Annotated in this window: 52 protein-coding genes and 2 pseudogenes (1 of these 54 running past the window's edge); 29 read left to right on the forward strand and 25 right to left on the reverse strand. The window is 71.7% G+C overall.

Annotation, left to right across the window (positions count from 1 at the left end):
- Positions 1–231 precede the first annotated feature (231 nt).
- The 3 genes from ACWEKM_RS15045 to ACWEKM_RS15055 all read left to right on the forward strand — a co-directional run bounded on the left by ACWEKM_RS15045 (position 232) and on the right by ACWEKM_RS15055 (position 3,642).
- Entirely contained in the window at positions 232–2,154 is a 1,923-nt protein-coding gene (locus tag ACWEKM_RS15045; RefSeq protein WP_451621599.1) for an outer membrane protein assembly factor BamB family protein, read from the forward strand.
- 7 nt (positions 2,155–2,161) lie between these two features.
- Entirely contained in the window at positions 2,162–2,542 is a 381-nt protein-coding gene (locus ACWEKM_RS15050) for a WD40 repeat domain-containing protein (RefSeq protein WP_451621600.1), read from the forward strand.
- Positions 2,543–3,063: 521 nt separating this feature from the next.
- Positions 3,064–3,642: a type 1 glutamine amidotransferase domain-containing protein gene (locus ACWEKM_RS15055; RefSeq protein WP_451621601.1), complete on the forward strand. Its 579-nt coding sequence runs from the start codon at positions 3,064–3,066 to the stop codon at positions 3,640–3,642.
- 195 nt (positions 3,643–3,837) lie between these two features.
- Here the strand turns inward: ACWEKM_RS15055 and ACWEKM_RS15060 are convergent, their stop codons facing one another.
- On the reverse strand, positions 3,838–5,046 hold the full coding sequence (locus tag ACWEKM_RS15060) for a HupE/UreJ family protein (RefSeq protein WP_451621602.1): 1,209 nt from the start codon (positions 5,044–5,046) through the stop codon (positions 3,838–3,840).
- Between the two features lie 383 nt (positions 5,047–5,429).
- Positions 5,430–6,209, reverse strand: a complete 780-nt coding sequence (locus tag ACWEKM_RS15065; protein ID WP_451621603.1) for a DeoR/GlpR family DNA-binding transcription regulator — start codon at positions 6,207–6,209, stop codon at positions 5,430–5,432.
- A gap of 428 nt (positions 6,210–6,637) precedes the next feature.
- Here ACWEKM_RS15065 and ACWEKM_RS15070 point away from each other — a divergent pair, with 428 nt between their 5' ends.
- The 4 genes from ACWEKM_RS15070 to ACWEKM_RS15085 are packed head-to-tail and all read left to right on the forward strand — an operon-like array spanning position 6,638 to position 12,289.
- Entirely contained in the window at positions 6,638–8,179 is a 1,542-nt protein-coding gene (locus tag ACWEKM_RS15070; RefSeq protein ID WP_451621604.1) for an APC family permease, read from the forward strand.
- Positions 8,176–9,609, forward strand: a complete 1,434-nt coding sequence (locus tag ACWEKM_RS15075) for an FGGY family carbohydrate kinase (protein ID WP_451621605.1) — start codon at positions 8,176–8,178, stop codon at positions 9,607–9,609. The genes ACWEKM_RS15070 and ACWEKM_RS15075 overlap by 4 nt, the downstream gene beginning before the upstream one ends.
- Positions 9,606–11,042 (forward strand): FAD-dependent oxidoreductase, encoded by a 1,437-nt coding sequence (locus tag ACWEKM_RS15080; RefSeq protein WP_451621606.1) that lies wholly within the window; start codon positions 9,606–9,608, stop codon positions 11,040–11,042. The genes ACWEKM_RS15075 and ACWEKM_RS15080 overlap by 4 nt, the downstream gene beginning before the upstream one ends.
- Positions 11,039–12,289, forward strand: a complete 1,251-nt coding sequence (locus ACWEKM_RS15085; RefSeq protein WP_451621607.1) for an NAD(P)/FAD-dependent oxidoreductase — start codon at positions 11,039–11,041, stop codon at positions 12,287–12,289. The genes ACWEKM_RS15080 and ACWEKM_RS15085 overlap by 4 nt, the downstream gene beginning before the upstream one ends.
- Here ACWEKM_RS15085 and ACWEKM_RS15090 read toward each other — a convergent pair.
- Positions 12,240–12,974, reverse strand: a complete 735-nt coding sequence (locus ACWEKM_RS15090) for a hypothetical protein (protein WP_451621608.1) — start codon at positions 12,972–12,974, stop codon at positions 12,240–12,242. The genes ACWEKM_RS15085 and ACWEKM_RS15090 overlap by 50 nt on opposite strands.
- Positions 12,975–13,267: 293 nt before the next feature.
- Here ACWEKM_RS15090 and ACWEKM_RS15095 point away from each other — a divergent pair, with 293 nt between their 5' ends.
- Positions 13,268–15,778: an NB-ARC domain-containing protein gene (locus ACWEKM_RS15095; RefSeq protein WP_451621609.1), complete on the forward strand. Its 2,511-nt coding sequence runs from the start codon at positions 13,268–13,270 to the stop codon at positions 15,776–15,778.
- A gap of 147 nt (positions 15,779–15,925) precedes the next feature.
- Here the strand turns inward: ACWEKM_RS15095 and ACWEKM_RS15100 are convergent, their stop codons facing one another.
- The 3 genes from ACWEKM_RS15100 to ACWEKM_RS15110 all read right to left on the reverse strand — a co-directional run bounded on the left by ACWEKM_RS15100 (position 15,926) and on the right by ACWEKM_RS15110 (position 20,504).
- Positions 15,926–17,632 (reverse strand): hypothetical protein, encoded by a 1,707-nt coding sequence (locus tag ACWEKM_RS15100; protein WP_451621610.1) that lies wholly within the window; start codon positions 17,630–17,632, stop codon positions 15,926–15,928.
- Positions 17,633–17,988: 356 nt separating this feature from the next.
- On the reverse strand, positions 17,989–19,371 hold the full coding sequence (locus ACWEKM_RS15105) for a DJ-1/PfpI family protein (protein ID WP_451621611.1): 1,383 nt from the start codon (positions 19,369–19,371) through the stop codon (positions 17,989–17,991).
- Positions 19,372–19,523: 152 nt separating this feature from the next.
- On the reverse strand, positions 19,524–20,504 hold the full coding sequence (locus tag ACWEKM_RS15110; protein WP_451621612.1) for a GlxA family transcriptional regulator: 981 nt from the start codon (positions 20,502–20,504) through the stop codon (positions 19,524–19,526).
- Positions 20,505–20,851: 347 nt separating this feature from the next.
- Here ACWEKM_RS15110 and uppS point away from each other — a divergent pair, with 347 nt between their 5' ends.
- The 3 genes from uppS to ACWEKM_RS15125 all read left to right on the forward strand — a co-directional run bounded on the left by uppS (position 20,852) and on the right by ACWEKM_RS15125 (position 24,006).
- Complete coding sequence (gene uppS / locus ACWEKM_RS15115) at positions 20,852–21,631, forward strand: polyprenyl diphosphate synthase (protein ID WP_451621613.1); 780 nt, start codon at positions 20,852–20,854, stop codon at positions 21,629–21,631.
- A 134-nt stretch (positions 21,632–21,765) separates the two neighbouring features.
- Complete coding sequence (locus ACWEKM_RS15120) at positions 21,766–23,145, forward strand: oxygenase MpaB family protein (RefSeq protein WP_451621666.1); 1,380 nt, start codon at positions 21,766–21,768, stop codon at positions 23,143–23,145.
- Between the two features lie 111 nt (positions 23,146–23,256).
- Positions 23,257–24,006: an SDR family oxidoreductase gene (locus tag ACWEKM_RS15125; RefSeq protein WP_451621614.1), complete on the forward strand. Its 750-nt coding sequence runs from the start codon at positions 23,257–23,259 to the stop codon at positions 24,004–24,006.
- A 161-nt stretch (positions 24,007–24,167) separates the two neighbouring features.
- Here ACWEKM_RS15125 and ACWEKM_RS15130 read toward each other — a convergent pair.
- Positions 24,168–24,335: pseudogene (locus tag ACWEKM_RS15130) on the reverse strand (RidA family protein); the annotation flags it as partial.
- A 76-nt stretch (positions 24,336–24,411) separates the two neighbouring features.
- Here ACWEKM_RS15130 and ACWEKM_RS15135 point away from each other — a divergent pair.
- Entirely contained in the window at positions 24,412–24,759 is a 348-nt protein-coding gene (locus tag ACWEKM_RS15135; protein WP_451621615.1) for a DUF190 domain-containing protein, read from the forward strand.
- A gap of 64 nt (positions 24,760–24,823) precedes the next feature.
- Here ACWEKM_RS15135 and ACWEKM_RS15140 read toward each other — a convergent pair whose 3' ends face one another.
- The 8 genes from ACWEKM_RS15140 to ACWEKM_RS15175 form a co-directional block, all read right to left on the reverse strand.
- Complete coding sequence (locus ACWEKM_RS15140) at positions 24,824–25,177, reverse strand: DUF190 domain-containing protein (protein WP_451621616.1); 354 nt, start codon at positions 25,175–25,177, stop codon at positions 24,824–24,826.
- A gap of 176 nt (positions 25,178–25,353) precedes the next feature.
- Positions 25,354–25,785, reverse strand: a complete 432-nt coding sequence (locus ACWEKM_RS15145; RefSeq protein WP_451621617.1) for a hypothetical protein — start codon at positions 25,783–25,785, stop codon at positions 25,354–25,356.
- Positions 25,786–25,843: 58 nt separating this feature from the next.
- Positions 25,844–27,031, reverse strand: a complete 1,188-nt coding sequence (locus ACWEKM_RS15150; RefSeq protein ID WP_451621618.1) for an SPFH domain-containing protein — start codon at positions 27,029–27,031, stop codon at positions 25,844–25,846.
- Positions 27,032–27,089: 58 nt separating this feature from the next.
- A complete protein-coding gene (locus ACWEKM_RS15155) occupies positions 27,090–27,254 on the reverse strand; it encodes a hypothetical protein (RefSeq protein ID WP_451621619.1) in 165 nt (54 codons plus the stop codon).
- Between the two features lie 370 nt (positions 27,255–27,624).
- Positions 27,625–28,395 (reverse strand): hypothetical protein, encoded by a 771-nt coding sequence (locus ACWEKM_RS15160; protein WP_451621620.1) that lies wholly within the window; start codon positions 28,393–28,395, stop codon positions 27,625–27,627.
- Positions 28,382–29,974 (reverse strand): substrate-binding domain-containing protein, encoded by a 1,593-nt coding sequence (locus ACWEKM_RS15165; RefSeq protein ID WP_451621621.1) that lies wholly within the window; start codon positions 29,972–29,974, stop codon positions 28,382–28,384. The genes ACWEKM_RS15160 and ACWEKM_RS15165 overlap by 14 nt, the downstream gene beginning before the upstream one ends.
- Positions 29,975–29,999: 25 nt before the next feature.
- Entirely contained in the window at positions 30,000–31,187 is a 1,188-nt protein-coding gene (locus ACWEKM_RS15170) for a hypothetical protein (protein WP_451621622.1), read from the reverse strand.
- 226 nt (positions 31,188–31,413) lie between these two features.
- Positions 31,414–31,656: a hypothetical protein gene (locus ACWEKM_RS15175; RefSeq protein ID WP_451621669.1), complete on the reverse strand. Its 243-nt coding sequence runs from the start codon at positions 31,654–31,656 to the stop codon at positions 31,414–31,416.
- On the opposite strand from ACWEKM_RS15175, the gene ACWEKM_RS15180 reads away from it, so the two are divergent.
- The gene (locus ACWEKM_RS15180; protein ID WP_451621667.1) at positions 31,579–31,773 is read left to right on the forward strand and encodes a LysR family transcriptional regulator; all 195 of its coding nucleotides are present in this window, start codon (positions 31,579–31,581) and stop codon (positions 31,771–31,773) included. The genes ACWEKM_RS15175 and ACWEKM_RS15180 overlap by 78 nt on opposite strands.
- Here the strand turns inward: ACWEKM_RS15180 and ACWEKM_RS15185 are convergent.
- From ACWEKM_RS15185 to ACWEKM_RS15195, 3 genes are all read right to left on the reverse strand, one after another.
- Entirely contained in the window at positions 31,730–32,053 is a 324-nt protein-coding gene (locus tag ACWEKM_RS15185) for a hypothetical protein (protein ID WP_451621623.1), read from the reverse strand. The two genes, ACWEKM_RS15180 and ACWEKM_RS15185, sit on opposite strands and share 44 nt — an antisense overlap.
- A gap of 138 nt (positions 32,054–32,191) precedes the next feature.
- Complete coding sequence (locus ACWEKM_RS15190; protein ID WP_451621624.1) at positions 32,192–32,887, reverse strand: response regulator; 696 nt, start codon at positions 32,885–32,887, stop codon at positions 32,192–32,194.
- Positions 32,859–34,085, reverse strand: coding sequence for a sensor histidine kinase (locus ACWEKM_RS15195; protein WP_451621625.1), 1,227 nt, complete (start codon positions 34,083–34,085; stop codon positions 32,859–32,861). Before ACWEKM_RS15195 ends, ACWEKM_RS15190 begins: the two co-directional genes overlap by 29 nt.
- A 368-nt stretch (positions 34,086–34,453) precedes the next feature.
- On the opposite strand from ACWEKM_RS15195, the gene ACWEKM_RS15200 reads away from it, so the two are divergent.
- The gene (locus ACWEKM_RS15200; protein WP_451621626.1) at positions 34,454–35,038 is read left to right on the forward strand and encodes a TMEM165/GDT1 family protein; all 585 of its coding nucleotides are present in this window, start codon (positions 34,454–34,456) and stop codon (positions 35,036–35,038) included.
- Positions 35,039–35,150: 112 nt separating this feature from the next.
- On the opposite strand, the gene ACWEKM_RS15205 is transcribed toward ACWEKM_RS15200, so the two are convergent.
- Positions 35,151–37,181, reverse strand: a complete 2,031-nt coding sequence (locus tag ACWEKM_RS15205) for a heavy metal translocating P-type ATPase (protein WP_451621627.1) — start codon at positions 37,179–37,181, stop codon at positions 35,151–35,153.
- A gap of 128 nt (positions 37,182–37,309) precedes the next feature.
- Between ACWEKM_RS15205 and ACWEKM_RS15210 the strand changes: the two genes are divergently transcribed.
- The gene (locus ACWEKM_RS15210; RefSeq protein ID WP_451621628.1) at positions 37,310–37,696 is read left to right on the forward strand and encodes an ArsR/SmtB family transcription factor; all 387 of its coding nucleotides are present in this window, start codon (positions 37,310–37,312) and stop codon (positions 37,694–37,696) included.
- 285 nt (positions 37,697–37,981) lie between these two features.
- Here the strand turns inward: ACWEKM_RS15210 and ACWEKM_RS15215 are convergent, their stop codons facing one another.
- A complete protein-coding gene (locus ACWEKM_RS15215) occupies positions 37,982–38,926 on the reverse strand; it encodes an alpha/beta hydrolase family protein (protein ID WP_451621629.1) in 945 nt (314 codons plus the stop codon).
- Positions 38,927–39,359: 433 nt separating this feature from the next.
- Between ACWEKM_RS15215 and ACWEKM_RS15220 the strand changes: the two genes are divergently transcribed.
- The 4 genes and pseudogenes from ACWEKM_RS15220 (at position 39,360) to ACWEKM_RS15235 (ending at position 42,682) form a co-directional block, all read left to right on the forward strand.
- Positions 39,360–39,953 carry a TetR/AcrR family transcriptional regulator gene (locus ACWEKM_RS15220; protein ID WP_451621630.1) on the forward strand — a complete coding sequence of 198 codons (594 nt, stop codon included), beginning with the start codon at positions 39,360–39,362 and terminating at the stop codon, positions 39,951–39,953.
- A gap of 83 nt (positions 39,954–40,036) precedes the next feature.
- Positions 40,037–40,658 (forward strand): annotated as a pseudogene (locus ACWEKM_RS15225) (histidine phosphatase family protein).
- 328 nt (positions 40,659–40,986) lie between these two features.
- Positions 40,987–41,793: an SDR family NAD(P)-dependent oxidoreductase gene (locus ACWEKM_RS15230; protein ID WP_451621631.1), complete on the forward strand. Its 807-nt coding sequence runs from the start codon at positions 40,987–40,989 to the stop codon at positions 41,791–41,793.
- A 73-nt stretch (positions 41,794–41,866) separates the two neighbouring features.
- Positions 41,867–42,682: a polysaccharide deacetylase family protein gene (locus ACWEKM_RS15235; protein WP_451621632.1), complete on the forward strand. Its 816-nt coding sequence runs from the start codon at positions 41,867–41,869 to the stop codon at positions 42,680–42,682.
- An 82-nt stretch (positions 42,683–42,764) separates the two neighbouring features.
- On the opposite strand, the gene ACWEKM_RS15240 is transcribed toward ACWEKM_RS15235, so the two are convergent.
- A complete protein-coding gene (locus ACWEKM_RS15240; protein ID WP_451621633.1) occupies positions 42,765–43,895 on the reverse strand; it encodes an MGDG synthase family glycosyltransferase in 1,131 nt (376 codons plus the stop codon).
- A 322-nt stretch (positions 43,896–44,217) separates the two neighbouring features.
- Between ACWEKM_RS15240 and ACWEKM_RS15245 the strand changes: the two genes are divergently transcribed.
- Together ACWEKM_RS15245 and ACWEKM_RS15250 are read left to right on the forward strand one after the other, a co-directional pair.
- Positions 44,218–45,141, forward strand: coding sequence for a DMT family transporter (locus ACWEKM_RS15245; RefSeq protein ID WP_451621634.1), 924 nt, complete (start codon positions 44,218–44,220; stop codon positions 45,139–45,141).
- Positions 45,142–45,326: 185 nt separating this feature from the next.
- Positions 45,327–45,482, forward strand: a complete 156-nt coding sequence (locus ACWEKM_RS15250) for a DUF6131 family protein (RefSeq protein WP_451621635.1) — start codon at positions 45,327–45,329, stop codon at positions 45,480–45,482.
- On the opposite strand, the gene ACWEKM_RS15255 is transcribed toward ACWEKM_RS15250, so the two are convergent.
- From ACWEKM_RS15255 to ACWEKM_RS15265, 3 genes are read right to left on the reverse strand one after another with little or no spacing between them, the layout of a single operon-like run.
- A complete protein-coding gene (locus ACWEKM_RS15255) occupies positions 45,473–46,216 on the reverse strand; it encodes a DUF1275 family protein (protein ID WP_451621636.1) in 744 nt (247 codons plus the stop codon). The two genes, ACWEKM_RS15250 and ACWEKM_RS15255, sit on opposite strands and share 10 nt — an antisense overlap.
- Positions 46,217–46,273: 57 nt before the next feature.
- Positions 46,274–46,492 carry a hypothetical protein gene (locus ACWEKM_RS15260; RefSeq protein WP_451621637.1) on the reverse strand — a complete coding sequence of 73 codons (219 nt, stop codon included), beginning with the start codon at positions 46,490–46,492 and terminating at the stop codon, positions 46,274–46,276.
- A 19-nt stretch (positions 46,493–46,511) separates the two neighbouring features.
- Complete coding sequence (locus ACWEKM_RS15265; RefSeq protein ID WP_451621638.1) at positions 46,512–46,919, reverse strand: hypothetical protein; 408 nt, start codon at positions 46,917–46,919, stop codon at positions 46,512–46,514.
- Between the two features lie 191 nt (positions 46,920–47,110).
- Here ACWEKM_RS15265 and ACWEKM_RS15270 point away from each other — a divergent pair, with 191 nt between their 5' ends.
- The 3 genes from ACWEKM_RS15270 to ACWEKM_RS15280 all read left to right on the forward strand — a co-directional run bounded on the left by ACWEKM_RS15270 (position 47,111) and on the right by ACWEKM_RS15280 (position 50,410).
- The gene (locus ACWEKM_RS15270; protein WP_451621639.1) at positions 47,111–47,611 is read left to right on the forward strand and encodes a hypothetical protein; all 501 of its coding nucleotides are present in this window, start codon (positions 47,111–47,113) and stop codon (positions 47,609–47,611) included.
- 521 nt (positions 47,612–48,132) lie between these two features.
- Positions 48,133–48,900: a hypothetical protein gene (locus ACWEKM_RS15275; protein ID WP_451621640.1), complete on the forward strand. Its 768-nt coding sequence runs from the start codon at positions 48,133–48,135 to the stop codon at positions 48,898–48,900.
- A gap of 373 nt (positions 48,901–49,273) precedes the next feature.
- Positions 49,274–50,410: a cytochrome P450 gene (locus ACWEKM_RS15280; RefSeq protein ID WP_451621641.1), complete on the forward strand. Its 1,137-nt coding sequence runs from the start codon at positions 49,274–49,276 to the stop codon at positions 50,408–50,410.
- 101 nt (positions 50,411–50,511) lie between these two features.
- Here ACWEKM_RS15280 and ACWEKM_RS15285 read toward each other — a convergent pair whose 3' ends face one another.
- The gene (locus tag ACWEKM_RS15285) at positions 50,512–51,324 is read right to left on the reverse strand and encodes an SAM-dependent methyltransferase (RefSeq protein ID WP_451621642.1); all 813 of its coding nucleotides are present in this window, start codon (positions 51,322–51,324) and stop codon (positions 50,512–50,514) included.
- A 218-nt stretch (positions 51,325–51,542) separates the two neighbouring features.
- On the opposite strand from ACWEKM_RS15285, the gene ACWEKM_RS15290 reads away from it, so the two are divergent.
- The 5 genes from ACWEKM_RS15290 to ACWEKM_RS15310 form a co-directional block, all read left to right on the forward strand.
- On the forward strand, positions 51,543–51,866 hold the full coding sequence (locus ACWEKM_RS15290; RefSeq protein ID WP_451621643.1) for a hypothetical protein: 324 nt from the start codon (positions 51,543–51,545) through the stop codon (positions 51,864–51,866).
- Positions 51,867–52,280: 414 nt separating this feature from the next.
- Positions 52,281–53,000, forward strand: a complete 720-nt coding sequence (locus ACWEKM_RS15295) for a GntR family transcriptional regulator (RefSeq protein ID WP_451621644.1) — start codon at positions 52,281–52,283, stop codon at positions 52,998–53,000.
- Positions 52,997–53,989 carry an ADP-ribosylglycohydrolase family protein gene (locus tag ACWEKM_RS15300; protein ID WP_451621645.1) on the forward strand — a complete coding sequence of 331 codons (993 nt, stop codon included), beginning with the start codon at positions 52,997–52,999 and terminating at the stop codon, positions 53,987–53,989. The genes ACWEKM_RS15295 and ACWEKM_RS15300 overlap by 4 nt, the downstream gene beginning before the upstream one ends.
- 194 nt (positions 53,990–54,183) lie before the next feature.
- Complete coding sequence (locus ACWEKM_RS15305) at positions 54,184–55,662, forward strand: purine-cytosine permease family protein (RefSeq protein ID WP_451621646.1); 1,479 nt, start codon at positions 54,184–54,186, stop codon at positions 55,660–55,662.
- On the forward strand, positions 55,659–56,522 hold the 5' portion of the coding sequence (locus ACWEKM_RS15310) for a PfkB family carbohydrate kinase (protein ID WP_451621647.1). It continues 105 nt past the right edge of the window; only the first 864 of its 969 coding nucleotides appear in the window; its start codon is at positions 55,659–55,661; its stop codon lies off the right edge, out of view. The genes ACWEKM_RS15305 and ACWEKM_RS15310 overlap by 4 nt, the downstream gene beginning before the upstream one ends.

Raw genomic sequence — 56,522 nt, forward strand, 5'->3', positions numbered from 1 at the left:
CCTGATCCGAGCGCTGGGCAGGCCTTGCACCTGCATCTCCCCGCAGGAAGCGGGACGTCTTTCCTTGGACTACCAACGCACCACCGGCGAAGCGGTGTTGACCGCCGCGCCCAAGATCAACCATACCCCACCGTCGCACCGGCGGACCACTTCGGCCGATGCGGAAACCGGGAACCGGAACCTGAACATGCTTCGTGATACACAGTGGCCTTCGGAGAGGACGGGGTGGGCATGGCGGGACGGACGGAGATGCGCCGACGGGGCGAGGACAGGCGGCAGTTGGCGCAGCGACAAGGATGGACGTACGAGGACGACCGTCCCGAACTGCTGGAACGCTGGCGCGGCGCGGTCACCGGTGCGGGCTCGGGGGAGTGGGCGGCCCGGTGCGCGGTCAGCGGCACGCTGGACGGCCGCCGGGTCACCGTCTTCGACTGCGTGCACGGCGGCCGGTCCACGTCCATGTGGTCGCGGTCGCCGCAGTCCACCGTGCTCACCGTGTGCCTGGTGGAGCTGTCCGCGCCCCTGCCGCTGACCGCCGTCTCCCGGCACGGACTGGGCGTCGACACCATGGTCCCGCTGCTGAAACAACTCGTCCGGGACCGCCCCGACCGCCATCTGTACGAGATCGGCGACCCGGCCTACGACCGGACCCACGTCGTGGAGACGGCGGACCCCGAGGCCGCCGCGCGGCTACTGACGCCCGCCGTACGGGAGTTCGCGGACGACCGGGCCTGGCTGGAGTGGCGGGTGGACGGCGGACACCTGTGCCATGTGCGGCCGCCCGCGACGCACCCGCTCACGGACGACGGCGCGGACCTGTTGGAGCAACTGCGGTCACTGATCCGCCTCGCGGACCTCCTCGACCCGCGCTCGAAGGACGGCGTCCTCGACCCGCGCCCGGAGGACGATCTCCTCGACCCGGGCCCGGAGGATGACGTCCGCGACCCGGGCCCGGAGGACGGCGTCCGCGACTGTGCCTTGGCGCCGTCCGTCCGGCAGGCCGCCGCACCGCCGCGGCAGGACCCACCCGGCACCGCCCCCACCTCCAGCGCCCCCGTCTCCACCGCCTCCGGCATGTTCCGCGGGAACGCGGCGCACACCGGTGTCTTCCCCGAAGGCCGGCCGCCGTCCGGCTTCGAGCCCTGGAGCGTAGCCCTGGGCGGGGCCGTCCGCGCCGAACCCGTCGTCTGCGCGGACACCGTCCTGGTCAACTGCGCCGACGGCCACTGTTACACGCTGGACGCGGCGACGGGCGAGTCGCGCTGGCGCTTCGCGGCCCGAACCCCGCTGCTGCGCGCTCCCGCGGTCGCCGACGGGCAGGTGTTCGTCCTCGGCGAGGACGGCATCCTCCACGCGATCGGCGCGGACGACGGGCAGGAACGCTGGCAGCGGCAGGTCGGGCACTCGGCCGCCCCGGTGGTCGACGGCGGCCTGGTGTACCTGGTCCACCACCCGGCCCATCTGCTGCGCGACGCGAGCAGGCTGCGGGCGCTGGACGCGGCCACGGGCGAGCCGCGCTGGGAGTGCCCGCTGCCCGACGGCTCGGGGTCCGGTCCTGCGGTGGCGGACGGTCGGGTCCATGTGCACGGCGCGAAAGGGGCGTTGACCGCGTTCGACGCGGCGAGCGGAGAGCGGCTGTGGCACCGGGCCGGCGATGACACCCAGTTGACGTGCGGCACGCCGAGCGTCGTCGACGGCACGCTCTACGTCGGTACCGGACGGGCCGAACTCCACGCCTACGACGCGGCCACCGGCGAGCACCGCTGGGGCAGCCAGGCGGCCGGCGTGATCGACGGCACTCCGTCCGTCTCCGGCGGTCTGGTCCTCGTGGGCGACAGCCACGGTGGCGCCTACGCCTGCCGGGTCGAATCCGGCACGCCGGTATGGCATCTGCCCAGCGCCTACGGCGCCTCGTCCGTCGCGATCAGCGGTGCCTCGGCCTGGCTCGTCACCACCAAGGCGGGGCGGAAGCTGGTCAAGGTCGCACTGGCGGACGGCGCGGTGCGGTGGCGGCACACGCTGGACGGCTCCGGAACGGCTCCGGTACTCGCCGACGGCATCGTCTACGTCGGCACCGACCAGGGCACCGTGCTGGCCCTGGATGCCGACACCGGCCGCGGCCCCCGCCGCGGGCACCGGCGGCTGCCGGTCTGACGGCGCCGTGACGGCCGTGGTCGACGGCCGCCTCTTGGCCGTCACCAGCGCCGACTACGACGCCTCGCTGCACGTCTGGGACCTCACGACCGGCCGCCCGCTCTGTGACGCCCTGCGCGGCCACCGTCGCCGCGTCTCGGCCCTCGCGGTCACGACCCTGGGCGGCCGCGCCCTGGCCGTCAGCGGCGGCGAGGACTCGGTACGGGTCTGGGACCTGGCCGCGCTGCGCGAGGCTGGCCCGCCCCTGCCCGTCCCGTACGGGGTGCGTTCCCTAGCCGCCTTCCCCGGGGGCAGGTGCCTGTGTGGTGGGGATCTGTGGTGGGGCGGGCGCCCGTGTGGTGGGAACCTGTGGTGGGGCCGGTGCTTGTGTGGTGGGAACCCGTGGTAGAGCCGGTGCTTGTGTGGTGGGAACCGGAGTGGGGCGGGTCGCCGCATGTCAGCCCGCCGGGGCGCGGGCGCGTACTTGCCCTAAGAGCTCCGAACAGAATGGGCGCCCGGCGTGCGATGCCTGGCACGCACTCCCCCAGCCTTCGGCCGGGAGGTGCCCCCACGCGGCGTTGCCGAAACGCCCTAGTAGCTCTGCTACGAGGGCCTTCCGGCGCCTTGCGATCGCACGCACCAGACGCCGCACGCTGATCGGACTCCCAATCTGTTCGGAGTTCTAAGTCCGTACTGCCGGGCGGACCGTGCCTTGTGTGAGGCACGGTCCGCGACGTTTTTGCCGCCGTTCGTGCATGTTTCTCGTGCGGCGGGATACCCCGCACAGAACGGGGCCCGGGGGCGTGGTGAGGAACGTGCCCGGGACGTGTGCCGAGCGGCCCGTCGGCATCCCGGTGGACATCGCCGCGACCGACAGCCGCAGCGGTGTGACCCTCCTTCCGGGCCGCCGCGTTCTGCAAGGAGCCGAACATGACCGACGAACTCCGCGGCCACAAGGTCGCCTTCCTCGCCGCCGACGGGGTCGAGCGCGTCGAACTCGAACAGCCCCGCGGCGCCCTGCACGGCGTCGGGGCCGACACCGAGTTGCTCTCCCTCCACGACGGCGAGATCAGCGCACGTCAGAGGGACATCGATCCCGCGGGTACGTTCACGGTCGACCGGAAGGTCGCCGACGCCTCCGTAGCTGACTACGACGCGCTGGTCCTGCCCGGCGGCACCATGAACCCCGACCAGCTGCGCATGGACCCCGCCGCCGTGGCTTTCGTCAAGGCGTTCATGGAGAGCGGCAAACCGGTTGCCACGATCTGCCACGGCCCGTGGACCCTCGCCGAGGCGGACGTGCTGCGCGGGCGGCGCGTCACCTCCTGGCCCAGCATCCGCACCGACCTGCGCAACGCCGGCGCCGAGGTCCTCGACGAGGAGGTCGTCGTCGACGGGCGGCTCATCTCCAGCCGTAGCCCCAAGGACCTGCCCGCGTTCTGCAACACGGTCATCGACGAATTCGCCAAGGCCATCCGGCCGGCCTGGGATCCGACCGTGGAACACTGACGCACCCCGTGCCCCCGCCGCCGGATTCGGCGCGCCGGTTCAGCCGACCGGGGTCTCCTGCTCGCGCGGGGCCTGCTCGCCGAGCGCCTGCTCGACGGCGTCCCGCACCCGGCGTCCTCGCGCTGCTTGCGCCGGGCGGGGGAGCGGCGGGCGGTCGGATCCGTGGCGCTCGGCCCGGACCCGCTCTCGGCCGCCCTACACCCGCTGTACGAACCACACCAGCCCCGTCACGGCCACCCCCGTCGAGACCGCGCCGGTCAGCCAGAGCCCGGCCACCGGAGCCCGCCCGCGCACCACGGCCAGCAGCGGGAACACCATGGCGATGATCGCCAACTGCACCGCTTCGATGCCGACGTTGAACACCAGCAGGGACCACAGCAGGGTCCACGACCACGCCTCGTGGATGCCGAGCGCGCCCGCGAAACCGAGACCGTGCACGAGTCCGAAACCGAACACGACGGCGAGCCGGACCCAGCCCGCGCGGTCCAGCCCCAGGCGCCCGTCCGCGACGGCCTCGATCTCCGCGGCGCGGCCCCGGCGTCGTCCCATCCGCCACAGATGCCAGCCGGCCACCACGGCGATGGACAGCGCGATGACGGGCTCCACGACCCGTTCCGGCACATCGACCACACCGAGCGCGGCGAGCAGGAACGTCACCGAGTGGGCCAGGGTGAAGCTGGTGGCCGCCAGCACGATCTCACGCAGCCGCCGCGACCCGGCGATCAGCGCCAGCAGGAACAGGATGTGGTCGATGCCGCCCAGCAGATGCTCCGCACCGAGGCGGAAGAACTCCCAGAACCGTTCGTACCAGGACTGACCGAGCGAGAAGGACGGATGTGCGGCGTCGAGCGCGGCGCTGCCCGAACGCCCGCCGAGGTCATACGTGATGATCGTCTTGGTGTCGCGGACATAGCCTTCACCGTCGGGGAACAGCCCGCTGCGTACCACGGGATCGCCGCCCTTTGCGGGGCAGGCCCAGTCCAGCGTCATACGGGCGTACGGCACCCCTTCCTGCTGGCGTATCGCGAACTCGCCCCGCTGGGAAGGGGCGCAGGTCCGGCTGCCCGCGCCGACCGAGAAACGTCGGGTGACATAGCCGACCACCGATCGGGCATGGGTGTGGAGCGCCGCGGTCTGCTCCTTGGTGTCACCGGCCTCGAACGCGGCGGTTCCCGACCGGAAGAGGGGATCGTCCCGCTCGGCGTCGGCGGCCGAGACGACGAGGAGGTCGTACTCAAGTTCCAGCGTCGTCCGGATACGGCCCTCGTCGCCGACGCCGACATGGACGTACACGGTGGAGGTGAAACCGTGGGCGAGCGCCGGCTGTACGGCGCCCAGCAGGGCGGTCACCGTCGCGATGACCCCGATGACCCCGATGACGGCGCGACGGAGGTGTCGTGGCATGTGGCTCCTTCAGGTTGCCCGTGCACGCTCCACGTCGTGGGTGAACTCGTTGCGCCCCGGTGGCGAATCATGAAGAACAACCTTTCGACAAGCCCAGACCGCCGTCCTGACCGCCGTCCTGTGCCCGTCCGTGCGTCGAGGTCGTACACCCCCGCGCGGTGGTTGAGCGGACCGCCGGTCGGCCGCATGTGCTCGGCCGGATCCAGCGATCCCCGCTCTCCTGGAAGCGCGTGCGCCGGTCCGCACCTACTGCGGCAGCCGCTCGGCGCGGAGCCGACGGAAGCCGGTGCCGTGCCGCGCGCGGTCCCCGGCCGTCGGGAAACCGGAGGATCGGCCGCACCGCCTCCTCGTGGCGGACCTGGGAGCAGGTCACGCGGTCTCCGTCAGGCGGCGGACGGCGTCTTCGCCACGATGACGGTGGTGTCGGCCCGGCTCAGGGCGGTGCGCAGTTCGGCCGGGCACGGCTCGTCGGTGATCAGGGTGTCGAAGTCGCTCAGTTCGCACACGCGGTGCGCGGCGGTGCGGCCGAACTTGCTCGCGTCGGCCAGCACATAGCGGTGCGAGGCGCCCGCGAGCATGGCCCGCTTGGTGGCGACTTCGTCCAGGTGGAAGTCGGTGAGCCCGTAGGGGGCGACGCCACCGGACCCCAGGAAGACGGCGTCCGCGCGCAGATTGCCGAAGAACTCCACGGCCTGGGCGTTGGAGCAGGCGAGGTCGCCGGGCCGCAGCCGGCCGCCGCTGACCAGGACCTCGACCCGGGGGCGGGTGCTCACCTCCGCGGCCACGAGCAGGGAGGGGGTGGCGATGACCCCGGCGTGGTCGGCGGGCAGGGCGCGGGCCACTTCCAGCGCGGTGGTGCCGACGTCGATCACGACGATCTGGTTCGGCTCGATGAGCGCCGCCGCCGCCCGGCCGATGGCCTCCTTCTCGGCGCCCAGGGTTCCGCTGCGCTCGCTGAAGGACGCCTCCTCGCCGACGGGGGCCTGTGGGCTGGTGGCACCACCGTGCACCCGGGAGAGTTCACCGCGCCGCTCCAACAGCGCGAGGTCCCTGCGGACCGTTTCGTGGGAGACGCCCAGCAGTGTGGTCAGGTCGTCGGTGGTGACGAACTTGAGCCGGGCGATCTCGGAGACGATTCTGCGGTGGCGCTCGGCGGCGAGCACGACCCACCTCCCTGGACGTGTGACCGTTTCTGTGGATCCCTGACCGCATTCTACGGTCCGGTCCATGGTCCCCGCCCCCCGTATCCGGCTGGCCACCTCGCGGCTACCTCCCGCACCCCGTGGCCACCTCCTGGTCGTCACGGTTACGTGGATTCCAACCCTTGACGTCGGACGGGCAAAGGTCCACACTTCCAGTACCTTGCAGTCAATAACCCACAGGAACGGTCATGGCGAGGTCGGGCCGACCGTGGGAGATCGACCGCCACGGCCACGGCCACGCGCACCATTGCGGCCGGCCGCACCCACAGCAGACAGGTCCCCAGCAGACCCCGCTCCCGGGGCCCGCCCGCAAGCCGACAGTGTTCGGTTCGCCACGTCCACTGGCTCTCGCATCCACCGCGGGGCACTCTTGAGCAGGGAAACGAGTCATGGCAGACACAGACACAGGTCCCAAGGGATCGAGAACAGACGGCCCAGGCGCCGGTGAGTCCACGCAGCACATGGCACGAGAACTCGGCTGGTACGCCTCGTTCTCCGTAGCCTTCGGCTTCGTCTCCATCGCCACCGGCATCTTCACCACCTACGGCTCGGTGCTCGCCAGCTCCGGCCCGCGCGGCATCTGGGCCTGGCCGATCTCCGTGATCGGCCAGCTGTCCATCGCCCTCGTCTTCGGCGCCCTCGCGGCCCGCATCCCGATCAGCGGCTACTCGTACCAGTGGGTGTCGCGCATCGTGGGCCCGGTATGGGGCTGGATCATGGGCTGGATCTCGTTCGCCTTCCTGGGCGTGGTCCTGATCGCCGTGGACTACACGATCGCCTCCACCATTCTCCCGGAGCTGTTCCGCTACGTCGGCACCACACAGAACGCCTGGGTCATCACGGCCGGTGTGGTCCTGCTCCAGTCCATCCTGGTCGCCGCGTCCACGCGCGTCACCCACCGGGTCAACAACACGGCCGTGACCGTGCAACTCGTCGGGATGATCGCGCTGACCGTGCTGCTGTTCGCGGTGGGCGCCGCCACCGGCAAGCTGGACTTCGCCCACCTCTTCGACACCGGGACCATCCCGGAGAACGGCTACTACGGGCTGGGCGGCGGCACCCACGCCGGGCCCTTCGCTCTCGCCTTCCTGCTGGGCGCGTTCACCATCGTCGGATTCGAGTCGGCCGCCAACCTCGCCGAGGAGACCAAGGACCCGGCCCGGGTCATTCCCAAGGCGATGGTCCAGGCCGTGATCTCCCTGGGTGTACTGGGCTTCCTGTTCCTCGTCGCGGTCACCGCCGCGGCCGGCCGGATCGACGGGGTCGGGGCCTCGGCGACACCGGTGGCCACCGTGATCACCGCCGTGCTGGGCTCGGTGGTCGGCAAGATCCTGCTGGTCCTGGTCGTCGTCTCGATCTTCTCCTGCGGTCTGGTGATCACCCTGAGCGGCACCCGCCTGGTGTACGCGATGTCACGCGACGAGCGGTTCCCCGGCTGGCAGCTGCTGAAGCGGATCGACCGGCGCACGGCGACCCCGCTGAACGCCTCCGTGTTCATGATGCTGATCGCCCAGATCATCCTCGCGGTCTTCTCCCGCTCCACCGACGCGCTGTTCCAGCTGTTCTCCGCCGGCACCCTGCTGCCCGCCCTCATCTACGCCGGCACCGTCGCCATGTACGCGATCAAGCGGCGCTCGCTGCCCGCCTCGCAGGGGTTCTCCCTGGGCCGCTGGGAGATCCCGGTCCTCGTCGTCGCCGCCGTCTGGCTGGTGTACGAGCTGCTGATCTTCCGCGACGCCTCCTTCCGCGCCCCCTGGACCTATGTACTGGTCCTGTTCGCGATCGGCGCCGTCTACTTCGCCGGTCTGCTCGTCCGGCGCGGACGCGACGGCCTGACCATGCCCGACATGGCCGACGTCGACCGGGCACTCGACACCGCCGACACCGAGCCGAAGCCCGCCGCCGCCACGGCCGGAAAGGACGCACGATGACCGCGATCCTCGCCATCGACCAGGGCACCTCGGGTACGAAGGCCATCGTCGTCGACGACGCGCAGGGCACCGTCGCCATCGCCGAGGAGACCATCCGCCCCCGCTACCTGCCGGGCGGCGGCGTCGAACAGGACCCGCAGGAACTCCTCGACTCCGTCCTCGACGCCGGCCGCCGCGCCGTGCGGGAGGCCGGCCGCCCGATCGACTGCGTGGCCCTGGCCAACCAGGGGGAGACCGTCCTCGCCTGGGACCCGGCCACCGGAACACCCCTGACCCAGGCGATCGTGTGGCAGGACCGGCGCGCCGAAGGCATCTGCGAAGAACTCGCCGACCACGCCACGGACATCGCCCGGCGCACCGGCCTCGTCCTCGACCCGTACTTCTCCGCGCCCAAGATGGCCTGGCTGCGCCGCAACCTCACCCGCGACGGAGTGGTGACGACCACCGACACCTGGCTGGTGCACCGGCTCACCGGCGAGTTCGTCACCGACGCCACCACCGCGAGCCGCTCGCTCCTCCTCGACCTGGACACCGCGACCTGGGACCCGCAGCTCGCCGACCTGTTCGGGCTCGGCGCGGAGCGGCTGCCACGCATCGCCGCCTGCGACGAGATCGTCGGCACCACCGACGCCTTCGGCCCGCGGGTCCCGGTGGCCGGACTGGTCGTCGACCAGCAGGCCGCCCTGGTCGCCGAGGGCTGTCTGGAACCGGGCACCGCCAAGTGCACCTACGGCACCGGCGCGTTCCTGCTCGCCAACACCGGCCTGAACCCGGTGCGTTCCACCGCGGGCCTGACCACATCGGTGGCCTGGCAGGCGGCCGGACAGACCCCGTACTGCGTGGACGGACAGGTCTACACCGTCGCCTCCGCGGTGCGCTGGCTGCAGGACCTCGGCCTCGTCGAGGACGCCACCAGCCTGGACTCACTGGTCGCAGAAGACGCGGAAGGCGTCCTGTGCGTGCCCGCCTTCGCCGGCCTCGCCGCCCCCTGGTGGGCACCGCAGGCCACCGCGACCTTCACCGGCATGACGCTGGCCACCCGCCGCGAACATCTCGTCCTGGCCGTGCTCCAGGGCATCGCCGCGCAGGTCGCCGCGCTGGGCACCCTGGTCGCCGACGACCTGGGCCGGCCCCTGACCCGGCTGCGCGCGGACGGTGGACTGACCAACTCGGCCGCCCTGATGCAGGCCCAGGCCGACATCGCCCAGATCCCCGTCGACATCTACCCCCACGCGCACGCCACCCCGCTGGGCGCGGCGGCCCTGGCCCGCTGCGCCCTCGACCCCACACTCACCCTCAAGGAGGCCGTCGGCGACTGGCGGCCCACCACCGTCTACGAACCCCGCTGGTCCGCCGACCGGGCCGAGGAGTTCCGCACCACATGGGCCCAGGCCGCAACGGGCTGTGCCGCCAAGGGAGATCACTCATGACCGCCATCCCCCACCGTCCCCACGACGGCGTCTTCGACGTCGCGGTGATCGGCGGAGGCATCGTCGGCGCGGCGATCGCACGCGAGCTGTCCGGCTGCGACGTCTCCGTCGCACTGCTCGAAGCCCGTGACGACGTGGGCGACGGAACGAGCAAGGCCAACACGGCGATCCTGCACACCGGTTTCGACGCCAAACCCGGCACTCTCGAATCCCGGCTGGTCGCGCGCGGCTACCACCTGCTGAGCGCCTACGCCAAGGCCACCGGCATCCCCGTCGAGCACACCGGCGCCGTCCTGGTGGCCTGGAACGACGAGGAACTCGCCGCGCTGCCCGCCCTGAAGGAGAAGGCCGAGGCGAACGGCTACGAGCACTGCCGCATCGTCGACGCCGACGAGGTCTACCGTGCGATTCCCGACCTCGGTGAGGGCGCGCTCGGCGGACTGACCGTCCCCGACGAATCCATCATCTGCACCTGGACCACCAACCTCGCCCTGGCCACCGATGCCCGGCAGCGCGGCACCACGATCCTGCTCGACCACGCGGTGACCGGCGTCGACCATGACGACGAGACGACCGTCCTGCACACCTCGGCCGGCGATGTGCGGGCCCGCTGGGTCGTCAACGCCGCCGGTCTGGGCGCCGACCACATCGACCGGCTCTACGGTTACGACCGTTTCACCGTCACGCCCCGCCGGGGCGAGCTGTTCGTCTTCGACAAGCTCACCCGCCCCATGGTCGACAAGATCGTCCTGCCGGTGCCGACCTCCCGCGGCAAGGGCGTCCTGATCTCCCCGACCATCTACGGCAACGTCATGCTGGGCCCGACCGCCGAAGACCTCACCGACCGCACCGCCACCGGCACCTCCGAAGACGGCTTCGACTTCCTGCTCAGCAAGGGCGAACGCCTCATGCCGCGGCTGCTGGCCGAGGAGGTCACCGCCAGCTACGCGGGCCTGCGTGCCGCGATCGACCACCCCGACTACCTCATCGAGGCCACCCCCGAGCAGCGGTACCTCCTCGTCGGCGGCATCCGCTCCACCGGCCTGACCGCCGGCATCGCCATCGCCGAACACGCCCGCACCCTCCTCGAAGAGGCCGGGCTGACCCTGCGCACCCGGAGCGAGCTGCCCGACCCCCCGCAGATGCCGAACATCGGCGAGGCATTCACCCGCCCCTACCAGGACGCCGACCTCATCGCCCGCGACCCCGCCTACGGCACCATCGTCTGCTTCTGCGAACGCGTCACCGAAGGCGAGATCCGCGACGCCTGCCACGCCACGGTGCCCGCCCGCAGCCCGGAGGGGCTGCGTCGGCGCACCCGCGCCATGAACGGCCGCTGCCAGGGCTTCTTCTGCGGTGCGGCCGTCGCCGCGCTGCACGCACAGCACCAGACCCACGACGGCTGCGCCAGCCAGCACAAGGACCACCGATGACCGAGTCGCCCCTGATCACACCCGACGTCCTCGTCATCGGCGGCGGACCCGCCGGACTGACCGCCGCCGCCGAACTCGCCGACCGGGCCGCCGGCCACGTCCTCGTCGTCGACCGGGAACCGGCCGCCGGCGGTATCCCCCGGCACAGCGACCACACCGGCTACGGGCTGCGCGACCTGCACCGCGTGATGACCGGCCCCGCCTACGCCCGCCACCTCGTCCGGCAGGCCACCCGGGCCGGGGCGGAGATCCGCACCCGCACCATGGTCACCGGCTGGGCCGACGACCACACCGTCGATGTCACCAGCCCCGACGGCCGCTACCGGATCCGACCGCGGTCCATCCTGCTGGCCACGGGCGCCCGTGAACGCCCGCGTACCGCCCGCCGTATCCCCGGCGACCGCCCGCACGGCGTCTACACCACCGGCCAGCTGCAGAACCTCGTCCACCTCCACCACCAGCCCGTCGGTGAACGGGCCGTCATCGTCGGCGGTGAACTCGTCAGCTGGTCCGCGGCCATCACCCTGCGCGAAGCGGGCTGCACCCCCGCCCTGATGATCAGCCAGTACCCGAAGGCGGAGTCCTACGGCGCCTTCAACGCGGCCGGCCGCACCCTGCTGCGGGTGCCCGTCGCCACCCGCAGCCGTGTCACCCGCATCATCGGCAAGGGCCGCTGCGAGGCCGTCGAGCTGGAACACCTGGACACCGGCCGGCGGCGTACCGTCGCCTGCGACACCGTCGTCTTCACCGGCGACTGGATCCCCGACCACGAACTCTTCCGCGCGGCCGGCATCACCCTCGACGAGGGCACCCTCGGCCCGCTCACCGACACCGCACTGCGCACCAGCCGCCCCGGCGTGTTCGCCGCGGGTAACGTGCTGCACCCCGTCGACACCGCCGATGTCGCCGCCCTCGACGGCCGGCATGTCGCCGAGCAGGTCATCGGCCATCTGGACGGGCGACCCCGCCCGGCCGACGGGGTCCGGCTGGTCGCCGACGCCCCGTTCCGCTGGGTCGCCCCCCAGATCCTCCGTCCCGGTGACCCGGCGCCCGCACGGGGCCGATTGCTGCTGTGGACCGACGAGTTCGTCCGCTTCCCGCAGGTGACCGTCCGTCAGGACGGGCGGGTCCTCGCCCGCCGCACCCTCACCTGGCCGGCCGCCCCCGGCCGCGTCTTCCGCGTACCCTCCGGCCTGGTCAACGGAGTGTCACCCACCGGCGGCCCGGTCCACATCGGGCTGCGCTAGCGGAATCGGGCCGCGCTCGGGAGGAGTGGAGCGACAGCGACAGATGGCGGCGGGGTCCGGACGGGCCCCGCCGCCACTGCTGTCCGCTCCGGTCCGCCACCACGATCGGCGGTGCTCGGCGGCGGTCACCGGCCCGGGGGCGGCGCACCTGGTCCGGCTGGCCGGCCGCCCGGTCGGCGTCCCGCGGTTCGGACGGCCCGAGGCCCCGGATGCCGACGTCGAACCCGCCGACGGCGGCGGCCAGTGCGAGCCACGCCCACACGCCCAGGAGGAGCCGTAGGGGCTCGGGGAGCCGCAGCGGTCCGGGACCAGTTCCTCGACCATGCCGTCGCCACCGTAAGGGAACACGCGCCAGCGCGCAGGTCGAGGTCACCTCGCCGCGGTACGGTCGGCCGCCGGAGCCGCCGGAGCCGCCGGAGCCGCCGGAGCCGCCGGAGCCGCCGGAGCCGCCGGAGCCGCCGGAGCCGCCGGAGCCGCCGGAGCCGCATGCGGCCACATCGCCTCCGGGCAGTGCCCGCGGGGTGCGGCGGGGCCCGGTGGGCGTACGCGGGGGGCATCCGGTCGGCACGGAAGGCGCGCCAGTCGTCCCGGTCCGCACCTGGGGATCCACCTGTGGATTCGGCCGGGCGCCCGCACGCTCGCGGGCGATGACCTCCAGGCCGTCGACCACGGCTGACACGCTCACGATGGCTCCCGTCCAGGACGCCCGACACGAACCGCGGGCCACGGCAGACCCGGACAGCAGGACCCGCTTCGGTCGATCCCCTCGGGAAATGGACGGTCGACGACTTCCGCCGCGCCGATGACGATCTCGGGCGGGGCGCACACCGGATGACCGGCCCGCGGCACCGGGTCACCGTCGGCCGTCCGGCCCCGGCCGTACCGCTTTGCGCGTGCCGGGCTGTCCAACCGTGCAAGATCTCTTTACGGTGGATGCCTGACGGGCCTGTTGAGGCGCCGCACGATGAAGGGGGAGTGGTGGAAGCCGAGTTGGCGGCGCTCGCGGCATCGGGGGCAACGACTCTGGTCGGGTTGATGGTGTCGGAGTCATGGGAGCAGGCGAAGAGGCGGCTGGCCCGCCTCCTCGGCCGGCGCGGTGCGACCGACTCCACCGAGGAGGAACTGCGGCGGGCCGAGCAGGCACTGGCGACGGCGCGCTCCAGCCATGACGACGAGGCCGAGACCCGGCTGCGCGGCGCATGGCAGACGCGCATCCTCGACATCCTCACCACCGATCCCGACCGCGGCGAGGAACTGCTGCGACTGCTGTCGGAGCTGGCGCCGCCCGGCACCTCCACCGTGGTCAGCTCGATCTCCGGCGGCACTCATCACGGCCCCGCCTTCCAGGGCTCCGCCATCTACGGCGGCGTCGCCTTCCACGTCCAAGCCCCCGCCGAGCGCGACGTGCGGATCAAACCCGACCAAGTGCCCGCGGTGACCGCCCGGTTCATCAACCGTTCCGCCGAACTCGCCCGGCTGGACGAGGCGTTGGGCGCCACCGAGGACGGACCGCGGCAGCCCGTGGCGCTCGGCGTGGTGCACGGCCTGTCCGGTATCGGCAAGTCCGCACTGGCCCGCTGGTGGGCGCACAAGGAACACGCACGCTTCCCCGACGGCCAGCTCTACGTGGACTTCGCACCCCTGAAGGGCGACACGGCGACTGGGGACGCGGCCGGCCGGGATGTCTCCGAGGCCATGGCCATGGTGCTGCGTGGACTGCACGTCACCGACGAGTTCATGCCCGCGTCGCTGGCGGAACGGACCAACCTGCTGCGCTCCCGCTCCGCGGGACAACGTCTGCTCGTGCTGCTGGACGGGGTCGACCAGCCCGCGCAGGTCCGCCCGTTCATCCCCAAGGGGCCCGGCAGCGCGGTGCTGGTCACCAGCCACCGCCGTCTGGGCGAACTCGCCCTGGACGGCGCCCGGCTGATCGATGTACGACCGCTCGACACCGGCGGCGGACTTGCGCTCCTGGCCGACCTGTGCGGACAGCACGCCGTCGACGGCGAGCTGGAGGCCGCCACGCGCCTGGTCCAGCTGTGCTCAGGGCTGCCGGTGGCGCTGCGGATCGTCGCGGCCCGCCTGATGAACGACGACGGCATGACCATGGCATCGTTGGCCGCGCAACTGGACGACGAGACCGACCGGCTCGCCGGGCTGTCCCTGGAGGGGGAGGAACTTTCCATGTCCGCCGCACTCGGGCCGTCCTACCGGCTCCTGGCACCGGAGGCGGCGCGGCTGTACCGGCTGCTGGGCCTGCTGCCGGCCGGTCCCGTCGACGCCGCTGTCGCCGCGGCCGCCGCAGGCACCGATCTCGCGGGCGCGCGGCGGCTGTTGCGCGTACTCGCCACCGCCCACCTGGTGGAGAACACGCCCGACGGCCGCCACCGCATGCCCGACCTGGTCCGCCTGCACGCCCGCGAGCAGGCCGCGGAGCAGGAGACCAGCGCCGAGCACACGGCGGTGGCGCGCCGGGTGACCACCCACTATCTGGCCGTGACCGCGTTCGCCGACCGTGCCGTGAAACGCGACCGGCTGCGCATCGCCCAGCTGGCGCCGCTGCTGGAGGGGGCCGTCGACCCGTTCACCGCGCCCGGCGGACCCGATCCCCTGGAGTGGCTGGACGCCGAGCGCCCCATGATCCTTGCGGTGCTGCGCGACGCCGCCCGGCACCGGCTGCACGACCTCGGGTGGCCGCTGGCCGAGGCATTCACCGTGCTGTTCCTGCACCGCCGCTACCTCGGCGCATGGAAGGAATCACTGGAACTGGGCGTCGCCGCGGCCGCCGCCGCCGGGGCATCGGCCACTACGGCGGCGCAGGTCGAGCAGGCCGCGGCCGCCGAGGCGCGGCTGCGCAGCCTGCTGTCCCGGCCGCTGATGGACCTCGGCGAGTACGCCGCGGCACACACCGAACTGGAAACCGCCGTCGCCCGTGCCGGGGTGACCGCCGACCTCGTCCTTCAGGCATCGGTCCAGGAGTTCCTCGGCCGCTATCTGGATGTGGCCGAACCGGACCGGGCGGTCGATGCCTACCAGCGCTCCCTGAACCTCAACCGCCGCGCCGAGGAACCCCGCGGCGCCGCTATCGCGGCCTTCTTCCTCGGCTGCGCCCAGGACGCCCGAGGAGACCATGCCCAGGCCCTGGCGACCCTGCTCCAGGCGCGCGACGACCTGCTGTCCGGCAGCGAACCCGATCCGCGTATGGCCGCCCGCGTGACGGCCGCCATCGGTACGGTCCACGCCCACCTGGGGGACATCGAGGCGGCGGTCGCCGCACTGAGCGAGGCGGCCGGTGAACTGCGCCGGCAGCGGGCCGGCCACTACGAGGCCCGGACCCTCACCCGGCTGGCCGACCTCGTGCAGCCCACGGGCCGCAGCGCCGAGGTGCGCCGGTGGCTCACCCGCGCCCTCGCCATCCACACGGCCAACGGCAGCCCCGAGGCGGACGACCTGCAGCGGAGGCTGAACGCGCTGGACACCGCGACCTGAGCCGACACCCGAGCCGACCGAGGACCGCGGCCGGAGGGCCCCGTCGACGGGCCGAAGCGGCCGGTGGGGGAGGGACAGAGGAGGGGGCATGGGCCCGGTTCACCCAAGATGACCCAGTTCGCCCGGAACGGACCGGGATGATCCGGTTCACCTGGGATGAACCGGGCGGAGCCGCAGCGCGACGTCGTCCTCGCGCCCCCGGTCACCGACGCGCATCGTCACCACCGCGCCGTCCACGTCCACGCCACCGCGCAGACAGGTGTAGACGACCGCGGCCGGCAGGCCGGCATCCACGGGCGGTCCCGTCACCATGGCCTCCACCATCCGGCCGTCCCGCAGCCCGACCAGAGCACCGCCCCCGCGCACGGCCGCAGCGGCCAGCAGGCTTCCCGGCAGCCGCGCCAGCGTCTCCCGGATCCAGCGCACCGCCTCGACCGCGCGGTCGGCGGGGTGCCGGCGGAACACCGCCGAGGCGCTCTCCGCCAGTCGGCTGTCACCCTCGTCGTCCGCGCACGCCAGATGCGCGAAGCGCACCGGCGTCTCGATGGCCTCCGCCGGGGTGCCCACCGCGGCCGGGAAGCGGCGCACCGCGACCACCGGCTCCCCGTCATCGACCGCCAGTGCCGTGGTCACCAGCCAGGAGGCGACCTCGGCGCCCGGACGATCGGCCACCGGCACCGACCGCACCGACGGAGCAGCCGCCTCCGGCTCCGCGAGCCGCAGCAGGCGATAGACGACCCCGCGCAGCCTGGTCAGGGCCTGCCCGCGCGCGGCGAAGGCCCGCTCCGTCACCTCCGCGTATCGGAGCGGCGAGTGGGAGCGCACCGCGTCCTCGATCTGGCCGCGCAGCGCGCCCGCCGCGTCGAGGCGGGGCGCACGGGCCGCCAGATCCGCGACGGCGGTTCCCGCCACCGAGTCCCGGCCGAAGGCGCCGAGCAGCACCGGCACACCCGCCGCGGCCCCGTACAGGGTGACCGACCCGTGGTCACCGATCACCACATCGGCCGCGACCAGGGCGGACCGCCAGGCATGCACCGGGGGCACCAGCATCAGCCCGCCGGGCACGGCGGCCCCCAGCACGGTGCGCAGCTGCCAGGCGCCGTGCGCGGCCCACACGTTGGGGTGGGCCACCGCCGCGACCCGGTACTCGTCCCACGGCAACTCCGCCAGCAGGCGAGCGGGCAGCTCCGGGTGTCGGCCCAGCAGCGAGGTGGGCCCCCACGTCGAACTGACCAGCACCAGTCGGTGCTGTGCTGTGAGCCCCATGGCCGTCCGGTACGCCGTGCGCCGCGTCCGGCTGACCAGCAACTCGTCCAGGCACGGATCACCCACGAGCACGGTGTGCCCGGCCGTCTTGGGGTGCGCGGCGAGCAGTTGCTCCTCCTGGGCCGGGTGCGACACGGCCAGCCATGCGCGCCCCGCCTCCAGCAGCGCGTCGGGCACGACACCGGACAGCCGCTCCCCGGTGCTGCGGGAATCCGGCACATGTTTCTGGAAGCCCACGCCGTGCGGCAGTACCAGCACCGGGCAGTCGCCCTCCGGCACCATGATGTTCTCGCTCGCCGTCAGAATGAGATCGGGGGAGATCTCCTTCAGCTGCTCCCACGGCATGACCCGGCACCCGGCCTGATGGAGAAGGTCGAGAACCCCGGCGTTGAAGGCCGAGGTGGGGTCGTAGGCGAACACCACGGTCACGCGTCCGTCGCCGTCCAGCACGGCGGGCAGCGACTCCAGGACCCGTACCGTCGATGTGACGGTGCGTGCGGCGACCACGAGCGTCCGCTCGCTCTGGAAGGTGCTCCACCGGGACGCGTCATGTCCCACCGGCACGCGCAGGGGCGAACTACCGAACACCGCGCTCCCTCGGGCAGCCATGCCGTTCAGCGCTCGCGGCTAGCGGCGGTGCTGGCTCAGCACATCTCACCGTGCGTGGCAACCCTTCCCCTGGTGGCGGGCATGCGACCGGAACACATACACAGGTACAGGGACACGGTAACGAATCGCCCCGGGGACGCACGATCCAGCGTGGGCCGGGGCGCTGAGAGACCCCCTAATCGGGCTGATTCCCGGGGAAGTTGCCCACCGAAGCACACACTGTCCCCGGAAACACCCGCTGCCCCCGTTGCCGACGGGTCCCACCGCATCGGCGGCACCGCGTGCAGATGCTGACGAGATTCACGCGGCCTGTCGGCGTCGCACCGTCCGTCGTATCAGCCCGTCCGTCGTATCAGCCGTCGTATCAGCGTGGGGACGAACCCCGCGCCGACGCTGACCAGGACCGCGGACGCGGCCAGCAGGGTCGACCGCCACGGCCAGGCCGCACCGGTGAGCGTCAGCTGTGACGACGGGTACTCGGAGAATTTCGCCGTGACCAGCGCCGTACGGCGGTCGCCGTGCTCGGCGAGGTCACGCAGCACGGGGTCGAATCCGAACTCCCCGGCGCGCCTTCCCCCGTCGGGCAGTTCCACGGCCCGCCCGTTGCGGTGCGCCCAGGCACGCAGCGGCTCGTCGACCGCCGAGGAGCTCGCCACGCCGGGCACGACGAAGCGGTCGACTCCGTGGGAGTCACCGTCCGCCGCCTCGGTGACCAGGACGAGACCGTGGCGGGTGGTGACGGTGTCGCGAGCGCCGAGCACCACCGTCCGCGCCGCGAAGGACACACCGCCGTAGCCTTCGAAGGCCGCGGCGGCGTCGATCTCGTCGACCCCGTCGACCAGGCCGATGCCCACCGTCGGCCGCAGCCAGGGGAACGCCGCGTTCAGTGCGTACGGCAGGTCGCCGACGGCCAGGTGGTGGACGGGAATCGCGGTCGGCCCGTCCAGCGTCCAGCCCGGATACGACAGCCCTTTCCCGATCCGGGCGGCCTCGTCCCTGCCCGCCAGATCCTCCACCGTCCGCAGCGCACCGACGGTGCCCGAGGTGACGCCGGCGGTAGTGGTGACCCGGCCGTCCTCGACGTACCGCCGACCCCGCTGCCAGTGCACGTGAGGGTAATCGCGCTTCAGGGAGCCGATGTTGGACCAGAACGACGTCGCGTCACGGCCGTCCAGCAGCCCGGAGGCCGCCAGTAGTTCCGAGCCGGCGCAGACCCCCAGAACACGTGCGCCCTTGCGATGGCGTTCGACGATCCACTGACGGAGCCGGGACTCCTTGGCGTCGGCCGGGTCGGTCACGGCGGACACGATCACCACATCGGGCTCGGGCACGGCACCGTCGGCCACCTCTGCCAGGGTGTGGTCGGGAAGCAGGTGTGCCCCGCCGGACAGCGGGGAGACGCGCCGCTCGGCCGCCACCGTGTACACGAAGAACTTGTCCGACTCGGCGAACACCTGGTATGGCGCGAGGACATCGGTGGCAACCGAGCCCTGATTGCTGACCGCCACCGCGACCGTGAGCCGGTCCTCGGGCACCGCCCGTGCGGCCGGCCATGCCGCGCCGCCGGAAGCGGCCGGGGCGGGCGCGAAGCTGTCCGCCATGGACGCGGTCACCCCGGCGAAGGCGATCCCCGCGAAGGTCACCACGGACAGCGCCGTGCCGAGGAGGACCCAGCCGCCACGGCGGATCACTCGGTTCCGCTTGTTCGATCCAGACAAGACATACCTCCATAATTCGGTCGTGTGAGGGTGGTGTTGGGCGCATCCCGCAGACCCGTGCGGGATGACGCAGAAGAGGCCGGAGAGGCAGAAGAAGCAGAAGAGAAGGACGGGGGAGGCCCGCGGAACGGCCCCTCGAAGGCGAGCGGGTTTCAGCCGGCCGGCCGGAGCCGGGTCCGCAGCTCGGACGGCGAGGCGCCGAACGCCTCCGTGACAAGACGGCGCAGCTGCCGTGCGTCGCGGAAACCGCACTGGGCCGCGACCGCCTCCACCGTCAGATCAGTGGACCCCAGCAGGGTGCGGGCGCGCTCCAGGCGCAGCTGCCGCTGGTAGGCGAGCGGCGTGATCCCGGTGGCCGTGGTGAAGGCCCGGGTCAGGCCGCGCGGGGACAGATGGGCCACGGCCGCGAGTTCGGTCAGGCTGTGCGCGGCGTCCAGGTTCTGCGCCAGGTGGTCCTGTACTCGGTGTACGGCGGGCCGGACGTGATCGCGGTAGCGCAGGAACGGGCTGATCTGCGCCGCGTCGCCGTCCCGCCGCAGGTAGAGCACGAGCTCGCGGGCGACTGCGGCGGCCAGCTCGGGACCGCGGTCGCGTTCGACGAGGGACAGCGCGAGGTCGATCCCGGCGGAGATGCCCGCGCTGGTACTGACCCGCCCGTCATGGACGTACAACGCCGCCTCGCGCACCCGCGCGGCCGGGTACCGCTCACGCATCGCCGTGGTGAGGTGCCAGTGCGTCGTGCACGCCCGGCCGTCCAGCAGTCCCGCTTCCCCAAGGACGGCGGCGCCGCTGCACACCGATGCCACCCGGGCGCCCGCATCGTAGGCATCCCGCACCCAGCGGACCGCGGCTTCCGGCACCAGCCGGTCGGATACGGTCAGTCTCGGCCCCGGGACCAGCACCAGATCGCCCGCCCCCGCCCGCGTCGCCGTCAGCCTCCCCAGGCCGGCCAGCTCCAGGCCCTGGGCCGAGCGCACCCTGTCCGTCTCCGCGACGTACTCCAGCCGGTAGCCGCCGCCCAAGTGGGCCGCCGCGTCGAAGACCTGCACCGGACCGCCGAGATCCAACAGGTTCACCTCGGGGAGCACCAGCACGACCACGCGCCCCGTGCACCCGCTCGTCACATCACTCACACGGACACAGTAGGCAAGAGACCACGTACTCGACGAGGGCGATCAGCGCCGAGGAGCGGACGGATCAGGCACTGCTCGGCCGACGGCGGAGGCGGATCTCGCGGCCGGCCTCGCGGCACGGTTCACGACCGGCCCCGGTTGGTTCCCGGGTGTATCGACCGGTGACCCCGCCCACGGGGCGCCGCGGGATGCGGGGCATGGCACGAGAACTGCCGTGTCGGACGGGAGTTCCAAGGGTGATTCCGTGACACGCGCACCCTCCGGGAAGGCCGGTGCTGACACTCTGCTGCGGGACGGAACGGCAGCACAGACGGACGCTGGGGGGCGGCGTGGGAGTTCGGCAGGCCATGGACGGTTCCGCCTCCTCAGCTGAACCTGCCCTCCGGCGCGCGGACGGCGACGGTCGGCGGGGAGTGCCACGGCACGTCGCATGCGTGATGGACGGGAACGGCCGCTGGGCGGCGCAGCGTTCGCTGCCGCGTACGGCAGGCCACCGTGCCGCGGAGACCACGGTGATCGACGTCATCGAGGCGGCGCGGTCGGCGGGCGTCGAATGGCTGAGCCTGTACGCCTTCTCCACCGAGAACTGGCGTCGGCCGAGCACGGAAGTCGATTTCCTCATGCGGACGGTGCGTCGCGTGGTGCGCAAACACGCCGCGCTGCTGCACGCGCGTGGAATCCGGTGCCGGTTCCTCGGCGTGGCGGACCCGCGCATCCCCGCCGGACTGGCCCGGGATTTCGCCGACCTGACGACACTGACCGGAAACAACCGGCGGATGACGCTGACCGTCGCGTTCGACCACGGCGGGCGCAGGGACATCGTCGAAGCCGCACGGTCGCTGATCCGCAGCGGAGTGCCGGCCGACGCCGTCGACGAGCAGAACTTCGCCGCCCATCTGCCGTTCCCCGACACCCCCGACGTGGACCTCGTCATCCGCACCTCCGGAGAACAGCGCATCTCCAACTTCATGCTCTGGCAGGTCGCCTACGCCGAGTGGGTCTTCCCGCCGGTGCTCTGGCCCGACTTCCGCGCGCCGCACTTCCTGGAGTGCCTGCACACCTATCAGCAACGCGATCGCCGCTTCGGCGGTGTGATGCCGACCGCGAACGGAGAGCCCCGATCGTGACCGACACAGACTCCGGCCACCCCGAGAACACCGGCACCGGCACTGACACCGGCTCCGTCGGCGGCGACGCGCGGCGGCCCGCCGCCGAAGCGGGCACGGGGCCCGGACACGGCCCCGGCTCGCAGTTCCACGCCATGCGCAACGACCCGCGCTGGGCACTGGCACTGGTCCGGGCGACCGTACTGGAGGCCGCCCACCCGCAGATCGGCGCGGCCCTGATCGACAACTCGACGTTCGTGGCGCACCCCTGGCGGCGGCTGCGCAACACCCTCGTGAGCCTGCAACGCATGTTCGGCGCCGACGATCACGTGCGGGACCGGGAAGCGGCGCGGCTCAATCGCCTGCACGCACGGCTGAGCGGCACCGACGCACACAACCGGCCGTACGACGCGCTGGACCCCGGCGTGCGCGCCTGGGTGGTGGCCACCCTGTTCGAGAGCGCCGTCACCATGCACCGACTGAGCGGACAGCCCCTCGAACAGTCCGCCATGGAGCAGCTGTACGCCGAATTCCAGGCGTTCCTCGCCACCCTGGGAGACGAAGCAGGCCACCTGCCGCACACCCTCCACGGGTTCTGGCAGTACTTCGACCGGGTGGTCGAGGAGGAACTGGAGAACACGGAGGCGATGCGCGTCATCCTCTACAAGCTCTTCGACCACCTGCCGGCGCCGCCCCTGCTGCACGGCCTGCCCACGCTGTGGGCGGCCGGCCGGACCGTCGCGGGACCCGTCGTCGGAGCGATCACCGTGGCCTCCCTCCCGGAACCCTTCCGCAGGCGGGCCGGACTGCCCGAGACGCCCGGTGCCCAGACCCTGATGCAGGGCGCCTATCTGGCCGTCGGCCTGGCCCGCTTCCTTCCCGACGGCTGGCTCAGCGCCGACGGCATCGCCGACCTGCTGGCCCTCTCGCCCGACAGCGACGATCCCCGGGCGAGGACGATCACCGCCCTGAACGACCAGGTGAAGCGAGCCGGGGCCCTGCTCCGGCTCATCACCCCGCTGCCCGCACACCCGGATCCCGACGGCGAAACCGATGTGCGGCGCAGCGCGGAAGAGTTCTTCAGGACGGTGCTTGACCAGACCGGCGACGGCTGTCTGGACTGGCCCGACCTCGCCGCCATGGCCCGGGAGCTCTCCGGCCGCCTCGACCTGGACGAGCCCGAGGAGACCAGGCTCTACACCGCGTACGCCGACTGGTGGCGGGAACTCCAGGCGGCCCTCGACACCGACGGCGACGGCCGCATCAGCGCGCAGGAGTACGCCGCGGCCGTGCCCGCCCTGGCCGGACCCGCGCTGATCAAGGTCGCCGAGGTCCTCTTCGACGCGACCGACAAGGACAGCAACGGGGACATTGACGCCGACGAGTACCGCGCCCTGTTCCGCACCGCGTTCCGCCGCGACACGGACGGTAGCGACGGAACGTACAGCCGGGCGGCGTTCGTGAAGGACTTCCTGTCGTTCATGTCGGGCCGTCGGCACTCAACGCCCTACGACCCGCTGCTCGCCGACGCGTGACCCGCTCCCCGGGCGCACTTTCCGTGGAATAGCCACGCCGACTTCGACGCTCCCTGTGTAACGAAAGTCCCCCGATGCAATGAACTTGATTACCGCAAGGAAGTGGACATCATGGGACAGCTCGAAGGGAAAGTGGCCCTGGTGACCGGCGGATCGACCGGCATCGGACTGGCCGTCGCCCGCAGGTTCGCCGCCGAGGGCGCCACCGTCTACCTCACCGGCCGGCGCAAGCCGGAGCTGGACGCGGCCGTGGAAGCCGTCGGTGCGGGTGCCGTCGGCGTGCAGAGCGATGTGTCGAATCTCGATGATCTCGACCAGCTCTTCGCGACGATCAAGGAGCGCAGCGGGCGGCTGGACGTGGTCGTGGCCAATGCCGGCATCGCCGATCTCGCCCGGCTGGGCGAGATCACCGAGGAGCAGTACGACAGGACCTTCGACATCAATGTCAAAGGGACCCTGTTCACCGTTCAGAAGGCGCTGCCGCTGCTGCCCGACGGTGCCTCGGTGATCGTGCTCTCCTCCACCAACGCGTCCATGGGCGTCGAGGGCATGAGCGTCTACAGCGCCACCAAGGCGGCCGACCGCAATCTCGCCCGCACCTGGGCCGCCGAGCTCGCGGGCCGCGGCATCCGGGTCAACGCCATCAGCCCCGGCCCGATCGAGACCCCCGGCATCCGCGGCCTGGGAACCCCGGCGCAGGACGAACCGCAGCTGGCGGACTCCCTCGCGACAGTGGTTCCACTCGGTCGGCTCGGCCATGCCGGCGAAGTCGCCGCCGCGGCGGTCTTCCTCGCCTCGGACCAGAGTTCGTTCACCACCGGGGCCGAACTCTTCGTCGACGGCGGGCTGGTCCAGGTCTGAGCCCCGGCTACCGTGACGCCCGCGGTTCGACCGTGTCGATGGTGTGGGCTTGGACCGGGCCATCATCGAGGGCTGTCGGCATGGCACCGCCGCCCCCACCGTGATCGTGTCGGTGGGCGAGCAGGGGGGCTACGACCCGGTGGTCGGGACGGCGCGAGCCGTCACGCGGTGGTGGCGGCCCGCCGAGCGGACACCTCGATCTCGATCTTCATACGTGGATCGGCCAGACCGCACATGAGCATCGTGGCGGCCGGCCGCACCTCGCCGAAGCGGCGGCGCAGGACGGGCCGGCACGGCTCGAAGTCCTCGCGGTCGGGCAGCAGCGTCCGCGTGGCGGCGCCCGGGTCCGGGATTAAGGTGGGGTCGTGCCTCGGGCCGCATCCCGGTGACGAGAGGACCGCGATCATGACACTCCGTGGCCGCGCACTGCGGCTGACGATCATCGTCGACGACACCGACACCTGGCATCACAAGCCCCTGTTCACCGAGATCGTGCACCGTGCCCATGCCTTCGGGCTGGCCGGGGCGACGGTGTTCCGAGGCGTGGAGGGCTTCGGGGCGACATCGGTCGTACACACGACGCGACTGCTGTCCATGGCCGACGACCTGCCGACGGCCGTCGTCATCGTCGACGAGGAGGACCGCGTCCGAGCGTTCATGACCCAGCTCGACGAACTGCCCATCAGTGGGCTGATCACCCTGCAAGAGGTCGAGGTCGTCCACTACAACAGCCGGAAGGCCGCGGCCACTTGAGGCCGACTCGGTGACCAGCACCGACGCGGTGACCAACGGCGAACCGGCCGCGGCACCGGCCACGTCAAGCACGTGTCTGCGCCGGATCCCGTGCGGGGCACCGCATGACGTCCACAGGCTCGACGATCACCAGCCCGCCGTCGATCAACTCGCGCAGGGCCGGAAGGAAGCGGCGCACCCGTTCTTCCTCGTCGACGATCACGATCGCCAGCGGAACATCCTGCTTGAGGGACAGCAACCGGAATCCGTGGATCACCGACGAGGCCCCGAATCCCTCGATCCCCCGCAGCACCGTCGCGCCGGCCAGCCCGGCCTGATGAGCGCGGTGCACGATCTCGGCGGACAGCGGCCTGTGATGCCAGGTGTCGCATTCCTCTATGAAGATCGTCAGCTGTAGGGCCCGTCGCATCGGCGTCATGACGTCCTCCTGGTCCGCCACCACAGCACCAACATAGCTCTGACCGGTACACAACGGAGTAAAGGGAACGGTTCCTTCCGGACGACGGTGCGGGTCGGTGACTCCCGTTGGTGACTCCAGTTGGTCACTCCAGTCAATGGATCAGTCGCGGAGCGTATCCGAGACCCTTGGGGGGGCTACCGTCGGCCGCGGTGGATCCAGTGCGCACGGCGCTGGTACCGGGCCACCGGTGGGGTGGCCGGGGCGCTCTTCGCGGCGGGAGGTCCGGCGGCCGGCGGGGGTTGTGCGGGGGAAGGCGGGGGCGGTGGCGTGTCCTGGGGCGGGTGGAGGCCCTCCGCCGAGTACCGCGTGGTGGCGATGCTGTCCACGATCTGCTGCTCGGTGAAGCTCTCCGAACCGGGCACATGGGGGACGAATCCGATGAGTACGCCATCACTGACGATCTCCGCGTCCAGTCCTGATGCGCCGTCCATGTCCCACAGGGCCTCAATGCCCTCGTCCAGGACCACCCTGATCCCGAACTCGTAGACACCCGCCTCCACGAGATGGGCCATCACCTCTCGGGCCCGAAGGGCCGCCACCACACGTCGGGCGCGATCCACATCCATGACAGCTGTCCCTTCTTCGCGTTCAGGGCTCCTCGCGGGTTCAGGGCTTCCGGTGGGTTCAGCTCGGCTCGGGCTTCGCCGGTACCCGCTCTTCGGTGGCGGGTGACGGTGTCGAGCGGCGGAGCGTTTCGAGGATGGTCAGACCCTGCGCCACCACTCCGGCCGCCACCTGGTTGATGCCGTCGGTGCCGTTGAGGACGGTGAGATCGGCTCCGGACATACCGCGAGCCGCCGCCTCGGCGAGGGCGGGCAGATTCTCCACGACCCGGTTGGCGGCGATGAGTTCCTGGTTGCCGTCACGGAGCGAGGCGGCACGGGCCGTGTTGGCGTCGGCCTGGGCCTGGGCGATGGCCCGTTCGGCGTAGGCGGCCCCGTCGGCCTCGAACGTGACCCGGTCACGGCCCGCCTCGGCCAGCGTCCGCTGCCGGTATGCCTCCGCGTCCGCCGGGCGCCGTACCTCCGCCTCCAGCCGCTGGGCCGCCAGACCGGCCTGCCGCTGGGCCAGCGCGGTCTGTTCCTCGATGACCTCCTGGGACGCCTTGGCCTGGGCGAGGGGGCCCGCCTGGGCGGCGCGCGCGTTGTACTGCTCGGTCTCGGCGGTGAAACCCGCCCGTTTGATCGCCGTGTCCCGTTCGTACTCGGCCTTGAGCGCGGCGGCCTGCTGCTCCCGCTCCGCCGCCTCCTGATCCGCCTTGGCCTGCGCTATCCGGGCCTGGCTCGCCACGGCGGCGGCATGCGGGGCGGCGAGGTTGTCGATATATCCGGTGGAGTCCTCGATCTCCTGGATCTGGAGGGCGTCCACGACGATGCCGAGTTTTTCCATCTCGCCGTGGCTGCCCGCCACCACCTCCTGGGAGACCCGGCTGCGCTCACGGATGATCTGTTCCACCGTGAGCCCGCCGACGATGGACCGCAGATGCCCCGCGAAGATCCGGCCGACCAGCTCCTCCATCCGCTGCTGCTCCGACAGGAACCGGCGGGCGGCATTGGCGATCGACACCGCGTCGTCCCCCACCTTGAACACGCACACGGCCCGTACTTTGAGCCGGATTCCCTGCTGGGTCACACAGTCCTCGGCGATCTCCGCCTCCCGCAGGGCCAGCGACAGCATCCGGGCCTTCTGCTTGACGGGCAGCACAAAACTGCCGTGACCGGTGACGATCCGAAACTGGGTTTCCTCGGCCCGCCGTTTGGAGCCGGAAATCAGCATGGCCTCGTTCGGAGCGGGAACGTGCCAGAAAAACATCAGGGACCACCTCGCGTCCTGCGGAACCGAGAAGACACGTCCCGAAGGGGAAGACGCTTCAGGACGGCAGCGGCTCGACGATCACCGAGCGTGCCGAGACGGAGTCGACCACGATCACCCGGACGTCCTTGGCGACCGGTGCCGCGGACCAGGCCGCATAGGCTTCCGAGCCGCCCCGGACGGCCACGAGCACTTCCCCGGGACCGTCCTGTGGGATCGCCACCGTCACTTTTCCCAGTGCCCCCACAGGACTCTGCGAAGAGTCGTCGGCTGTGCGCATACGACCTCTTGACACCTGGATACGGAAGGTCACCTGAAGGGGGCTCCGGGCGGTCGACGGACGAGGACCGCTCGCGCCCGCTGTCTCCTTCGGACACGTCAAGCCTCTGGGCACGTCAAGCCTCTGGGCACATCAGCGAAGACGCTCCCGGCATCAGGACACCGGTCGTCTTCGCACCTTCCACGCTACTCCGCCTCGCTCCCCTCGGCGCATTCCGCCCAGACGAGTACGTGATCCAGACCGGTCCGCCCACCGTCTCCCCGTCGGACCGGATCCGGACCCCGGTGGTACGGCAGCCGCCGCTGATGAGGCCCTAGCGGAAGATGGCGATCGCGTCCAGGGTGACCTCGCGCTGTTCGGGGTTCCACCCGGTGGTCTTGCCGAGGCAGCGGGCCTGGAACTCGCCCTCGTACATCGTCTCGATCTGCAGCCCGGCGGCGGAGAGCGGGACCCGGAGGTGAGCGGGTCGCTCGTCGTCGCCGTAGCGGGCCCGCAGCACATAGCCGCCGCTGGACTCCGGCAGGGCCGTGAAACGGCCCTGCACCGAGACGAACTCCCTGATGTCGCTGAGCGCCACCTGATCCGCGTCCGCCGCATGGCCGCCGGCCATCGTCAGTTCACGGGTGAGCGCCCGGTTCAGGGTGAGGGAGCCGGAGCGCAGGTCGACCTGGACGACGGCGTCCTCCCGGTCGAACACCGACAGGAGCACGCCCACCGTCGACAACGACGTGTGCCGCTGTACGTAACTGGTGAACGTCTCCTGGCTGGTTCCCCGGTCCGCCTTCAGATCGAAGGGCATCAGCTTGGTCCAGAACCCGGCGTTCGTGGTGACGTTGTGGCGTTCCTCGACCACCCTCTCCAACGCCGCGGTGTAGTTGCCGAGTTCGTCGAGGTTCTTGACGGACTGCTCGTGCAGATAGACGCAGATACTCGGACCCGGATGCTCCTTGCGGGGGCCGGTGAGTCTCCGGTGCGCGAGCGCCAGGAGCAGCACGCACAGGCCCAGCACCCCCGCCGCGGCCACCAGCCAGACGACCATCCATCCCCACCATGCGCCCCACCAGGCGCCGTTAACCACAGCCACGGATCTCCTTGAACGCCTCGGAAAGGGACGAGTCGTCGGCGTCCACCAGGTGCCCGCCGCTCGCCGCCGCCACGCGCCGCAACTCCCCGGCGTCCGCCTCACCGAGGTGGACCGGGTAGGTGCGGACCCGGCGGACCTCGGGCTCCAGCGCCCGGTACCGCCGTACGAACTGGTCATAGGTGAGGCCGGCGTTGTTCTGGCCGTCCGTCATCAGCACGATCGACACGGCCCGTCGGGGGGCTTCCCGGACGGCCGCCGCAGCCGTGCGGTACCCATGGTCGAGCGCGGACCACAGGGCGGTGTCGTCGTCGTACTCGTCGCGGGCGATGAAGGCTTGGAGGGCCCGGAGGTCCCCGGGGCCGCGCACGGTGACCGTCCGCTCGCCCAGGACGCTGCCCCCGAAACGCACCACGGTCAGCCGTTCGCCCTCGTAGAACCGGGCGAACTTGCCCGTCCGGGAGGAGTCCGCCCCGCTGAGACCGGCGAACGCGGCACGCAGCGACGCCGCCCGCTCGCCGCGCATCGAACCGGAGAAGTCCAGCAGGAAGAGGACTTGATCGCCGCCGGGGCGGCGCGGATCGCCGTAGTCGGCGATGAGCCGTTCGATGACCGCGAGATCGTCGGGGAAGTACAGCGCATTGCCGAGCGGGGCGCTCAACTCGGGCTCGCGGCGCACCGACGGGCTGATCGGGCGCCGCAGTGTCCTGTGCATGATCTCCTGCTGGTGGCGCTCCCCGGTCAGCCAGTCCACCACCCGGTCGTAGGCGGCGCGCCGGTCGTCGTCCAGCAGGAGCAGCGGATAGTCCGAAAGCACGGTGCCGTCGGTGGGGTAGACGATGTCCAGGGGCTGGGGGAGCCGGCCGGACTTGTTCAGCGCGAGGAGTTCGGACTCGTAGGTGATCAGCGCGTTGGCCTTCGGCCCGCCCCGCACGAAGGCGTCGATCAGGTCCTGCGAGGTGTCGGCGGTGAGAGTCTGCCCGGAGCGGAAGCCGCGCAGCCGGTCGCACGAGACGTCCTCGGGGCGCAGCGCGCTCCCGGTGCCCGCGGCGGCCGTGGCGACCCCGACGAGGGCGACCAGCCCGCTGCCCGAGTGCCGGGGGTCGACCATGCCGAAGTGAACGGTGCCGGTGGCGGCGGCATTCGCGATGTCCGCCCAGGACAGGCGACCGCCCGGAACCTGCTTCCGTAGCCGCTCAGCCACGTCGTGGGTCAGCCCGATGACCACGGGCGAGCGCATGACGGGGGTGCTCAGGGGCGGATCGGCGCCGGCCCCGCCCGCCTTCTTGAGCTTCAACCGGAGGTAGCGGTCGGAGGAGAGCCAGGCCAGGTCGTAGCCGTGGCCCCCGTCCACGAGCAGGTCGTCGGCGTCGTTCGCGGCCCGGTAGTCGAGGTCGAGGCGTACCCCCGTGTCGTGCTGCAGGTCGTCCAGGACCGGCCGCATGTCGGCGAGTTCGGGACTGGCCAGCACGCGCAGCGTGGTCGTGTCGTCCCCGCCGTCCGAGCAGGCGGCGAGCGCACTCCAGGCGGCGACGAGGACCAGGCACAGCGCGAGCATGCCGGTCCGCACCCGTCGTTTCACATGGGGTCCTTGAGCATCGGTCATGTCACGAGGAGCCCTCGGCCGTCGGCGTCGAACCGTCCGACCCGGTGCCCGGCGAGCCGGTGGGGTCGCACTTGCCGACGGTCTCGATCATGCGCTCCAGCAGACTGAGGTCGGGCAGGATGGCTCTGGTGTCGTCGGTCGACGCGGCGGGCGCCGGGATGTGATGGTCCTTCAGGAATTCCGTGAGGCGGATACTCGTGAAGCCGCTGTTGGCATCGCGCAGCCGGAAACCCAGTTCCATGGCGCGTTCCTGGAGCACCGGGTCGTCGGAGATGAGCCGGCCGAGCCGGTCCCCGTCGTCGCTGAGCGCGATGAGCTTGGGTTCGGTGATGAAGCGGGTGGAGGGATAGAGCAGTACGCGCTCGTCGTCCGCCGCTCCCGTCTTGGCGCGGTACTGGATCTGATGGGCCAGGAACTGGTGCTCGTAGATGACGGCGATCGGGGCGATGCTCTTGCCCTCGGGGGAGAGATACGTCTGGTTCTTCTCGAACGACGGCATTCCCTGGGCGATGAGGACGGGCTTTATCCGCTCGGCCAGCTGGTCCGCCTCCGCCTCCGACTTCGGAATGTCGTTGCCGTTCTCCACGAACGCCACGAGGCCCAGATAGGTGCCCGCGGAGTTGGATTCGCAGATGTCGGAGGTCTGCGCCAGCACCTTGTTGCCGTTGTGCAGCCCGTACCGGCCCAGACCGATGTCGTCCCACCGCTTGCCCTTGCCGCCGTCGGCCTGGGCGAGCTCGATGAAGCGGCGCATGTCGAGCCGGTAGTAGAGCGGCTGGTCACCGTCCGACGCGGCATCCTGCTGCGGTCTGGCGACACCCGCGGCCACCAGGGTCTTGGCGTACTCGCGGTAGGTGGCGAGCACGATGGGACTGGAGAACGGCCCGTAGGTGGTGGCCGGGTGGCCGGCCCGCGCCCGTTCCTGTGTGATCAGGTCCGCGGCGGGCTGCCCGGAGGGAAAGACGACGTCGTAGCCCTGGTAGCTCTGCGTGGCAATGCCACGCGACCCCATGCGAGTGATGTGCATGCGGAAGCCGTGCTGGAGGAGCAGCCGCTCGACCTCGGGGTCCTCGAAGAACTCCGATTTGGAGGCCATCTTGGCCTCGATCGTCACGATCCGCTGGAACGGCAGTGCCGCATGCCCGAACACCAGCACCAGCACGAAGCAGAGGGCGGGAACGAACGCCACGGTCAGCGGCAGCGGCCGGCGCAGGCGTGCGGGCCAGGACCGCTCCGGACTTCGGACCGATAACCTGGGTTCCGCTCCACCGGCCCCCTCGGCTCGGACTGTGTTCGTGGACACCAGCACCACCCCCGTGACGGGGTTGGATTCTGAACCAGTGAGGCGACGTGGGAACATCCGGCAGGTGAATCACCTGGGAACGGTGTGTCGAGAGATGGTGCGGTGACGTCCGTCAGGAGAGCAGCGGCTCGTGATTGGCCCAGACGGCTTTGTAGGAGTACCGGGACTGCCAGCGCTGGATGAGTTCCGCGGCTCCTGGGGCCGCGAACGAGGCGTTGAGCGCATCGAGGTCGGCGACACCCAGCTGCACGACGGCGGTGGCGACGAACGCGGGGTTGTGGTCGTCGCCTCGAAGGCGATTCGACGCGTCGAATCGCGGCTCGGGGTTCAGCTGCTCGTGCGCTCCAGCCGTCATGTCTCGCTGACGCCGGCCGGGGAGGCGCTGCTGCACCACGGCCGCCACGCGCTCGACGCGATGAGCGCCGTGGTCACCGGATGCTCGTGGTCCTGCTCACCCACTGGGCCAGGGTGAGCTGCCGGGCCACGGCCAAGCGAGCGGGGCGGCGCCGATGAGCCGGCAGATGTCCGGATGCGCACAGGCCGTGCCGGTGCGTCCGCGGGCTTTGGCCGCCGTGGTGCACCAGGGCGTCGTGGGCCAGGGCTTCCCGGAGGAGCGACAGATGGGGCGGCACGGCCGCGGCCCGGTCGCGCTCACCCCGGAATGCGTCGTGCCTGGCCGGGCGGGCCTGCACCGGGCGGGCCTGCCTCGGCGGACGGATCTCAAGGACGGCCGGGCTGTGTGCTTCGATCATGGTGACACCTCCGTTCCCGCTTCCACCATCACCCACGACCACCCCCGCGCGCGTCGTCCCCGTGCAGCGATTCACGGCTACCACGACCGCGGTATACGGCACCCCTGCGTACGGCGGGGGCAGAACGCACCGTAGGGCCTACGAGGCGGGCGCCTGCGCAGGGGCGGGGTCCGCCGCGCTGACCAGCCCGCTCCGATAGGCGATGACCACCAGCTGGGCCCGGTCACGGGCGGCCAGCTTGGTCATGGCCCGGTTGACATGGGTCTTGGCGGTCAACGGACTGACGAACAAATGCTCGGCGATGTCGTCATTGGACAGACCGAGCGCCGCGAGCCGGGTGACATCGCGCTCCCTCGGCGTCAGACACTCCAGCCGCTCGTGCACGGCCGCCGGGCAGGGATCCGGCTGGGCCAGAAAACGGGTGATCAACGACCGCGTGGCCGACGGGGACAGCAGCGCCTCGCCGGCGGCGACCGTACGCACGGCATCGAGGAGTTCCTCCGGTCGCGCACCCTTGCCGAGAAAACCGCTCGCACCCGCGCGCAGCGCCTCGGCGACATGCTCGTCGTCCTCGAAGGTGGTCAGGATCAGTACGCGTACGTCGGTGAGATCGCCGGACTCGCTGATCAGCCGTGTCGCCTCAAGGCCGTCCAGCTCCGGCATGCGGATGTCCATCAGCACCACGTCCGGGCGCTGCGCGGCAGCCAGTTGCACCGCCTCACGCCCGTTGGACGCCTCGGCGACGGTCTCCATGTCGTCCGTGGCATCGAACAGCATCCTGAAGGTGGCCCGCAGCAGGGCCTGGTCATCGGCGAGCAGTACACGAATCGTCATATCCATGTCTCCGATCCCGTGCCGAGCCGGGCCGCCGAGGCAGTTCGGCCCGCACGGTGAAGCCGCCGTCGGTGCGCGGCCCGGCATGCAGCCTGCCCCCGATCGCGGCAGCCCGCTCATGCATTCCGATCAGCCCGTGCCCGGCTCCCGGCCGAGGCCGGTGCGAGCGCGCGCCCCCGTCGTTCTCGACGGTGATCGTCAACCATTCGGGGTGGTAGTGCAGGAACAGCCGGGCGGAGTCGGCCCCCGCGTGCTTGCGGACATTGGTCAGGGACTCCTGCACGATCCGGTACGCGGCCAGATCGACGGCCGGCTCCAGCGGCTCGGCGGGCCCTCGCCGCGTGTGGTTCACGACCAGACCGGCACGTTCGAACGACGCCAGAAGGGCGGGCACCTGCGCAAGGCCCGGCAGCGGATCGCGCGGCACCGTGTCCTCGGACTGCCGCAGCAGGCCCACGGTGGCCCGCAGTTCGTCCAGGGCGGACCGGCTGGTGTCCCGGATGTCCTCCAGAGCCGTGACTATCTGGTCCGGTCGCCGCTCCACCAGATGCACGGCCACCCCTGCCTGAGCGTTGATCAACGCGATGTGGTGCGCGACGATGTCGTGCAACTCGCGCGCGATCCGGACCCGTTCGGCCGCGACCCGCTGCCGTGCCTCCTGCTCACGGGTGCGCTCCGCATGCTCGGCCCGTTCCTCCACGGCGGCCACGTAGGCGTGACGGGAGCGCACCGCGTCCCCGATGGCGGTCGGCAGGGCCGTCCATGCCAGCATCGCGGCCTTGTCCGGGTCCAGCCATTCCTGCGAGCTCCACACCGTGGCGGCCCCCACCAGCACGGCGGCCGAGACGGCAGCCGCGATCCAGCCCGTGCGCCGGTCGGTGTGCACGGCCACGGTGTAGACGGACACCAGAACCGGGCTGATCACCAAGGGGCTCTCCCGGAATCCGAGGACCTGGAAGAGCACCCCGCAGCCCACGGTCAGGGCCAGTACGCCGAGCGGGTGGCGATGCCGCCGCAGCAGCGCGGCGGAACCGACTGCGGCCAGCACCACAGCGGGCCAGCGTAAGTCCACCTCGTCCTGGTGCGGATCGATGGAGGCGGCCACGACGGACAGCACGAACAGCAGGGCCACGCCCAGAGCCCCGACCATACGAGTCCGAGCAGGCGTCTTCGACCTGCCACCGTTGATCACCGGCATGCCACCACCGTAGGGGCGATGGGCACAGCGGGCATCAGCACGCCGCCCGAACGGTGCCCTGCCCCGGGGGTGAGGCGCACCACCCGGCACCGGCTTTGCCTCGGGCGTGCCGATTGCCTAGGCTGAGGGCGGCGAAGGGGAGTAGTCCCGCAATACCGCTGGTCGACACACTGGACACCCTCACGGGCATCCCGGCCATCGGGCCGGCCAGAGAGTGACGGGTCGGTGGACGAGACCTTCGGTCACGGCACAACACGGCCCGCACACACGTGCGGGGCCGCGTCATCGTGCCGGGCCGCAAGGGTCTTCCCGTCACCGCAGTGGGTGCCGTTCGAGCCTTCGGCCCGGCCCCGGCAGAAAGCACCAGGATGACTCTCGACCCCCTGGCGATCGTCACCGCCTTCGGGCTGATTTTCCTCGCCGAACTTCCCGACAAGACCATGTTCGCGTCGCTGGCCATGGGTACCCGCATGCGCCCGCTGTACGTGTGGTTCGGGACCTCCACGGCCTTCGTCGTCCACGTCGTCATCGCCGTCGGTGCCGGCAGGCTGATCGGCCTGCTGCCCACGACGGCGGTCAGGCTCGTCTCCGCCGCCCTGTTCGCCTTCGGAGCCATCGTGCTGCTGCGCGGTGGGGGCGACGACGAGGACGGTGAAGACGGATCCGGGACCGTCACCGGATTCTGGCCCGTCTACACCACCGCCTTCATGGCCGTCTTCATCAGCGAGTGGGGGGACCTCACCCAGATCACCACCGCCAACCTCGCGGCCACCGACGGCTGGCTGTCCACCGCCATCGGCTCTGCCGCCGCCCTGATGTCCGTGTCCGCCCTCGCCCTCCTCGCGGGCCGCTTCATCGCCAAGCGCGTACCGCTGAAGACCGTGCAGCGCATCGGCGCCGTCTGCATGGCCGGCCTGGCGGCCTGGACGCTCGTCGAAGCGTTCACCGGCTGACGACTTCGGCGCGTTGAGCGCCGTGCGCCGTCGATCCGGGCCGGGCACCGACGGCGGGTGAGGGCGCCGGGGCATGTGACGCCGAGGCGGGGTCCGGGCGTCCCGCGGCGGCTCAACCGGCGGCTCGTCGCCAGGCCGCCGCACGCAGCAGCCGCAGTCCGTTGAGGCCGACGATGACGGTGGAGCCCTCGTGACCGGCGACACCGAGCGGCAGGGGCAGGTTCCCCGCCAGGTCCCAGACGACCAGACCGGTGATGAACACCGCGGCGATCACGAGGTTCTGCACGACGAGCCGCCGGGCTCGGCGGGACAGGGAGATCACCGCGGGGACGGTGGCGAGTTCGTCGCGGACGACGACCGCGTCGGCGGTCTCCAGAGCCAGGTCCGAACCCGCCCGGCCCATGGCGACGCCGGTGTGGGCGGCGGCCAGCGCCGGGGCGTCGTTGACGCCGTCCCCGACGACCATCACCTTGCGCCCCGCTGCCGCCAGTTCCCTGACCGCGCTCACCTTCTGCTCGGGCAGCAGCCCGGCGCGTACGTCCTCGATGCCGACCTCCGTGGCCAGGCGTCCGGCCGCGCGCGGGTTGTCGCCGGTCAGCAGCAGGGGGGCGGCCCCGGTGCGTGACGTCAGGGAGGCGACGGTCGTGGCGGCGTCGGGGCGCAGCCGGTCGGCGACGCCGAGCAGCCCGACGGGCGCACCGTCCACCGTGATCAGTACGGCGGTCCGGCCGCCGTCCTCCAGCTCACCCGCGAGGTCCGCCGCCTCCGTCGTCGTCGGGCCAGTCGTTGTCGGGCCAGTCGTTGTCGGGTCGGCCGTCGTCGGGTCGGTGTCGCGGGCAGTGGCGAGGAGCCGGGCGGGAGCCCCCACCGCTACCCGGTGCGCGCCGACGGTGGCGCTGACACCGACACCGGGCGTCGAGTCGAAGTCCTCCGCCACCGCAAGGGCGAGTCCCCGCTCCCGTGCCGCGGCCAGCACGGCGCGGGCCAGCGGGTGCTCGCTGGGGTGCTCGGCCGCGGCGGCGAGGGCCAGCAGTCCGGCCTCGTCGAGGCCGGAGCCGGTCAGCGGCCGGATGTCGGTGACGCGCGGAGTGCCCTCGGTCAGCGTGCCGGTCTTGTCGAGCGCGACCGCGTCGACCTCGCCGAGCCGCTCCATGACCACCGCCGACTTGACCAGCACGCCGTGCCGTCCGGCATTCGCGATGGCCGACAGCAGCGGCGGCATGGTCGCCAGGACGACGGCGCACGGCGACGCCACGATCATGAAGGTCATCGCCCGCAGCAGCGAGCCGGTCAGCTCGGCGCCGAAGGCGAGCGGGACGAGGAAGACGGCCGGCGTCGCCGCGACCATCCCCAGCGAGTAGCGCTGTTCGACCTTCTCGATGAAGAGCTGCGTCGGCGCCTTGGTCTCGGACGCCTCCTCCACCATGCGCACGATCCGGGCGATCACGCTGTCGGACGCGTCGCGCTCGACGCGCACCCGCAGGGCGCCGGTGCCGTTGAGGGTGCCGGCGAAGACCTCGTCGCCCCGCTCCTTGGGCACGGGCAGCGGCTCGCCGGTGATGGTCGCCTGGTCCACGTCACTGGCACCGTCGAGGACACGGCCGTCCGCGCCGACACGCTCACCGGGGCGTACCAGGATGGTGTCGCCGACGGCCAGGTCCTCGACGGCGACGGTCTCCTCACTGCCGTCGGCGGCGAGCCGGGCGGCCTTGGCGGGGGCCAGGTCCAGGAGTCCCCGCACGGAGTCGGCGGTGCGGGCGGTGGCCAGGGCCTCCAGCGCGCCGGAGGTGGCGAAGATGACGATCAGCAGCGCCCCGTCCATGACCTGCCCGATCGCCGCGGCACCGAGCGCGGCGACGACCATCAGCAGATCCACGTCGAGGGTTTTCTCCTTCAGCGCCCGCAGTCCGGCCCAGCCCGGTTCCCAGCCGCCCGCCGCATAGGTCAGGGCGTACAGGGGCGCCCAGGTCCAGGCCGGGGCGCCGGTCAGCTGCAACGGCAGCGCGACCAGGAAGAGGGCCAGGGCAACCGCTGCCCAGCGGGCCTCGGGCAGCGCGAGGACTCGTGTGCGCCGGCGTGGTGCGGCGGTGTCGCGTTCCGGAGCGGTCCGGTCTGCCGGGGCCGGGGCGAGAGTGGAGGTCATCGGGAAAGTCCTTCACAGGGCATGACGTGTTCACGTGCAGCCGGAATCCCGGTGCCGCCCACCACCGTACAGGAAAGAATGAAGACTCATTCATGCGTTCATGGGTTGTTCTCCGTACGATGAGGCCCATGGGCCACCGAGCTGACACAACGACGACCGCCACCGCGCGCGACCGCCTGGAGACCGTCGGCGCCGCCGATGTGGCCGCCACCCTCCAGGCGCTGGCCACCCCCTCGCGCCTGCGCATCCTGGCCCGCCTCCAGGAAGGCCCCTGCGCGGCCACGGAACTGGCCGACGCGGTCGGCATGGAACAGTCCGCCTGCTCCCACCAACTGCGCCTGTTGCGCAACCTCGGCCTGGTCACCGGCGAACGCCGAGGCCGCTCGGTCATCTACGCGCTCTACGACAATCACGTCGCCGAACTCCTGGAACAGGCCCTCTACCACGTCGAGCATCTGCGCCTCGGACTGCGCGACACCCCGGCCGGGGCGGACGTGGCGGCCGGGGCGCGCTGATCCCTGCCCGGCACGGCGGCCAACGCACGGGCACGGCCCGCGCATTGAGCCCATGCAGCGGCCAACGGACGTGAACGGCCTGCGCATTGTCCCGGCGCGGCGGCCAACGGACGTGCCCGCGCATTGGCCCGACACCGCACCGTCGTACGCCAAAGCCGCGGCCGGATTCCGGCCCGGTCATCCGGGGGGGAGCGGGCGTCGGTCGACGCCGACGGCAGGCGGGCGCCGAACGCTGTGGCGAGGACGCTCCCGGGGCGGTCCCACCGCAGGTCGGGAAGCCGAGCTTCACTTGGATTCGATGCGCCCCACCGGGTCGGTGCTCTCCGACAGGGCCTGCTGCGCCGCCGACCAGGCGGCCTCCTCGATGCCGAGCGCATGGCGGAGGTAGGCCCAGGAGATGTGCTGGATCAGGGCGATGCGTTCCGGGTTTTCGTCCGTTGTCTCCTTGATCTCGTAGCCCGCGATGCCGCCGAGCGAGTGCTCTGCCCCGAACAGGGTGAGGAGGCTCTTGTCGCCGGGGCTCAGGAAATACGGGTCGGTCATCCACTCCGGTCCTCGAACGCTCAGCGGGGAGTCGTCCCGATCCCCCGCCACCACGAGGGCCGGTGTGGTCATGTCCGTGAAACTCGGGTTCATGAACGGGAAGTTCTCGGCTGCGAAAGGTGTCAGATCGGCGCCGCCCGTTCCGGCCGTGGCGAACAGCACCCCCGCCTTGATGCGCGAGTCCGACAGGTCCTCCTCCTTCTTGCCCTGCGGATCGAGGACGCGCAGGCCCAGCAGACTGCCCACCGTCTGGCCGCCGAAGGAATGTCCTGCCGCGGCTATGCGGCTTCGGTCGAGGCGCCCGCCGAGGCCGGGCACCGCTGCTTCCAGCAGGTCGAGTTGGTCGAGGACGCGCTTCATGTCCTCGACCCGGAAACGCCAGATCCGTGGAGTGCGGGGATCCTCGGAGGGAATGCCCAGCGTCCTTGAGTCGAGATGGTTGGGCTGAATCACCACGAAGCCGTGCGCCGCCCAGAAGTCGGTCAATGGGCCGTAGCCGTGCAGGGACGAGCCGAAGCCGTGCGAGAAGACGATGACGGGCAGTTCGTCCCCGGTGACGGGCGCGGACACTCGTACGTGCAGGTCCGCACCGCGGTCCGGTGCTCGGAGCACCACCGGCTGCACGGAGACGACGGGAGCGGGTGTGCCGATGGCCAGGTCTGTGATGGCCCTGTCTGTGTGCGGCATGGATCTTTCTTTCGCTTCTCTGTTTCGCGGTCGATGCGGTCGATGTGTTCGGTGTGGTCGATGTGTTCGGTGTCGGATGGCGCCCGTGGTAGGCGGCGACACCGGCCGTCCTTGATGTGTTGGGGCTTGGGGCTTGGGGCTTGGGGCTTGGGGCTTGGGGCTGTGCGGGTCGGCCATCACGCCGAGGGCAGGCGACGGAACCGGCCGAAGGAGACCGGGCGGACGGGGTGGGGGTGCCGCGCGGGCGCGGTGCCGGGGTTCTGTCGGTCGGTGGCGCCGTGGCGCCGTGGCGTTGAGGTCGGTGCGGTGCGATCGCGCCGCGGCTTGGTTGTCGTGCCCTGATCTGGCACCATGGAGAAACGGGACGCTGTCCCGATTGACGATACGGGACGCCGTCCCGTTTATCAAGCTCGGTGGCGAAAGGAAGGCCGCGGTGAACGACATCGACCGGGACACAGGGCGTGCGGCGGCCCGGCCGCAACGGGCGGACGCGCGGCGCAACCAGGAGACCCTGCTCGAAGCGGCCGCCGCGATCTTCGTCACGTCAGGGGTGGAAGCGCCGATAAGGGAGATCGCGGCCAAGGGCGGCGTCGGTACGGCCACGATCTACCGTCACTTCCCGACGCGAGCGGACCTCATCATCGCCGTCTACCGGCACCAGGTCGAGGCCCTCGCCGAGGCCGGTTCCGCCCTGCCGGAGACCAGCGCAACCCCGTATGCGGCACTGGCCCGCTGGTTCGACCTCTTCGTCGATTTCGTGGTCACCAAGCAGGGACTCGCCGCCGTGCTGCAGTCCGAGGACCCCTGCTTCGACCCGCTGCACTCCTACTTCCTCGAACGGCTCGTGCCCGTGTGCACCCAACTGCTCGACGCCGCGGCCGATTCCGGGGAGATCCGCTCCGACCTGGAAGCCCACGAGCTGATGCGCGCTGTCGGGGGCATCTGCGCGGGCGCCGGCAGAAACCCCCGCTACGACGCACGACGCCTCGTCGAGATCCTCGTCGCCGGACTGCGTCGAACGCAGTGACGCCGGACGACCACTGGAACCGGGGCAGGAAGGAATGACGTCGGGCCCAAGAACACGTACATGATCGTGAAGGAGTCCTGGGCATGACGGCAACGGCCACCCGCTACCTCTATCTGGTCCGGCATGGCGAGGCGCTTCCCGATGAGAGCGGGTTGTCGGACAACGGGCGGCGGCAGGCAGTGCTGCTCGGCCGTCGGTTGGCGAAGCGTCCCCTCTCGGTGGTGCACCATGGTCCACTGCCCCGGGCCGCGCAGACCGCTGCCCTGATCGGCGAACACCTGGACGGCGCCGCCCTTCGGGTTTCGGAGGCTGCCGGTGACTACGTCCCGTACTTTCCGCAGCGGGCGGAACTGCCGTCCGACGGCGCCGATCACGTCCTGCGTTTCCTCGCCCGGGCCACGGCCGAGGCCCACGAGCGGTCCGGAACTGGCGGACCGGGCCCTGGCGCAGTTCACCGGCCCGGTGGCGGGCGACCAGGAGCGCCATGAACTGGTCGTCACCCACAACTTCCTGATCGGCTGGCTGGTGCGGCATGCCATGGATGCGCCGAAGTGGCGCTGACTCGGACTCGATCACGGCAACGCCGCCCTGACCGTCATCCGCTATGCGCCGGACCGACCGTCCGCCCTGCTGGTCTACAACGACATGCGGCACCTTCCTGCCGAGCTGTGCTGGTCCGGGTTTCCGCCCGCAGCCATGTGGTGAGGTGATGGGCGGCGTCCTACCGGGTGAGGCACCGCATTGCTCCGTTCGGCTTCGGCGAGCGCCGAGTACTCGGCCGTGATCCGTGGAGCGGCGGTCCGGAAACCGGCCGCGGGCGCGGGCCTCGGCCGGTGCGGCAGCGGGTTTGAAAACAGCGAGCTGCGGCTACCCCTCGATGGTCGCCGTCATCGCGGTCGTCGCCGTCATCGTCGAAGACGCACAGTCGAAGACACGCACGCGTGCGCGAAGAACGGCGGGGCTCAGAAGACGCGCTCAGGGCGGTCCGTGGATTCCGGCGCCGTGCCGGGCCCGCCACTCGAAGGAGGTCAGCTTGGGACGCGCCTCGGTGGATCCGTCCACGGGCCCGACCACCCGCGCCTCGGGCATCGTAGCCACGGCGGGCGTGGCGCTGGTGACGGGTGCCTCCTCCGGGATCGGAGCGGCTGTCGCACGCTCCCTGGCGTCCGAAGGCTGGGAGTTGCTGGTCTCCGGACGTGACCGGGACCGGCTGGACACGGTGGCGCGCGAGACGTCCGGTGTCGCGATTCCCTGCGACCTGGCCGCCGCCGACGGCGCCCGGCAACTGGTCCACCGGGCCTTCGGGCAGGCGCGGGACATCGATCTGCTCGTCGCGGCGGCGGGAGTGGGCTGGGCCGGGCCGTTCGCCTCGATGCCCGCCGACGAGGTGGACCGGGTGCTCACCGTGGACCTGGCCTCCGTGATGCACCTGGTCCGGCAGGTCCTGCCCCATATGACGGCACGGCGCCAGGGCCGGGTCGTGCTGATCGGCTCCGTCGCGGGGTGCGTCGGCGTACGGGAGGAAGCGGTGTACTCCGCGGCGAAAGCGGGACTCGGTGCCTTCGTCGACGCGCTGCGGTACGAGTTGAACGGCACCGGCGTGCGGCTGACCCACGTCGTTCCCGGCGTGGTGGACACCCCCTTCTTCGCCCGGAGAGGGGTGCCCTACGCGCGTACCCGCCCCCGTCCGGTGCCGCCCGAACGGGTGGCCGCCGCAGTCGTCGCCGCGGTACACCGGGACCGGCCCGAGGTGTTCGTACCCGGCTGGCTCCGTGTGCCGATCGCGGTTCGCGCCCTGCTGCCCACCACATACCGGCGTCTGGCGGCGCGGTTCGGCTGAACGGCACGACAGCCATCGCGCGGCGGCGGTGGACGGTCCGGACGACCGCACGGGGACGCGAAGGGAGACGGACATGCCGGACGAGGTCCACTGGGGCCGGTGGCTCGCCAAGTCCTTCGCCGTGGTCCCGGCGCTCGTCGCCGCCGCCCACATAGGGCCGGCCGGAACCTGGCTCCCCGGCCCGCGGCGCGCCCTGCTGCCGGTCCTGGCGGGCACGGGCGCCCCGGACCATGTGGCGCTCACCTTCGACGACGGCCCCGATCCCCGTTCCACGCCCGCCTTCTTGGCCGCGCTCGACGAACTGGCGGTCCGTGCCACGTTCTTCGTGGTGGGGGAGCAGCTGCTGGACCACAGACGGCTGAGCCAGGACATCGTCCGGCGCGGTCATGAACTCGCCGTCCACGGCTGGACGCACCACCGCCCCTGGTGGCCCGCTCCGCGTCGGGAGACCCGGCTGCTGGCACGAGCCGCGCAGGCGGTGGCGGAGGTGTCCGGCACCGTTCCCCTCTGGTACCGGCCGCCGTACGGCATCCTGACCGGCGACCGGCTGCTGGCCGCGCGCCGCACCGGACTGCGTCCGGTCCTGTGGACGGCCTGGGGTCGCGACTGGACCGCCGACGCCACCGCACGGTCCGTGGCCGCGACCGTACTGGCCGACCTGCGGGGCGGGGGCACGGTGCTGCTGCATGACAGCGACCGCCATGCGACACCGGGGTGCTGGACGGCGGCGTTGGCGGCGCTGCCCGGTCTGGTGGGGGCGTGCCGGGCCGCGGGCCTGACGGTCGGGCCGCTCGGCGAGCACGGCCTGGTGAGCCCGGTACGTACTGCCGACGCCGGGGCGGCCGGTGGCACGGGCGGACGGCCGGGCACCGGCGTCGGCATCCGGTGATCCGGTACATGGCCGGGGCGCGAGGCATCCGGTGATCCGGTACATGGCTGGGCCGCGAGGGGTCCGGTGGCGGGCCGGGCCCCTACGGTCGGGTGCCGTCGTCGGACCCGTCCGTTTTTCTCGGTTTCCTCGGTTTCCGAGGTTTCCTCGGCGCGGCCAGTCGCTCCAGCGGACGGACTACATCCCCCCGCAAGAGGCGGCGGCCGGGCATCGAGCCGCCCGAGGCGAGGCGGCCCAAGGACTGCACCAACTGCCAGGAGTCGACCGCGTACTCGGTCAGGCCGAGCGCCGCCATCCGGCGTACGCCCTCGGCGCCATGGCCCGGGATCGGACGGTATCCGATGACCGGGATACCGACGGCGAGCGCTTCGAGTGCCGTCTGCCCCGCGGCGTTGTCGACCACGGCGGAGCAGGCCGCGATCAGGCCCGGCATGTCGTCCACCCAGCCCATGGCGAGCGTCCCCGGCACCTTCGCCAGGGCGCGGCGCAGCCGCTCGTTCCGCCCGCACAGGGCGACGGGCAGATAACCGGCATGGGACAGCAGCCGGGCCGTCGCGTCGAGCCGGCTGCCGACCCCCCATGCGCCCGCGGACAGCAGCACGGGCGCGCGGCGCCCGTCGGCGTCGGCGAGCCGGCGCCGCCAGGACGACTCGCCGACCGGGTGCGGGCGGAAGTGGTCCGGCAGCAGCGGACCGCACGCGGTGGCGGGCCGTCCCAGGCGCCGCCGTACGTCCTGGGCGATCTCCTCCGTGAGGCAGAGGTGGAGGTCGTTCCCCCGGTGCAGCCACTGCCGATGGACGGCGAAGTCGGTGATCACCACCGCGCTGGGGACTCCGAGCCGCCCGCGGGCGCGCATCCGGCCGGTCAGCTGTGCGGCGAGATGGAAGACCGCGACGACCGCGTCGGCGTGGCCGTGCGCCACCTCGGCGCGCAACCGGTCCTCGGCGAGCGCGGCGAGCGGAGTGCTGCCCGGCCGCGGTCCGTCGGCGGAGCGGAAGAAGGCGGCGTAGATGCCCGCGTACACCAGGGGGACATGCCGGATCGACGAGCGGTAGAAGCCGCGCAGCCCGGCTCCGAGGCGGGCGGGCAGCAGGTCCAGTACGTCCCTGTGGAACGTCTCGTGTCCGGCCGTGCGCAGACGCCGGGCCAGCTCCACCGCCACCGCGTCATGGCCCGCCCCCATGCTCGCGCTGACCACCAGCAGACGGCTCACAGCCGGCGCCGCACCGGCTCGGCGGTTCCGCCCCGACCGGGCACGGGGGCGTGCACGGGCGGGAAAGGACCGGGGAGGCACGGACGTGGGCGAGGACAGATATGCGGCATGGTCACCTTGTATCGCACAGTGGGCCAGAGGTATCCGCACGACCGGCCGCCAAACGGGGCCGACGGGTATCCACCCGTCGTGCGTGGCCTGAACGGGAAGGTTTAGCCATGCGCGCGTCGGTTACCACTGTGTTCGTTCCGCCGGCCGCTGCCCGCCCACCGGCTGTGCGGTGGCCGCTCGTCGGGGCTTCCCGCGAACGACAGGTATCCGCATGAACGTGCTCACCGTCGTCACGGCCCTGCTGTCCGCGCTGTTCAACGCGGCGACGTCCGTCCTGCAGCGCAGGGCCGCCGTCCAGCCGTACGAGCAGCCGTACGAGGTCCCCGGTCGCGGCGCCAAGGCGGCGACGGCCCGACTCGCCCGGCTCCTGAGCCATCCGTACTGGTGGGCCGGAGCGACGGCCATGCTGCTTTCGGCGGTCTTCCAGGTCATCGCCCTCGATGCCGGAGAACTGTCGGTCGTGCAGCCCCTCCTGGCCAGCGAGCTGCTGTTCACCCTGCTCATCGGGGCGGTGGTGTTCCGGCACTGGCCCGGCGCCGGGACCTGGCGGCCCTTCGTGATGCTCGCCGGCGGGCTGGCGCTCTTCCTGCTCAGCGCGTCCCCGTCACAGGGCGGGGACCGGGCCGACGACTGGCGCTGGCTGGTGGTCGGAGGCGGGCTGGCGTGCTGTGTCGCCGCGCTGCTGGCGGCGGCCCTGCGCCGACGCGGCCCGCTGCAGGCCGCCACGCTCGGCACCGCGACCGCCGCGTGCTTCGCGGTCACGGCCGCGCTCATCAAGGAGGTGACCGGGCGTTTCCCGTACGGGCCCGTCGCGGTCCTCACCACATGGCACACCTACGCCGGTGCCGCCACCGGTCTGCTGAGCGTGCTGCTGCTCCAGTGGACGCTGCGGGCCGGCACCCTGGCCGTCTCCCAGCCGGCCCTGACGTTGGGGGACGCCCTGATCAGCGTCGCGCTCGGCGGACTGCTGTTCGGGGAGAGCATCGCGCTGGGCTGGCGCCTGCTGCCCGAGTCGGTGGGCGTCGTCCTCATGGCGGCGGGCATCGTCGGCCTGACCCGGTCGCCCGTGGTGAGCGGTGGCGGCAGCTGGGACGAGGTGGCGTCCGAGTCGTCGGTGGTCCGGCGCGACACCTGACCGCGACCTGACCGCGACACCTGACCGCGACACCTGACCGCGGCGCCTGGCCGCGGCGCCGCCTCATGCGGCCCACGCCGCAGGAGAAGAGATGATTCATGCCGTTCCGTTTTGCCGCCGGTGAACGGGAAAGTCGGCTCAGGTGGGACAGCAGGCCCCGTACGACGCTGCCCGAGGGAGTGGCCATGATTGTTCTTGGGATCATTCTGCTGGTCGTGGGATTCCTCACCAGCCTGAGCTTTCTGTGGACGATAGGAATCATCCTCGTGGTGATCGGGCTGATCCTGTGGATCCTCGGCGCCGTGGGACACGCGGTCGGAGGCCGCCGACACTACTGGTGAGCACCACGGACCGAGTCGCGACGCATCCTGAACAGTGGCTGACAGGCCGTCGGGATGGCGCACAGAACCAGGACCGCGGGAAGGGCAGCGGCCCATGCCGGAGCCGCCCGCAGAAGTGCCATGCACGCGCCCGCTCCCACGATCAGGGCGCAGAGCCGGGCCGGTACCCACCGGTCCGGACGGGCCGCGCCCACCCCCTTGACGATGTACGTGGCCAGCGTGCCGGTGAGATAGGTGGTGGGAGCCGCGGTCCGCCCGGCCGCCACCATCGCGGCCGCCTGGATCCCCATGGCCGCGGCGGCACCGAATTGCAGGACGTCCCGCATCGTGTTTCCCGGTGTGCCGCCGACCACGGCCCAGATCCCCGCACCCACGGCAAGTGTGACCGCCTCACCGCCCAGGCAGAACATCACCGGCGCCGGCCAGTGTGTGACCGCGCCCGTGCGCCGTCGCGTGAGCCATGCCGCCGCCGCGGCGCCCAGACCGAACCCCGCCAGTGCCAGCAGCGCCGCGGTCACGCCCGTGTTCTGTCCCTGGCCGATCGCCATTCCGAGCAGCGCGAGGTTGCTCGTCATGACCCCGGCGAAGACATGGTCCAGCGCGGTGAAGGAGATGGTCTCCACCGCCCCGGAGGCCGCGACCAGCAGGACCACCGCGAGACGCAGGGCCGCCTCCGGTCCTGCTGGCGGTCGCGCCGGATGCCGTGCGGCTCCTGCTCCGCTGACCTCACTCACAACGCCGGAGCGTAACGCAACATTTGCGACAATACGGTCACCTCGCTTGAGCGGGCGTCAGACCGCCTGCCCGACACCGGCGATGACCGCGATCACCGTGATGAGCGCGAGGACCGCGATCACCGCCTTGCGTACGGTGCCTCGGCCGAGTTCAGGCTCGGCGGTGAGGCAGGAGGCGAGTCGGTGAACTGCCGCTGCGGTACGCCCTTGACGCATCCGGCCTCTGCGGTGACGGCGCAGCCGGTCGGCCTGTCTCGATGTGCTCTCGCGGCGCATGCGCGTCAGTCGTCCTCCATCAGGTCCAGGTCCGGCGGGACCGGCGTCGTGGATCCACCAGGCCCTTGAGGAGGTTGTGCAGCAGGCTGTTGTCCGAGGGGCGGCCGGCGGACGTGTCGTGCATCAGCGGGTACGGAAACCCGGTGCCGGGCAGGCGACGGCGTACCGCCTCGATGCGGTACTCGACCTTGCGTTCGCTCCAGCCCGCCCCGGGGCGGAGGCACCTGAGCTGCTCGGCGGCGCGGCCGTAGCTCAGCGGCCACCGGTCGGGCGCCACGGTGTCGGCGCGGCGACGGGAGACCAGGCCCGGGTCGTCATGGCCGGTCACATACGGCTCGACCAGATGCTCGCGGTAACCGGACCCCCTCACGAACAGGGGTGTGTACCCCGAGGTGAGCGGTACCGGCTCGCTGCTGCTGTGCAGCATCCGGCCGCGGGGCAGCCGGCATCAGCTGCTGCCCGGGGCCTGTCCCCTGGTGACGCGAGTACGCCCCGCCATGATGCGCCCTTGTGTTCGGGACCCGTCCCCACGGTGTGCCCGTAGGAAGACCGTGGAACGGAAAGACCGTGACAGGCCCGTGCGGTACGGGCGCCGGGCATGCGGTAAGGGGCAGAGCGATGGGGATCGGTGCGCACCGGAGCGTCGTGGCGGCGCTGGGGCTGGGGCTGGCGTTGGCCGTCGCGGGCTGCCGGGCGGGGGACGGAGCAGCGGGAGACGGCCCGGGGCGCGGCGGCTCGGTGGAGGAGGCCGAGCCGCCGTCCGCGTCCGCCGCCCCGCCCTCCGTCTCCCCGCCCGTTGCCGCGTCCTCCTCCGCCCCGGCGTCCGGTGCCGGGGGAGCCGCCAACGGCACCGACGTGGGTGCCTGCTTCGACGGGCGCTGCCGGATTCTGGTGACGAAGCAGCCCACGCGCGTCCCGGTCGACGACCGGTTCGGCGTGGGGTCGCTGGAGGTCACGAGCATCACGGCGCGCTCGGTGGTCGTCCAGGCATCGGGCGACGGCATGTTCCTGTCCACGTCGGTCGGCGAGGGAGGAACGGGCAGCCTCAACGGACTGGGCTTCCGGGTGGCGGATCTCCGCGACGGGCAGGCCGTACTCGACTTCTTCCCGAAGAAGTAGTTCCTCCTGGAGAAGCAGTTCTTCGACGTACTCCGCGATCACGCCGGAATCCACGACGGCGGACGGGTCGGAGTGGATCTCGATGGCCTGAATGTCCGCCCATGCCGTGCCGCGCGCCCCGAACGGCCGCTGCGCCAGACCGCCCGTGATCCCGACCAGCCCCAGACCGGGCACGGCCAGTCCGCCCAGGCAGCCCGCGGGCGCCCGGTACTCGGGGAAGTGCACGTCCTCGTCGATGGTCATCGTCCCTCGCCCGCGCTGAATCGGCTGTCCGCGCCCCCGACTCCGACCGGCCGGGGCGCGGCCTCACCGTAGGACCGGGCGCGCGGGACGGGTCCCGGCGGTCCGGTGGCGCTCCCGGCGGGCGTCGGTCCGAGGCCCGCGCTCATTGCCGTGTCCCGGCAGTCCGCCTCGGCCGTGCGCTGCCGGTGGTGGCCCTGGGCGGTGATCGGCCGCCGTGTTCAAATGCGTCTACGACGATGCTTGTCCACGAGGATGCTGGGGAAGGGCGGGGAGGCACCGTGAGGTCGACGGAGCACGACGGACTGCGGGCCACCGTATGGCTGTTGATCGCTTTCGTGGCGCTCGGCTTCGGGGTGGCGAGTGCCTCCGGGATTCCCGGAGCGCTGGAGCGGGAGCGGGAATACCGTGCCGCGTCGGTGTGCGCCTCCGTACCGGTGAAGGCGTCGGGATGTCGGTGGGAGCAGCAATTCACCGTTCACAAGGCCGAGTTGAATCGCGGCAAGAAGGGAAGGTCGCCGCGGGCCGAGTTGTCGCCGCCGTCCGGCGAGCCGTGGGAGGTGACGTTCCGGGAAGCGGATCCGGTGCTGTCGGAGCTGGCGCCCGGCGACAAGGTCGTCGGCGTCATCTGGCACGGGCAGGTCGTCGAGGTGGCGGACGCCGCCGGACGGCGGCAGCAGACGTCCTTTGGGCCTGTGGGGTGGCCGGAGGACCGGTTCGGCGGCGCACTCGCCTGTGCCTCCTTCGGCCTGACGAGCCTCGTCGGAGGGGTGTGGCAACTCTTCGCACGGGGCAGCCGGCGTCACGTCAGAGCGGCGACCGTGGTGCGGTGGCACGGTGTCGGCCTGGGCGTCGCCGCCATCCTGACGCTCTGGGCGCAGGGGGCCAACGACTGGCCGATGTGGGCGATCCCGGCGATCTGGGGGCCGATCGCGGCGCTTGCGCTCGCCTCCATGGTGGCCTTCTCCATCGCGGCCCTCCGCGGCGACCTGGACGACGACGCCCCAGCCGCCCCGAAGGCGGTCCCGGCCCCGCCGCCACGGCCCTGACCGGGAGCGTCGCGGGTCCGCTCCGGCAACGCTCCCGGACCCCGCGTCCTTGCACCGCTGGTCTGCTCATGCATCATGCCCGCGCCACCGACGAGGGCGGTCGGGACCTGATCCTCGTCATGCAACCGAACCGGGCTCCCTGGAGCCGGACTTGACCGTGCAGGGCGTCCGCGCCCAGGGCGCCTTCCCGCTGAGCGCGGTTCGCCGTGGCGGCACCACCCGCCGGGTACGACTGACCAGCGCGGCGGGCGCGCGCCCTGCGCTGCGCGGTACGAAACGTGGCTCACCTGCGAGGCACCGCAGGCCGATTCCCGGCCGATGCGTGACGGCCCGATCCTCGGGGGCAGCGGCCTCACTGCCGTAATCTGGTCGCATGATCACGCTCGCTCAGCTGGCCGAGGACCCCCATCCGCACCTGGCCCGGCTCAGGGGCACCGCCCCGGTGGCGTGGCTTCCGGCGCTGGGCGGATGGATGGTCACCTCCCGGGCCCTGGCGCTCGCCGTGATGCGGGACGCCGAAACGTTCACCGTGGACGACCCCCGGTTCACGACGGCGCAGATCACTGGCCCCAGCATGCTCTCCCTCGACGGCTCCGAACACGCCCGCCACCGTGAGCCCTTCACCGACCGTTTCCGTCCCCGCGCGGTCCACGGCTCCTTCACGGACACCGTGCAGCAGCAGACGGACCGGCTGCTGGACGGGTTCGAAGGGCGCCAGGAGGCCGAGCTGCGGCGGGAGTTCGCCGGACCGCTCGCCGCCACGACCATGGCGCGGGCGCTCGGTCTTGACGGTGTCCCCGTCGCGCAGGTACTGCGCTGGTACGAGGCCATCGTGCACTCCGTGCACGAGCTGACCGAGGGGCGTTCCGCCGGTGCCGAGGGCCCCGCCGCCTATGCCGCGCTGCGGGAAGCCGTCGCCGGTACCGTGGACGTCGGGGCGCCCGCCTCCCTGTTGGTCACCGCCGCGCGGGACCTGGAACTGCCGGACCTGGCCGCCAACGCGGCCGTCCTCCTGTTCGGCGGGATCGAGACCACCGAGGCGATGATCATCAACCTCCTGTTCCACCTCCTGCACGCACCAGAGCAGTTGGCGGAGCTGCGGGCGGAACCGGAGCTGCTGGACAACGCGGTCGAGGAGTCCCTGCGGCTCGAACCCGCCGCCGCCGTGGTCGACCGGTACGCCACCCGGGACGTGCGGCTGGCCGACGCGGAGATTCGCCAGGGCGACCTGGTCACCGTGTCGCTCGCGGCCGCCAACCGTGACCCGGACGTGTTCCCCGACCCCGACCGCTTCGATCTTCGCCGCCCCAACTCCCGGCAGCAACTCGCCTTCGCCCACGGGCCGCACTACTGCCTGGGCGCCCACCTGGCCCGGCTGGAGACCCGCATCGCACTCCGCTCCTGCCTCGACCGCCTCGATGGCCTGCGTCCCGATCCCGACCGCCCGGCCGCCGTCCGCGGCCTGATCTTCCGCAAACCGCCCGCCCTGTGGGGACGTTGGGGCCGCTGACGGCTCGGACGGCCCTGACGGCCCTGAGGCTCGCGGAGACGCCGTCGTGGCGCGGCCCAGGGTGCCCGGACCGGAATCCGCCTGACCGCCCTGTTCGCCGGCTATGGCTTCCGGGCGAGTCCGCCGTGCTCGGCGATGATCGCCGGGGTGGGCGCACCCGGCTCCGGACGCCACCGCGTGACCGAGACGACTCCGGGCTCGATGAGTTCCAGGCCGTCGAAGAACGCGGTGATCTCCTCGACGGTGCGCAGGTTGTACGGGACGGCACCGCTGTCGTTGTACGCGTCCTGGGCCTGCTCGAAGACCGGGTCGATGCCGCGTGACCGGTCGTTGATGGAGAGGTAACTCCCCGAAGGCAGGGCGTCCATGAGCCGGGTGACGAGGGAGCGGGCCTGATCGTGGTCGGCGACGTGACCCAGGATGTTGCTGAGGACGAGCGCGGTGGGGCGGCCGAAGTCCAGCGTCTCGGCGGCGTCGTGGAGGATGCGCTCCGGGTCCGTCACATCGGCGTCGATGTAGGCGGTCGCGCCCTCGGGGGAGGAGGGCAGGGCGCGGGCGTGGGCCAGGACCATCGGGTCGTTGTCGACGTAGACGATCCGTGCCTCGGGGGCGATGCGCTGGGCGGCCTCATGGGTGTTCTGGGCGGTCGGCAGACCGGTGCCGATGTCCAGGAACTGCCGGATTCCCGCCTCGGAGACCAGGAACTCGATGTTGCGCCCCAGGAAGGCACGGCTGCTGCGGGCGATGGTGACGATGCCGGGGAAGACGGCGGTGTAGGCGTCGCCGGCCTGCTTGACAACGGGGTAGTTGTCCTTGCCGCCGAGCCAGTAGTTCCAGATGCGGGCGGAGTGCGGCACGGACGTGTCGATCGTGGCGCGCGTCGCTGGTTCGGGCGTCGTCGCGGGGGCGGTCATGAGTCGTGTCCGCCTTTCAGCCGAGGCGTCGAGCACTCACGGGCACGGCCCAACCTATGTCCGAACACTTCTCTCCCACCAATCAGTTCGCTTGATTGTCGAACAACGGCGCCGACTCGTGTCTTTCCGGGGGAACTCGATCCCGGCCCGATGCGTCCCAGACGGCTATGAAGGAACGACGGCTATGAAGGAACGACGGCTATGAAGGAACGACGGCTGTGAAGGAACAAGGCAAGGGATGCGTCGGCATCCTGGTGGCGGCCCTCGGGGCGGCTCTCGCGGTGCTGTCTTGGGCGCCGATGGCCCGGGTCAACATCGACGGCGGATTCGAGGACGCTCGACGTGACTTGAGAGTCCTCTACATCGACCTTCCCCTCATCGCGGCGGGCGGCGCCGTCGTGCCCCTGGCTGCGTGGCTCCTGACGCTGCGCTGGTTCCGGCGCCCCTGGCTGGCAGCCGTCGTCGCGGTCGGCGCGCTGGCCTTGGGGGTGTGGGGGCTGACGAGTTGGTGGGAGCCTTACCGGCGCCCCGAGTCCATGTAGCGGCAGACGGGTGCGGCAGGTGCGGCGAACGACAGGTCGCGGGGCGCCGGGGCCGTGTCCGCCCGGGGATCGGTCGGCGTGCCATGGGGGAGGGGGAAGGTCGCCCTGGCGCGCGTCCTCGTGGCGAGGTAACCCGTGGCGAGGTACCCGTGCTCGACCAGGGTGTGCGCCGAGCGCGGTCGCAGGCTGGTCCTCTTCGCTCGGCGTCTCGTTCGGGCAGGCCATGAACCTGATCACGCTCCTGGTTCCTCCCGCCCGGACACCGCCGCGCGAACGGCCGGGGCCGAAGCGCCGGGAGACCGGGCGGGCGGGAGACCGGGCGGGACGGGTCGCGATCACGGCCGTCTGGAGTCGCCGCCGTCGTTCGGTTCTCGGCTATGGACTGGAGCGGGCTTGTTCATTTACTGTCTAGACATGCCTGGACAGGTACACAAGCATCACCGCATCGCCCGCGTCCTCGCCGACGAGATCCGCGCCGGGGTCCACACCGACGGCAGCAGACTCCCGGGGGAGCACGCGCTCACCCAGCGGTTCGGCGTCAGCCGCACCACCCTGCGGCAGGCGCTTCAGGTCCTCGGTGAGGAAGGGCTCATCGCCACCCACGCCGGGATCGGCTCCTTCGTCACCTTCGAGGGCACGCCGCTCGACAACCGGCTCGGCTGGACCCGGGCCCTGGCCGAGCAGGGCACCGAACTGACGACCGAGATCCTCCGCTTCGAGGAGGTGACCGACCCCGAGCTGGCTGCCGGGCTGGGCCTCGCGTCGAGTACGTTCATCGCCCTGGACCGGGTCAGACGGCTCTCCGACGGGCAGGGCGTGTCGCTCGAACACAGCAGGGTCCCGGTCGTCGGGAAACTGGCCGGACTGCCCGAACGCGGTCTTGAGGGCGGCTCGCTCAGCCGGGCGCTGATCGCCGCGGGCCGTGTCACCGACTCCGGTGAAGGTGTGGTGTCGGTTCGCGGGCTCGACGCGGCGGAGGCGGCCGTACTGCACCGCTCGCCCGGTGTGTCCTTCCTGCGGCTCGCCCAGGTGTACCGGGCCGCCGACGGCACGGTCGTCGAGCAGGTCACCAGCCTGCTCGACCCGGCCAGATTCGAATTGCACGTACGCTCTGGCCGAGGAGGCCGACTGTGACCGACCGACTCGACCACGCCCTCGGCGCCTACTACGGACTCGCCCTCGGCGACGCCCTGGGCATGCCCACGCAGGTGATGTCCCGTAACGACGTCGTCCGCGTCTACGGCACCCTCACCGGTTTCGAACCCGCCCGCCCCGACAACCCGGTCAGCGCGGGCATGCCGGCCGGCTCCGTCACCGACGACACCGACCAGGCCGTCATCGTCGGGCGGCTGATCGACGAGGGTCGCGGCCGGATCGACCCCCTGCGGCTCGCCCATGAACTGCTCGACTGGGAGAAGGAGATGAAGGCCAAGGGTTCCTTCGATCTCCTCGGCCCGTCCACCAAGGCCGCTCTGGACGCGGTGGCCCGCGGTGTCCCGACCCAGGAGGCGGGCAGGCACGGTACGACGAACGGCGCCGCCATGCGGGTCACCCCGGTGGGGATCGCCTTCCCCGTCGAACCGCTGGACACCTTCCTGGACCATGTCGTGGAGTCCTGCCAGGTCACGCACGACACCGGCATCGGTATCGCGGGCGCGGCCGCCGTCGCCGCCGCCGTCAGCACGGGTGTCGACGGCGGTTCACTGGGCGACGCCGTGACCGCCGCGGTGACCGCGGCCCGGGCCGGCGCGCGGCGTGGCCACTGGATCGCCGGCGCCGACATCGCGTCCCGTATCGAGTGGGCGTGGAGTCTGGTGCGGGATCTCCCGGAGGCCGAGGCCCTGGACCGGATCGTCGCGCTCGTCGGCACCAGCGTCGCAAGCCAGGAGTCGGTGCCCGCCGCGTTCGCGGTACTCGCCGTGGCCGACGGCGACCCGTGGCGCGCTGCCCTGCTCGCCGCCAACCTCGGCGGCGACAGTGACACCATCGGTGCGATCGCCGGTGCCGTCGCCGGGTCGGTCGCCGGGCTCTCGGGGCTGCCCGCCGAGGCCGTCGAGACGCTCCGTACCGTCAACTCCCTCGACCTGGAACCGCTGACCGCCCGGCTGCTCACCCTTCGCTGAGCCGCCCGAACACCCGGAGCCGGACGGGACCCGCATCCCTGCCGCCCCACCCTGCACCCCTCCACCTTCCCCCCACTCTGCACCCCTCCACCTTCCCCCCACTCTGCACCCCTCCACCTTCCCCCCGCCCCGCGCACCCCCACCTTCCCCCCTCTCATCAACCACCCTTCCGTACCCAGCAAGGAGGTTCCGTCATGGCCGTTTCGAAGACGAACGATCGCGTCGGTGCCGTCGAGACCCGAGGGATCGAACCGGTCCCCGACAACGAGCGGCACGGCCAGGCCGGCCAGATGTTCTGGACCTGGTTCGCCGCCAACATCAGCATCCTCGGGCTCCCGCTCGGTGCGACCCTCGTCGCCTTCCGTGGGCTGAACATCTGGCAGGCGGCACTCGTCGCCATCATCGGCGCCTTCGGCTCGTTCGCGCTGGTGGGAGCCCTGAGCCTGGCGGGCAAGAAGGGCGGCGCGCCCGCGCTCACCCTCTCCCGCGCCGTCTTCGGACAGCGCGGCAACGCAGGTCCGACCCTGATCAGCTGGCTGAGCCGGGTCGGCTGGGAGACGATCACCACCACCACCGCCGCCTACGCGCTTCTGGCGCTGCTCGACACCGCGTTCGGGGTCGGCCAGAACACCGTGCTCACCCTCGTCTGCCTGCTGGTGTTCATCAGCTGCACGCTGCTGATCAGCGGACTCGGCCATGCCACCATCATGTGGATCAACAAGTGGGCCACGATCGTCTTCGGCGTCCTCAATCTGGTCGTGATGGGTTTTCTCGTCGCCACCGTCGACTGGGCCAAGGTCCTCGACATTCCGGCGGGGCCGACCAGCGGCGTGATCGCGGGTGTCGGCTTCATCGCCGCGGGCACCGGTATCGGCTGGGCCAACGCCGGCGCGGACTACGCCCGCTATCTGCCCCGTGAGATCCCGGGCCGCCGGCTGATCGCGGCCTCCGCGTTCGGCGCGGGCATCCCTCTCGTGCTGCTGATCTCGCTCGGCTCGCTGCTCTCGGCCGGCGACCCGACGCTCGCCACCTCCTCCGATCCGGTCGCCGCCATCAACGCGCTGCTGCCCTCCTGGATGGCGATCCCCTATCTCGTCGCGGCGTTCGGCGGGCTGCTGATGTCTAACCACCTCTCCACCTACTCCGCCGGGCTGACGATGATCACCCTGGGGCTGCGGGTGCCACGCGCCGCCGCCGTCGCACTCGACGTGGTGCTGATGTTCGCCGGCGGTATCTACCTCATGCTGATCGCCGACGACTTCTACGGGCCCTTCTCGACCTTCCTGACCCTGTTGGCCGTCCCCATCTCGGCCTGGATCGGAGTGATCGTGGTGGACTCGCTGCGCGGGCGTACCTACGACTCCGAGGCGCTGATGGACACCACCCGCACCAGCCGGTACTGGTACTCGGGCGGCTTCCGGCTGCCCGCCGTCCTCGGCTGGGCCGCCGCCATCGTGGCCGGACTGCTCTTCACCAAGGCATCGACGAGCGAGACCGACGTCTGGTTCGCAGGACCGCTCTCCGCCACCTGGCTCGGCGTGAACGGCCTCGGCTGGGCGATCTCCATGGCCGTCGGCGCCGTGGTGTACGCGCTGTTCGGCCGCCCGTCCGGCGCCGCCACGGGCAGCGCGCAGGAATCCGCTTCCCCCGCTCTCCAGGAGGCCGGACGATGAACCGCCGCCTCGTCCTCGCCGGGAACGTGATCGCCGATCTGGTGATCGAGATCCCCGCGCTGCCCGAACGCGGCGGGGACGTCATCGGCACCCGTACCGAAACGACCGCAGGCGGCGGTTTCAACACCCTGGTCGCGGCCCGGCGCCTCGGCACCGAAGCGGTCTTCGCCGGGCCGCACGGCACAGGGCCGCACGGCGACCTCGTACGCAAGGCGCTCGCCGCCGAACGCATCGAAACGCTGCTGCCGGTCCGTACCGACGGCGACACCGGCTTCACCGTCGCGCTGATCGACGGCGGTGGCGAACGTACCTTCGTCACCAGCTTCGGGGTCGAGGCCACGCTGATGCGGTCCGACCTCGACACGGTCGCCGCCCGGCTGCGCCCCGGCGATCTCGTGCAGCTCTCCGGCTACGGGCTGGCGATCCCGGACAACGGCCCGCTGCTGTCCGGTTTCACGGCCGGGCTCCCGGCGGACCTCACCGTCTGCTTCGACCCGGCGCCCCTGGTGGCCGACATCCCCGAGGCCGTTCTCGTGCCGGTCCTCGCCCGCACGGACTGGCTCAGCGCCAACGCCCGTGAGGCCCGCCTGCTGTCCGGACACGAGGATCCGCGGGCCGCGGCGGCGGCGCTGCGGGAACGGCTGGCCCCGGGCGCGGGAGTGCTCGTACGGGCCGACAAGGACGGCTGCTGGCTGGCGGTGCCCGGCCAGGAGCCGATACATGTGCCGGGGTTCCCGGTCGACGCCGTGGACAGCAACGGCGCGGGAGATGCCCATGTCGGTTCGTTCCTGGCCCTGCTCGGCCAGGGCCAGGACCCACTGACGGCCGCCCGCGGCGCCAACGCGGCGGCTGCCTACGCG

It is taken from the genome of Streptomyces sp. NPDC004752 (assembly GCF_053601275.1).

What these genes read in the sequence shown, in the direction of transcription:
- ACWEKM_RS15175 (WP_451621669.1), bottom strand. Translation starts at nt 31,656, where the DNA reads ATGACGGCTGGAGCGCACGAGCAGCTGAACCCCGAGCCGCGATTCGAC.
- ACWEKM_RS15215 (WP_451621629.1), bottom strand. Translation starts at nt 38,926, where the DNA reads ATGCCGCACACAGACAGGGCCATCACAGACCTGGCCATCGGCACACCC.
- ACWEKM_RS15045 (WP_451621599.1), top strand. Translation starts at nt 232, where the DNA reads ATGGCGGGACGGACGGAGATGCGCCGACGGGGCGAGGACAGGCGGCAG.
- ACWEKM_RS15265 (WP_451621638.1), bottom strand. Translation starts at nt 46,919, where the DNA reads ATGCTGCACAGCAGCAGCGAGCCGGTACCGCTCACCTCGGGGTACACA.
- ACWEKM_RS15120 (WP_451621666.1), top strand. Translation starts at nt 21,766, where the DNA reads ATGCGCAACGACCCGCGCTGGGCACTGGCACTGGTCCGGGCGACCGTA.
- ACWEKM_RS15305 (WP_451621646.1), top strand. Translation starts at nt 54,184, where the DNA reads ATGGCCGTTTCGAAGACGAACGATCGCGTCGGTGCCGTCGAGACCCGA.
- ACWEKM_RS15125 (WP_451621614.1), top strand. Translation starts at nt 23,257, where the DNA reads ATGGGACAGCTCGAAGGGAAAGTGGCCCTGGTGACCGGCGGATCGACC.
- ACWEKM_RS15270 (WP_451621639.1), top strand. Translation starts at nt 47,111, where the DNA reads ATGGGGATCGGTGCGCACCGGAGCGTCGTGGCGGCGCTGGGGCTGGGG.
- ACWEKM_RS15195 (WP_451621625.1), bottom strand. Translation starts at nt 34,085, where the DNA reads ATGCCGGTGATCAACGGTGGCAGGTCGAAGACGCCTGCTCGGACTCGT.
- ACWEKM_RS15280 (WP_451621641.1), top strand. Translation starts at nt 49,274, where the DNA reads ATGATCACGCTCGCTCAGCTGGCCGAGGACCCCCATCCGCACCTGGCC.
- ACWEKM_RS15150 (WP_451621618.1), bottom strand. Translation starts at nt 27,031, where the DNA reads ATGTTTTTCTGGCACGTTCCCGCTCCGAACGAGGCCATGCTGATTTCC.
- ACWEKM_RS15135 (WP_451621615.1), top strand. Translation starts at nt 24,412, where the DNA reads ATGACACTCCGTGGCCGCGCACTGCGGCTGACGATCATCGTCGACGAC.
- ACWEKM_RS15260 (WP_451621637.1), bottom strand. Translation starts at nt 46,492, where the DNA reads ATGCGCCGCGAGAGCACATCGAGACAGGCCGACCGGCTGCGCCGTCAC.
- ACWEKM_RS15205 (WP_451621627.1), bottom strand. Translation starts at nt 37,181, where the DNA reads ATGACCTCCACTCTCGCCCCGGCCCCGGCAGACCGGACCGCTCCGGAA.
- ACWEKM_RS15185 (WP_451621623.1), bottom strand. Translation starts at nt 32,053, where the DNA reads ATGATCGAAGCACACAGCCCGGCCGTCCTTGAGATCCGTCCGCCGAGG.
- ACWEKM_RS15085 (WP_451621607.1), top strand. Translation starts at nt 11,039, where the DNA reads ATGACCGAGTCGCCCCTGATCACACCCGACGTCCTCGTCATCGGCGGC.
- ACWEKM_RS15250 (WP_451621635.1), top strand. Translation starts at nt 45,327, where the DNA reads ATGATTGTTCTTGGGATCATTCTGCTGGTCGTGGGATTCCTCACCAGC.
- ACWEKM_RS15210 (WP_451621628.1), top strand. Translation starts at nt 37,310, where the DNA reads ATGGGCCACCGAGCTGACACAACGACGACCGCCACCGCGCGCGACCGC.
- ACWEKM_RS15285 (WP_451621642.1), bottom strand. Translation starts at nt 51,324, where the DNA reads ATGACCGCCCCCGCGACGACGCCCGAACCAGCGACGCGCGCCACGATC.
- ACWEKM_RS15075 (WP_451621605.1), top strand. Translation starts at nt 8,176, where the DNA reads ATGACCGCGATCCTCGCCATCGACCAGGGCACCTCGGGTACGAAGGCC.
- ACWEKM_RS15080 (WP_451621606.1), top strand. Translation starts at nt 9,606, where the DNA reads ATGACCGCCATCCCCCACCGTCCCCACGACGGCGTCTTCGACGTCGCG.
- ACWEKM_RS15245 (WP_451621634.1), top strand. Translation starts at nt 44,218, where the DNA reads ATGAACGTGCTCACCGTCGTCACGGCCCTGCTGTCCGCGCTGTTCAAC.
- ACWEKM_RS15200 (WP_451621626.1), top strand. Translation starts at nt 34,454, where the DNA reads ATGACTCTCGACCCCCTGGCGATCGTCACCGCCTTCGGGCTGATTTTC.
- ACWEKM_RS15190 (WP_451621624.1), bottom strand. Translation starts at nt 32,887, where the DNA reads ATGACGATTCGTGTACTGCTCGCCGATGACCAGGCCCTGCTGCGGGCC.
- uppS (WP_451621613.1), top strand. Translation starts at nt 20,852, where the DNA reads ATGGACGGTTCCGCCTCCTCAGCTGAACCTGCCCTCCGGCGCGCGGAC.
- ACWEKM_RS15055 (WP_451621601.1), top strand. Translation starts at nt 3,064, where the DNA reads ATGACCGACGAACTCCGCGGCCACAAGGTCGCCTTCCTCGCCGCCGAC.
- ACWEKM_RS15060 (WP_451621602.1), bottom strand. Translation starts at nt 5,046, where the DNA reads ATGCCACGACACCTCCGTCGCGCCGTCATCGGGGTCATCGGGGTCATC.
- ACWEKM_RS15295 (WP_451621644.1), top strand. Translation starts at nt 52,281, where the DNA reads ATGCCTGGACAGGTACACAAGCATCACCGCATCGCCCGCGTCCTCGCC.
- ACWEKM_RS15140 (WP_451621616.1), bottom strand. Translation starts at nt 25,177, where the DNA reads ATGACGCCGATGCGACGGGCCCTACAGCTGACGATCTTCATAGAGGAA.
- ACWEKM_RS15145 (WP_451621617.1), bottom strand. Translation starts at nt 25,785, where the DNA reads ATGGATGTGGATCGCGCCCGACGTGTGGTGGCGGCCCTTCGGGCCCGA.
- ACWEKM_RS15070 (WP_451621604.1), top strand. Translation starts at nt 6,638, where the DNA reads ATGGCAGACACAGACACAGGTCCCAAGGGATCGAGAACAGACGGCCCA.
- ACWEKM_RS15235 (WP_451621632.1), top strand. Translation starts at nt 41,867, where the DNA reads ATGCCGGACGAGGTCCACTGGGGCCGGTGGCTCGCCAAGTCCTTCGCC.